The organism is Janthinobacterium sp. JC611 (assembly GCF_018682595.1).
Lineage (GTDB): Bacteria > Pseudomonadota > Gammaproteobacteria > Burkholderiales > Burkholderiaceae_D > Janthinobacterium.
Map to the genome: position 1 here is coordinate 340,902 of NZ_JAFLJN010000003.1, position 56,111 is coordinate 397,012.

54 protein-coding genes (2 of these 54 cut by a window edge) are annotated in these 56,111 nt (G+C 65.4%); 23 read left to right on the forward strand and 31 right to left on the reverse strand.

The annotated features are described in order from the left end of the window. The 9 genes in view from wrbA to J0O65_RS04505 are tightly spaced (at most 50 nt apart) and all read left to right on the forward strand, a layout consistent with a single transcriptional unit that may run on beyond the window. A protein-coding gene (gene wrbA / locus J0O65_RS04465; protein ID WP_215404865.1) for an NAD(P)H:quinone oxidoreductase crosses the window boundary here: on the forward strand, positions 1–116 show its final stretch. 493 nt of this gene lie to the left of the window's left edge; only the last 116 of its 609 coding nucleotides appear in the window; its start codon lies beyond the left edge, outside the window; the stop codon is at positions 114–116. Then, on the forward strand, positions 116–526 hold the full coding sequence (locus J0O65_RS04470; protein WP_215404500.1) for a DUF2069 domain-containing protein: 411 nt from the start codon (positions 116–118) through the stop codon (positions 524–526). The genes wrbA and J0O65_RS04470 overlap by 1 nt, the downstream gene beginning before the upstream one ends. Before the next feature lie 11 nt (positions 527–537). Continuing rightward, positions 538–1,953: an FAD-binding oxidoreductase gene (locus J0O65_RS04475; RefSeq protein WP_215404502.1), complete on the forward strand. Its 1,416-nt coding sequence runs from the start codon at positions 538–540 to the stop codon at positions 1,951–1,953. Beyond that, positions 1,950–2,372 carry a DUF4124 domain-containing protein gene (locus tag J0O65_RS04480; protein ID WP_215404504.1) on the forward strand — a complete coding sequence of 141 codons (423 nt, stop codon included), beginning with the start codon at positions 1,950–1,952 and terminating at the stop codon, positions 2,370–2,372. The genes J0O65_RS04475 and J0O65_RS04480 overlap by 4 nt, the downstream gene beginning before the upstream one ends. Further along, on the forward strand, positions 2,360–4,951 hold the full coding sequence (locus J0O65_RS04485) for an FtsX-like permease family protein (protein ID WP_215404506.1): 2,592 nt from the start codon (positions 2,360–2,362) through the stop codon (positions 4,949–4,951). The genes J0O65_RS04480 and J0O65_RS04485 overlap by 13 nt, the downstream gene beginning before the upstream one ends. Next, the gene (locus J0O65_RS04490) at positions 4,951–6,027 is read left to right on the forward strand and encodes a lipocalin-like domain-containing protein (RefSeq protein WP_215404508.1); all 1,077 of its coding nucleotides are present in this window, start codon (positions 4,951–4,953) and stop codon (positions 6,025–6,027) included. Before J0O65_RS04485 ends, J0O65_RS04490 begins: the two co-directional genes overlap by 1 nt. A 50-nt stretch (positions 6,028–6,077) precedes the next feature. Then, positions 6,078–7,931, forward strand: a complete 1,854-nt coding sequence (locus J0O65_RS04495; RefSeq protein WP_215404510.1) for an ABC transporter transmembrane domain-containing protein — start codon at positions 6,078–6,080, stop codon at positions 7,929–7,931. A gap of 11 nt (positions 7,932–7,942) precedes the next feature. Continuing rightward, positions 7,943–8,617, forward strand: coding sequence for a leucine efflux protein LeuE (gene leuE / locus J0O65_RS04500; RefSeq protein WP_215404511.1), 675 nt, complete (start codon positions 7,943–7,945; stop codon positions 8,615–8,617). Between the two features lie 10 nt (positions 8,618–8,627). Continuing rightward, positions 8,628–9,719: a threonine aldolase family protein gene (locus tag J0O65_RS04505; RefSeq protein WP_215404513.1), complete on the forward strand. Its 1,092-nt coding sequence runs from the start codon at positions 8,628–8,630 to the stop codon at positions 9,717–9,719. Positions 9,720–9,799: 80 nt separating this feature from the next. Here the strand turns inward: J0O65_RS04505 and J0O65_RS04510 are convergent, their stop codons facing one another. Further along, complete coding sequence (locus J0O65_RS04510) at positions 9,800–11,242, reverse strand: OmpP1/FadL family transporter (protein ID WP_215404515.1); 1,443 nt, start codon at positions 11,240–11,242, stop codon at positions 9,800–9,802. Between the two features lie 195 nt (positions 11,243–11,437). After that, positions 11,438–14,188: a bifunctional diguanylate cyclase/phosphodiesterase gene (locus tag J0O65_RS04515; protein ID WP_215404517.1), complete on the reverse strand. Its 2,751-nt coding sequence runs from the start codon at positions 14,186–14,188 to the stop codon at positions 11,438–11,440. A gap of 157 nt (positions 14,189–14,345) precedes the next feature. Here J0O65_RS04515 and J0O65_RS04520 point away from each other — a divergent pair, with 157 nt between their 5' ends. Next, positions 14,346–15,320: a thymidylate synthase gene (locus J0O65_RS04520; RefSeq protein WP_215404519.1), complete on the forward strand. Its 975-nt coding sequence runs from the start codon at positions 14,346–14,348 to the stop codon at positions 15,318–15,320. Next, entirely contained in the window at positions 15,320–16,360 is a 1,041-nt protein-coding gene (locus J0O65_RS04525) for an SMI1/KNR4 family protein (RefSeq protein ID WP_215404521.1), read from the forward strand. The genes J0O65_RS04520 and J0O65_RS04525 overlap by 1 nt, the downstream gene beginning before the upstream one ends. Here J0O65_RS04525 and J0O65_RS04530 read toward each other — a convergent pair. The 4 genes from J0O65_RS04530 to J0O65_RS04545 form a co-directional block, all read right to left on the reverse strand. Next, positions 16,357–18,630: an outer membrane beta-barrel family protein gene (locus J0O65_RS04530; RefSeq protein ID WP_215404523.1), complete on the reverse strand. Its 2,274-nt coding sequence runs from the start codon at positions 18,628–18,630 to the stop codon at positions 16,357–16,359. The two genes, J0O65_RS04525 and J0O65_RS04530, sit on opposite strands and share 4 nt — an antisense overlap. A 185-nt stretch (positions 18,631–18,815) precedes the next feature. Then, positions 18,816–20,150: a VWA domain-containing protein gene (locus tag J0O65_RS04535; RefSeq protein WP_215404524.1), complete on the reverse strand. Its 1,335-nt coding sequence runs from the start codon at positions 20,148–20,150 to the stop codon at positions 18,816–18,818. 9 nt (positions 20,151–20,159) lie between these two features. Then, positions 20,160–21,413, reverse strand: coding sequence for a TerD family protein (locus tag J0O65_RS04540; protein ID WP_215404525.1), 1,254 nt, complete (start codon positions 21,411–21,413; stop codon positions 20,160–20,162). Between the two features lie 76 nt (positions 21,414–21,489). After that, a complete protein-coding gene (locus J0O65_RS04545) occupies positions 21,490–22,065 on the reverse strand; it encodes a TerD family protein (RefSeq protein WP_076571516.1) in 576 nt (191 codons plus the stop codon). A 204-nt stretch (positions 22,066–22,269) separates the two neighbouring features. Here J0O65_RS04545 and J0O65_RS04550 point away from each other — a divergent pair, with 204 nt between their 5' ends. From J0O65_RS04550 to J0O65_RS04565, 4 genes are all read left to right on the forward strand, one after another. Beyond that, a complete protein-coding gene (locus tag J0O65_RS04550) occupies positions 22,270–23,058 on the forward strand; it encodes an alpha/beta fold hydrolase (protein ID WP_353056154.1) in 789 nt (262 codons plus the stop codon). Beyond that, positions 23,055–23,540: a dihydrofolate reductase gene (locus tag J0O65_RS04555; protein WP_215404527.1), complete on the forward strand. Its 486-nt coding sequence runs from the start codon at positions 23,055–23,057 to the stop codon at positions 23,538–23,540. Before J0O65_RS04550 ends, J0O65_RS04555 begins: the two co-directional genes overlap by 4 nt. 238 nt (positions 23,541–23,778) lie before the next feature. Beyond that, a complete protein-coding gene (locus J0O65_RS04560) occupies positions 23,779–26,043 on the forward strand; it encodes an arginine/lysine/ornithine decarboxylase (protein ID WP_215404528.1) in 2,265 nt (754 codons plus the stop codon). A gap of 157 nt (positions 26,044–26,200) precedes the next feature. Further along, positions 26,201–27,577: a sigma-54-dependent transcriptional regulator gene (locus J0O65_RS04565; RefSeq protein WP_215404529.1), complete on the forward strand. Its 1,377-nt coding sequence runs from the start codon at positions 26,201–26,203 to the stop codon at positions 27,575–27,577. Positions 27,578–27,583: 6 nt separating this feature from the next. On the opposite strand, the gene J0O65_RS04570 is transcribed toward J0O65_RS04565, so the two are convergent. The 8 genes from J0O65_RS04570 to J0O65_RS04605 form a co-directional block, all read right to left on the reverse strand. Then, positions 27,584–28,312 carry an amidohydrolase family protein gene (locus tag J0O65_RS04570; RefSeq protein WP_215404530.1) on the reverse strand — a complete coding sequence of 243 codons (729 nt, stop codon included), beginning with the start codon at positions 28,310–28,312 and terminating at the stop codon, positions 27,584–27,586. Between the two features lie 9 nt (positions 28,313–28,321). Continuing rightward, positions 28,322–28,972 (reverse strand): hypothetical protein, encoded by a 651-nt coding sequence (locus tag J0O65_RS04575; RefSeq protein ID WP_215404532.1) that lies wholly within the window; start codon positions 28,970–28,972, stop codon positions 28,322–28,324. 34 nt (positions 28,973–29,006) lie between these two features. Then, complete coding sequence (locus J0O65_RS04580) at positions 29,007–29,855, reverse strand: hypothetical protein (RefSeq protein WP_215404534.1); 849 nt, start codon at positions 29,853–29,855, stop codon at positions 29,007–29,009. Next, entirely contained in the window at positions 29,839–30,885 is a 1,047-nt protein-coding gene (locus tag J0O65_RS04585) for an aminotransferase class I/II-fold pyridoxal phosphate-dependent enzyme (protein WP_215404536.1), read from the reverse strand. The genes J0O65_RS04580 and J0O65_RS04585 overlap by 17 nt, the downstream gene beginning before the upstream one ends. A gap of 20 nt (positions 30,886–30,905) precedes the next feature. Continuing rightward, a complete protein-coding gene (locus J0O65_RS04590; RefSeq protein WP_215404538.1) occupies positions 30,906–33,068 on the reverse strand; it encodes a hypothetical protein in 2,163 nt (720 codons plus the stop codon). Between the two features lie 10 nt (positions 33,069–33,078). After that, complete coding sequence (locus tag J0O65_RS04595; RefSeq protein ID WP_215404540.1) at positions 33,079–34,434, reverse strand: hypothetical protein; 1,356 nt, start codon at positions 34,432–34,434, stop codon at positions 33,079–33,081. 4 nt (positions 34,435–34,438) lie between these two features. Beyond that, entirely contained in the window at positions 34,439–35,158 is a 720-nt protein-coding gene (locus J0O65_RS04600; protein ID WP_152252015.1) for a hypothetical protein, read from the reverse strand. An 87-nt stretch (positions 35,159–35,245) separates the two neighbouring features. After that, positions 35,246–35,812 carry a hypothetical protein gene (locus J0O65_RS04605; RefSeq protein ID WP_215404542.1) on the reverse strand — a complete coding sequence of 189 codons (567 nt, stop codon included), beginning with the start codon at positions 35,810–35,812 and terminating at the stop codon, positions 35,246–35,248. 55 nt (positions 35,813–35,867) lie between these two features. On the opposite strand from J0O65_RS04605, the gene J0O65_RS04610 reads away from it, so the two are divergent. Together J0O65_RS04610 and J0O65_RS04615 are read left to right on the forward strand one after the other, a co-directional pair. Next, entirely contained in the window at positions 35,868–36,146 is a 279-nt protein-coding gene (locus tag J0O65_RS04610) for a hypothetical protein (RefSeq protein WP_215404892.1), read from the forward strand. 20 nt (positions 36,147–36,166) lie between these two features. Then, the gene (locus tag J0O65_RS04615; RefSeq protein ID WP_502793536.1) at positions 36,167–36,382 is read left to right on the forward strand and encodes a hypothetical protein; all 216 of its coding nucleotides are present in this window, start codon (positions 36,167–36,169) and stop codon (positions 36,380–36,382) included. Here J0O65_RS04615 and J0O65_RS04620 read toward each other — a convergent pair. From J0O65_RS04620 to J0O65_RS04630, 3 genes are read right to left on the reverse strand one after another with little or no spacing between them, the layout of a single operon-like run. Beyond that, positions 36,379–37,242 (reverse strand): dioxygenase family protein, encoded by an 864-nt coding sequence (locus J0O65_RS04620; RefSeq protein WP_215404544.1) that lies wholly within the window; start codon positions 37,240–37,242, stop codon positions 36,379–36,381. The two genes, J0O65_RS04615 and J0O65_RS04620, sit on opposite strands and share 4 nt — an antisense overlap. Beyond that, complete coding sequence (locus J0O65_RS04625) at positions 37,200–37,370, reverse strand: hypothetical protein (protein WP_215404546.1); 171 nt, start codon at positions 37,368–37,370, stop codon at positions 37,200–37,202. The genes J0O65_RS04620 and J0O65_RS04625 overlap by 43 nt, the downstream gene beginning before the upstream one ends. 30 nt (positions 37,371–37,400) lie before the next feature. Further along, positions 37,401–37,892, reverse strand: coding sequence for a Spy/CpxP family protein refolding chaperone (locus tag J0O65_RS04630; RefSeq protein ID WP_215404548.1), 492 nt, complete (start codon positions 37,890–37,892; stop codon positions 37,401–37,403). Positions 37,893–38,085: 193 nt separating this feature from the next. Between J0O65_RS04630 and J0O65_RS04635 the strand changes: the two genes are divergently transcribed. After that, complete coding sequence (locus J0O65_RS04635; protein WP_215404550.1) at positions 38,086–38,775, forward strand: response regulator transcription factor; 690 nt, start codon at positions 38,086–38,088, stop codon at positions 38,773–38,775. 2 nt (positions 38,776–38,777) lie between these two features. Next, positions 38,778–40,268: a sensor histidine kinase gene (locus J0O65_RS04640; protein WP_215404552.1), complete on the forward strand. Its 1,491-nt coding sequence runs from the start codon at positions 38,778–38,780 to the stop codon at positions 40,266–40,268. Between the two features lie 41 nt (positions 40,269–40,309). On the opposite strand, the gene J0O65_RS04645 is transcribed toward J0O65_RS04640, so the two are convergent. Beyond that, positions 40,310–40,660, reverse strand: coding sequence for a FlxA-like family protein (locus J0O65_RS04645; RefSeq protein ID WP_215404555.1), 351 nt, complete (start codon positions 40,658–40,660; stop codon positions 40,310–40,312). A gap of 167 nt (positions 40,661–40,827) precedes the next feature. On the opposite strand from J0O65_RS04645, the gene J0O65_RS04650 reads away from it, so the two are divergent. After that, positions 40,828–42,054, forward strand: a complete 1,227-nt coding sequence (locus tag J0O65_RS04650; protein ID WP_215404557.1) for a PrpF domain-containing protein — start codon at positions 40,828–40,830, stop codon at positions 42,052–42,054. A gap of 35 nt (positions 42,055–42,089) precedes the next feature. On the opposite strand, the gene dcd is transcribed toward J0O65_RS04650, so the two are convergent. From dcd to J0O65_RS04680, 6 genes are all read right to left on the reverse strand, one after another. Beyond that, a complete protein-coding gene (gene dcd, locus J0O65_RS04655; RefSeq protein ID WP_034755486.1) occupies positions 42,090–42,659 on the reverse strand; it encodes a dCTP deaminase in 570 nt (189 codons plus the stop codon). A gap of 133 nt (positions 42,660–42,792) precedes the next feature. Then, the gene (locus J0O65_RS04660; RefSeq protein ID WP_215404558.1) at positions 42,793–43,593 is read right to left on the reverse strand and encodes an alpha/beta fold hydrolase; all 801 of its coding nucleotides are present in this window, start codon (positions 43,591–43,593) and stop codon (positions 42,793–42,795) included. Positions 43,594–43,651: 58 nt separating this feature from the next. Beyond that, positions 43,652–44,347, reverse strand: coding sequence for an HAD family hydrolase (locus tag J0O65_RS04665; protein WP_215404559.1), 696 nt, complete (start codon positions 44,345–44,347; stop codon positions 43,652–43,654). A gap of 22 nt (positions 44,348–44,369) precedes the next feature. After that, the gene (locus J0O65_RS04670) at positions 44,370–45,131 is read right to left on the reverse strand and encodes a sulfite exporter TauE/SafE family protein (RefSeq protein WP_034756294.1); all 762 of its coding nucleotides are present in this window, start codon (positions 45,129–45,131) and stop codon (positions 44,370–44,372) included. A gap of 156 nt (positions 45,132–45,287) precedes the next feature. Continuing rightward, positions 45,288–45,839, reverse strand: coding sequence for a Fic/DOC family protein (locus J0O65_RS04675; protein ID WP_215404560.1), 552 nt, complete (start codon positions 45,837–45,839; stop codon positions 45,288–45,290). Next, positions 45,836–46,054, reverse strand: a complete 219-nt coding sequence (locus J0O65_RS04680) for an antitoxin VbhA family protein (protein WP_215404561.1) — start codon at positions 46,052–46,054, stop codon at positions 45,836–45,838. Before J0O65_RS04680 ends, J0O65_RS04675 begins: the two co-directional genes overlap by 4 nt. Before the next feature lie 222 nt (positions 46,055–46,276). On the opposite strand from J0O65_RS04680, the gene J0O65_RS04685 reads away from it, so the two are divergent. Beyond that, positions 46,277–47,200, forward strand: coding sequence for a LysR family transcriptional regulator (locus tag J0O65_RS04685; RefSeq protein WP_215404562.1), 924 nt, complete (start codon positions 46,277–46,279; stop codon positions 47,198–47,200). A gap of 22 nt (positions 47,201–47,222) precedes the next feature. Here the strand turns inward: J0O65_RS04685 and J0O65_RS04690 are convergent, their stop codons facing one another. Both J0O65_RS04690 and J0O65_RS04695 read right to left on the reverse strand, forming a co-directional pair. Continuing rightward, positions 47,223–47,732, reverse strand: coding sequence for a hypothetical protein (locus J0O65_RS04690; RefSeq protein WP_215404563.1), 510 nt, complete (start codon positions 47,730–47,732; stop codon positions 47,223–47,225). A gap of 95 nt (positions 47,733–47,827) precedes the next feature. Next, positions 47,828–50,251, reverse strand: coding sequence for a DNA internalization-related competence protein ComEC/Rec2 (locus tag J0O65_RS04695; RefSeq protein WP_215404564.1), 2,424 nt, complete (start codon positions 50,249–50,251; stop codon positions 47,828–47,830). Positions 50,252–50,445: 194 nt separating this feature from the next. Between J0O65_RS04695 and J0O65_RS04700 the strand changes: the two genes are divergently transcribed. Both J0O65_RS04700 and J0O65_RS04705 read left to right on the forward strand, forming a co-directional pair. Next, the gene (locus J0O65_RS04700; protein WP_215404565.1) at positions 50,446–50,754 is read left to right on the forward strand and encodes a hypothetical protein; all 309 of its coding nucleotides are present in this window, start codon (positions 50,446–50,448) and stop codon (positions 50,752–50,754) included. Continuing rightward, complete coding sequence (locus J0O65_RS04705; protein WP_215404567.1) at positions 50,751–52,736, forward strand: helicase-related protein; 1,986 nt, start codon at positions 50,751–50,753, stop codon at positions 52,734–52,736. The genes J0O65_RS04700 and J0O65_RS04705 overlap by 4 nt, the downstream gene beginning before the upstream one ends. Before the next feature lie 3 nt (positions 52,737–52,739). On the opposite strand, the gene J0O65_RS04710 is transcribed toward J0O65_RS04705, so the two are convergent. From J0O65_RS04710 to lolD, 5 genes are all read right to left on the reverse strand, one after another. Continuing rightward, the gene (locus J0O65_RS04710) at positions 52,740–53,213 is read right to left on the reverse strand and encodes a T6SS effector amidase Tae4 family protein (protein ID WP_215404569.1); all 474 of its coding nucleotides are present in this window, start codon (positions 53,211–53,213) and stop codon (positions 52,740–52,742) included. Between the two features lies 1 nt (position 53,214). Then, positions 53,215–53,604, reverse strand: coding sequence for a Rap1a/Tai family immunity protein (locus J0O65_RS04715; protein WP_215404571.1), 390 nt, complete (start codon positions 53,602–53,604; stop codon positions 53,215–53,217). A 181-nt stretch (positions 53,605–53,785) separates the two neighbouring features. Continuing rightward, on the reverse strand, positions 53,786–55,015 hold the full coding sequence (locus tag J0O65_RS04720) for a PQQ-dependent sugar dehydrogenase (protein ID WP_215404573.1): 1,230 nt from the start codon (positions 55,013–55,015) through the stop codon (positions 53,786–53,788). 4 nt (positions 55,016–55,019) lie between these two features. Then, positions 55,020–55,820: a TatD family hydrolase gene (locus J0O65_RS04725; RefSeq protein ID WP_215404575.1), complete on the reverse strand. Its 801-nt coding sequence runs from the start codon at positions 55,818–55,820 to the stop codon at positions 55,020–55,022. 2 nt (positions 55,821–55,822) lie between these two features. Then, positions 55,823–56,111: the 3' end of a lipoprotein-releasing ABC transporter ATP-binding protein LolD gene (gene lolD, locus J0O65_RS04730; protein WP_215404577.1), read on the reverse strand. The gene runs 446 nt beyond the window's last position; the window shows 289 of its 735 coding nt (coding positions 447–735); its start codon lies off the right edge, out of view — the gene reads right to left on this strand; the stop codon is at positions 55,823–55,825.

The following is a 56,111-nucleotide window of genomic DNA, read 5'->3' on the forward strand; positions in this document are numbered from 1 at the left end:
CCACGCACTGGTCGGGCATCGATGGCGACAAGGCCTTGAGCGACGATGAAAAGCGCCTGGCCATGGCCCTGGGCCGGCGCCTGGCGGAAAACGCCGCGAAACTGGCGGGCGCCTGATGCACGGCGCGCTGCACAAGTATTTTCACTGGGGCGCCATCGCCAGCCTCGTCACCCTGATCGCCTGGTGCGTGCTGTGGGAAACCGTCGTCGCGCCGCTGCAGCCGGGCGGCTCCTGGGTCGTGCTGAAGGCGGCGCCCCTGCTCATTCCCCTGTATGGCGTCATCAAGCGCGACGTCTACACCCTGCAATGGTCGTCGATGGTGATCCTGCTGTATTTTACGGAGGGCGTGGTGCGCGGCTACAGCGACACGAACCCCACCTCGGCCCTGATGGCCTGGGGCGAGGCGGCCATCGTCTGCGTCTATTTTGCCTGTGCGGTGCTGTATCTGCGCCCGTATAAAAAGGCCGCCAAGCGCATGGCCAGGGAACTGCTGGAAAAAGTGAATAAAGTGAGCATCAAGAAATGAACGACAAGCCCATGACTGACCAAGCCGATTTCCTCGCCGCCTGCCGCGAGCTGCTGGGCGACACCTACGTCCTCACCCAGGATGCCGACACGGCGCCCTTCCTCACCGACTGGCGCGACCGGTTTACGGGCAAGGCCCTGGCCGTGCTGCGCCCCGCCAGCGTGGAACAAGTCGCCGGCGTGCTGCGCGCCTGCGCGCAATGGCAGGTTCCCGTCGTGCCGCAGGGCGGCAATACGGGCCTGGTCCTGGGCAGCATCCCGGATGCCGCCGGCACGGCCATCGTGCTGTCGCTGGCGCGCCTGAACGCCATCCGCGCGCTCGATCCCGTCAACCGCACCATCACGGTGGACGCGGGCTGCATCCTGCAAACCATCCAGGAAGCGGCCAGCGCCGCCGGCTGCCTGTTCCCGCTGTCGCTGGCGGCCGAAGGCAGTTGCACCATCGGCGGGAATCTGGCGACGAACGCGGGCGGCACGGCCGTGCTGCGCTACGGCAACACGCGCGAGCTGTGCCTGGGCCTGGAAGTGGTCACGCCGCAGGGCGATATCTGGAGCGGCTTGCGCGGCCTGCGCAAGGATAATACGGGCTACGATTTGCGCGACCTGTACATCGGCGCCGAGGGCACCCTGGGCGTGATCACGGGCGCCGTGATGAAACTGTATCCGCAGCCGAAAGCCTGCATCACGGCGCTGGCCGCCATGCCCTCGCCCGCCCACGCCCTGCGCCTGCTCTCCCTGATGCAGGACCATTGCGGCGCCAGCCTGACGGGTTTTGAACTGATGTCGCAGTATTGTCTGCAACTGGTGGCCGAGCAGTTCCCGCAGCTGCCCCGCCCCTTCACCGACGCGCACGGGCAGTACGTGCTGCTCGAACTGTCCAGCAGCCAGTCCGAGGCGCACGCCGTGGAACTGCTCGAAGCGAGCATCGGCGCGGCCCTGGAAATTGAGTTGATCGCCGACGCCGTCGTCGCCAGTTCCGTGGCGCAGTCCGAAGGCCTGTGGCAGCTGCGCGAACACATCCCGCTGGCGCAGGCGCAGGCGGGCAAGAACATCAAGCACGATATCTCGCTGCCGATTTCCCGCATCGCCGATTTCATCGCCGTCACGGACGCGGCCCTGGAATCAGCCTTCCCCGGCTGCCAGCTGGTGTGCTTCGGCCACCTGGGTGACGGCAACCTGCATTACAACGTGGCGCCGCCCGCCGGCATGACGGATCGCGACTTCCTGTCCAACCAGGATGCCATCAACCGCATCGTGCACGACCAGGTGCACGGCTTTGGCGGCTCGATATCGGCCGAACACGGCATCGGCGCGCTGAAAAAAGCGGATCTCGCCCGCTACAAGTCGCCGCTGGAACTGCAACTGATGCGCGCCGTGAAGCAGGCGCTGGACCCGCAGAACATCATGAATCCGGGGAAAATATTGTGAAGCCGTCGTCCCTGCTGCTCATGGCCTTGCTGGCCGGTTCCGCCGGCGCGCAGGACGTCTACAAATGCGTGCAGGATGGCCAGACCAGCTATAGCGCCACGCCGTGTGCGGGCGGCCAGCTGCAAATCCTGGAAGTCCCCTCGCCCCCGCCTGCCGTCGACAAGGGCGCGGCCACGCGCCAGGAGCGCGTGGCCAGCCAGATGGAAGCGGCGCGCAAGAAGCGCGAAAACCTGGAAGACCAGGCGCGCGAACGGGCCGCCAAACAGAAGGAACTGCTCGATAAACACTGCGCCCAGCTGCGCCTGGAGCAGAAATGGACGGCGCAGGACGCCGTCGGCGCCGGTGACAAGACCCGCGATGCGGCGCAACTGAAAGCGCGGCGCGCCGGCGAACGCCTGGCCGTCGAATGCCTGCATTGAGTGCGCCGGCAGCACATCCTGCGGGCGCGCGCCTGCTGTCGCGCTGGCTGCTGCTGGGCGAATGGCGCGCGCATCCCGTGCGCGCCCTGGTTGCCATCCTCGCCATCGCCATCGGCGTGTCGCTGGGCTTTGCCATCCATTTGATCAACGCGGCCGCCTTCAATGAATTTTCCACGGCCGTCAAAAGCTTGTCCGGCCAGGCCGACGTGCAGGTGGCCGGGCGCGAAGCGCTGTTCGACGAAACCATCTACCCGTGGCTGGCGCAGCGCGACGGCGTGGCCGTCGCTTCGCCCGTGCTGGAACTGCAGGCCACGGTGGCGGGCAAGAAGGACGGCGGCCCGCTGCACATCCTGGCGCTCGACGTCTTTCGCGCCGGCTTCATCTCGCCCGACCTGATCGGCGCGCCGGCCGAAGGCCAGCCTTTCGACACCCTGGCCGACGACGCCATCTTTCTATCGCCGGCCGCCTTGCGCTGGCTGGCTGTGGCCGAAGGCGGCCACGTCGCGCTGCAATCGGGCACGGGCACGGTGCCGCTGCGCGTGGCCGGTTCGCTGCAGCGCGCGCGCGCCGGCCAGCGCATCGCCGTGATGGATATCGGCGCGGCGCAATGGCGCTTCAACAAGCTGGGCAAGCTGTCGCGCATCGACCTGAAGCTGCGCCAGGGCGTCAACCGCGACGCCTTCCAGGCCGACCTGGCGCGCGCGCTGGAAGCGCGGTATCCGGGGCGCTTCCAGGTGGGCCAGCCGAATGACGAGAACCAGAACAGCCGCAACAATAATCTCAGCCGTGCCTACCGGGTCAACCTGACGGTGCTGGCCCTCGTCGCCCTGTTTACGGGCGCCTTTCTGGTCTTTTCCACGCAGGCGCTGTCCGTCATCCGCCGCCGCGGCCAGTTCGCGCTGCTGCGCGTGCTGGGCATGGAGCGGGGCGCGCTGCTGCGCCAGGTGCTGCTCGAAGGCGCCAGCCTGGGCATCGTCGGCGCGGCGCTGGGTATCGCCGGCGGCTACGCCATGGCGGCCGTCGCCCTGCGCTTCTTCGGCGGCGACCTGGGCGCCGGCTATTTCGCGGGCGTGCAGCCGCAGGTGCAGTTCACGCCCGTCGCCGCCTGCGTGTATTTCGCGCTGGGCCTCGGCGTGGCCTTGCTGGGCTGCGCCGCGCCCGCGCTGGAAGCGGCGCGCGCGGCCCCCGCCATCGCCCTGAAATCGGGCAGCGAGGAAGTCGTGACGACGCGCCTGGCGAAAACCTGGCCCGCGCTGGCTTGCCTGCTGCTGGCCGGCGCCCTGACGTTCTTGCCGCCCGTCTTCGAGCTGCCCCTGTTCGGTTATCTGTCCATCGCCCTGCTGCTGATCGGCGCCATCGCCCTGATGCCGCAACTGGCGGCCGTCGTCTTCCGTTTCCTGCAGCGCGCGTGGCTGCGCACGGCGTCCAGCCAGCACGCGCCCGTGCGCAGCCTGACCCTGGCCCGCCTGGCGAACGCCTCGGGCCAGGCCGGCATCGCGCTCGGCGGCGTACTGTCGAGTTTCAGCCTGATGGTGGCGATGGCCATCATGGTGTCGAGTTTCCGCGTTTCCGTCGACGACTGGCTGCTGCAGATCTTGCCGGCCGACGTGTATGCGCGCACGGCCGCCAGCGGCGGGACGGCGGGTTTGACCCCGCGCGAACAGGCCAGCATCACCGCCTTGCCCGAGGTGGCCAGGGTGGACTTCCAGCGCGTGCGCTCGCTGTCGCTGGCGCCCGACCGCCCGAACGTGGCGCTGCTGGCGCGCCCCATCCATTTGCCCGATCCGGGCAAGAGCATGGTGCTGGTGGGCGACACCCTGCCCGTGCCAGACGGCGCCAGACCCGTGTGGCTGTCCGAGGCGGCGGCCGACCTGTACAGCGTCAAGCCGGGCCAGCGGATAGCCCTGCCGCTGGCCGGCGGCCTGCACCAGTTCTTTGTCGCCGGCATCTGGCGCGACTATGCACGCTCGTCCGGCGCCATCCAGATGCCGCTGGACGACTACCGCGCGCTGACGGGCGACCTCGATGTCAGCGACGCGGCCCTGTGGCTGGCCAAGGGCGCCACCAGCGACGCGCTGCAGCGGCGCCTGAAAAGCCTGCCCTTCGGCGCCAGCCTGGAAGTATCGAATCCGTCGGCCATCCGCGCCCTGAGCCTGCAGATCTTCGACCGCAGCTTCGCCGTCACGTATTTATTGGAAGCCATCGCCATCGTCATCGGCCTGTTCGGCGTGGCCGCCACGTTCTCCGCGCAGACGCTGGCGCGCGCCCGCGAATTCGGCATGCTGCGCCACGTGGGCGTGACCAAGGGTCAGGTCCTGTCCATCCTGGCGCTCGAAGGCGGCGCGCTGACGGCGCTGGGCATCGCCACCGGTTTTATCCTGGGCCTGCTGATCAGCTTTGTGCTGGTCTTCATCGTCAATCCGCAATCGTTCCATTGGACCATGCAGCTGCACCTGCCGTGGCCATTGATCGCCACCGTGGCCGCCGCCCTGCTGACGGCGGCCGCCGCCACGGCGCTGATCGCGGGCCGCCAGGCGCTGTCCGCTGGCCCCATCCGCGCCGTCAGGGAGGACTGGTGATGCGCCGTGCTTTCATCTTGCTGGTGGCGCTGGCCATGCCTGCCCTGGCCGCGCCGCCCGCCTTCGCCCCCGTCACGCCGCTGCCGGCCGGCCAGACCCTGCGCCTGCCGCACGACTTCGGCGCCCATCCCGCCTATAAAACGGAATGGTGGTACGCCACGGGCTGGGTCAAGACCGCTGCCGGGGAACAACTGGGCTACCAGGTGACCTTCTTCCGCAGCGCCACGGCCACCGATGCCGATAATCCCAGCGCGTTTGCGCCGAAACAGCTGATCATCGGCCACGCGGCCCTGTCCGACCCGAAGGTGGGCAAGCTGCTGCACGACGAGAAAAGCGCGCGCGAAGGCTTCGGCCTGGCCTACGCCAGGGTGGGCGACACGGACGTGAAACTCGATGACTGGCGCATGCAGCGGCAGGCGGACGGCAGCTACCGGGTCAGCCTGGCCGCACGCGAATTCAACTTGCAGCTGACCCTCGCGCCCACCCAGCCCGTGCTGCTGCAGGGCGTAGGCGGCTACTCGCGCAAGGGCGCGCGGCCAGCGCAATCGAGCTACTACTACAGCGAGCCGCAGCTGCGCACGACGGGCACCATCGCGCGCGCGGGCGGCAAGCCGGAAGCCGTGACGGGCGCCACCTGGCTCGATCACGAGTGGTCGAGCCAGGTGCTCGATGCGGACGCCAGCGGCTGGAACTGGATCGGCGCCAACCTCGACGACGGTGGCGCCCTGATGGCCTTCCAGATCCGCAGCAAGACAGGTGCTAAACTATGGGCGCACGCGACATGGCGCGACGCGTCCGGTAAGATGACGCAGTTCGCCCCCGGCGACGTCGATTTCACGCCCACGCAGCTGTGGCGCTCGCCCCGCACGCAGGCCGAGTACCCGGTCGCCACCGAGATTCGCACCGGCGCCACGCGCTGGCGGATCAAGCCGCTGCAAGCGGACCAGGAGCTCGATTCGCGCAGATCCACCGGCGCCGTGTACTGGGAAGGCGCCGTGACGGTGGAGCGCGACGGCCAGCCGGCGGGCCGCGCCTACCTGGAAATGACGGGCTACGTGCAGCCGATGAAGTTGTAAGCAATTATAAGTAAGCAAGACCGGATACAGTACCTACCAAGCGAAAAACAATGACAACCAGTACAGAAACAGGCAGCACCAGCAGCACCGCAAGCGCAGCAACTCTTGACACCGGCACCAGCCGCGAACTGAAAAAAGGCAGCCTGGCCGCCTTCAAGGGCTTGATGCCCTTCCTCACGCCGTACCGCAAGCAGTTCTTCCTGGCCGGTATCGCCCTGGTGGTGGCCGCCGCCTCGACCCTGGCCATTCCTGCCGCCTTCAAGCAGATGATCGACCTCGGGTTCGGCGGCGCGGCCGGTTCGAAGAGCATCCAGCACGTCGACCTGGTCTTCCTCTCCCTGTTCGGCGTGGCGTCCATCCTGGCGCTGGCCACGGCCGCGCGCTTTTACACGGTGTCATGGCTGGGCGAAAGAGTCACGGCCGACATCCGCAGCGCCGTGTACCGCCACGTCGTCACGCAAAGCCCCGCCTTCTTTGAAACGACACAGACGGGCGAAGTGCTGTCGCGCATCACCACCGACACGACCCTGATCCAGGCCGTGGTCGGCACCAGCATCTCCATGGCGCTGCGCAATGTGCTGCTGTTCCTGGGCGGCCTGGTGATGCTGTTCGTTACCAGCGCCAAACTGGCCGGCATCATCATCGGCCTGTTGATACTCGTCGTCGTGCCCATCATCGTCTTTGGCCGCCGCGTGCGCAAGCTGTCGCGCGACTCGCAGGACCGCATCGCCGACGCCTCGGCCATGGCCGGCGAAATCCTCAACGCCATGCCCACCGTGCAGGCGTTCACGCACGAGAAAATCGAATCGAAACGCTTCGGCGACTCCGTCGAAGGCGCCTTCATGACGGCCATGCGCCGCATCCGCGCGCGCGCCCTGCTGACCATGATCGCCATCCTGCTGGTCTTCGGCACCATCGTGTTCGTCCTGTGGCTGGGTGCGCGCGCCGTGCTGGAAGGCGCGATGACGGGCGGAGACCTGGGCCAGTTCATCCTGTACGCGTCCATCGTGGCCGGCGCCATCGGCGCCCTGTCCGAAGTGATGGGTGAAGCGCAGCGCGCCGCCGGCGCCACCGAGCGCCTGCTGGAACTGATGGCCGTCCAATCGGCAATCGCATCCCCGGCCAAGCCCCTGCCGCTGCCCGCGCGCGCCGCCACTGGCGCCGCGCTGTCGCTGGACGATGTCATGTTCTCGTACCCGTCGCGCCCGGACACCCACGCGCTCGACCACGTCAGCCTCGACATCCTCGCCGGTGAAACGGTGGCCGTCGTGGGGCCGTCGGGCGCCGGCAAGACCACCCTGTTCCAGCTGTTCCTGCGCTTTTATGACCCGCAAAGCGGCAGCATCCGCCTCGACGGCGTCGACATCAAGCAGCTGGACTTGCACACCCTGCGCGACGCCATCGGCATCGTGCCGCAAGATACCGTGATCTTTTCGGCCGACGCCATGGAAAACATCCGCTACGGCCGCGCCGGCGCCAGCGACGAGGAAGTCATCGCGGCGGCCAAGATGGCGGCCGCCCACGAATTCATCGAACGCCTGCCGAACGGCTATAAATCCTTCCTCGGCGAACGGGGCGTGCGCCTGTCCGGCGGCCAGCGCCAGCGCATCGCCATCGCCCGCGCCCTGCTGAAAAACCCGCCGTTGCTGCTGCTCGACGAAGCGACCAGCGCGCTGGACGCGGAATCGGAACGCCTGGTGCAAAAGGCGCTGGAAGCGGCCATGGTCGGCCGCACCACGGTCATCATCGCGCACCGCCTGGCCACCGTGCAGCGGGCCGACCGCATCATCGTCATGGAAGACGGCAAGATCGTCGAGACGGGCACGCATGCCTCGCTCGTCGCATTGGGGGGCATCTACGCCAATTTGGCGGCCCTGCAATTCCATCACGCTCAAATCAATTAAACAAAACCATCATGAACGCACTTTTCCACGCCAACATGGGCATCACCGATTTCTGGACCTTTTTACTGGGCACCATTTTCATCGTCATCCTGCCCGGCCCCAATTCCATGTATGTGCTGTCGGTCGCCGCCCAGCGCGGCGTGCGGCCCGCCTACCAGGGCGCCTTCGGCATCTTCGCCGGCGACCTGATTCTGATGGTGCTGTCGGCCTGCGGCGTGGCCTCGCTGCTGAAAGCCAGCCCCGCCCTGTTCTACGTCGTGAAATACATCGGCGCGGCCTACCTGGGCTGGATCGGCCTGCAGATGCTGATAGGCTGCTGGCGCAAGCTGCGCGCGCCAGGCGCCGCCGACGGCGAAGCGGCGGCTGTCCCTGCCCCCGTCAAGGAAAGCGATCCGTTCCGCAAGGCGCTGATCATCAGCCTGATGAACCCGAAGGCCATTTTGTTCTTCATTTCCTTCTTCATCCAGTTCGTCGACCCGGCCTTCCCGAATCCCGTGCTGTCCTTCATCGGCCTGGGCCTGATTTGTCAGGTGATCAGCTTTACCTACCTGACGGCCATCATCTTTGTCGGCGCCCGCCTGGCAGACACCTTCCGCCGCCGTCGCCGCCTGTCTGCCGGCATGGGCGGCGGCGTGGGCGCCATGTTCATCGGCTTCGGCGCGAAACTGGCCACGGCCACCCTGTAAGGAAACCACCGTGAACGAGCTTGAGCTGCGCCAGCGCTGCCATACCATCCTGCCGGGCCAGCGCCAGCCCACGCCAGCGGCCACCTTCGCCGCCATGGCCGCCTGGTGCGACGCCAACGATGTTGCGCACGACACCTATGGCGAAGGCGCGCTGATCGAACAGTTCGAGAACAAGATCGCCAGCCTGCTCGGCTTCGAAGCGGCCGTGTTCTGCATCACGGGCACCATGACGCAGGTCACGGCCCTGCGCCTGGCCTGCCAGGACCGCGGCTCGCCGCTGGTGGCGCTGCATCCCACTTCGCACATCCTGCGCCACGAGCGGGGCAACCATGAATTGCTCGATCACTTCAAGGGCTTGATGCTGGGCGACCCGCACCGTCCGTGGACGGTGGACGAGCTGCGCGCAGTGCCCGATGCGCTGGGCGCCGCGCAGCTCGAACTGCCGATGCGCGAAATCGGCGGCCAGTGCCCGTCGTGGGAAGAACTGAACGAGATCAAGCGGCACTGCCGCGAGCACAACATCCACCTGCACATGGATGGCGCGCGCCTGTGGGAAGCGCAAGCGGGTTTTGGCCAGCCCCTGCCCGCCATCTGCGATGGTTTTGACTCCGTCTACGTGTCGCTGTACAAGGGCATCGGCGGCCTCGGTGGCGCCATGCTGGCCGGCAGCCGCTCGTTCGTCGAGCGGGCGCGCGAATGGTTCCGCCGCCAGGGCGGCAATATCGTGCACCGCACGCCCTGGGTGGTGGCCGCCGCGATGCAGTTCGACGCGCGCCTCGCCGCCATGCCCCGGTATTTTGCGCGCACGCAGTGGCTGTACGCGCTGCTGCGCGACTTCCCGGCCATTGCCGTCAATCCCGCCCGGCCGCAGGCGAACATGCTGCACCTGCACTTGCCCGTCAGTCGCGAACGGGCCATCGCCATCCGCAACCAGGTGGCCGCGGAACACGGCATCTGGCTGTTCGGCCGCGCCAGCCACGCGGCCCTGCCCGGGCACAGCGTGGTGGAATGGTATGTGGGGGATCAGTTGCTGGAACTGCCCGATGACAGCGTGCGGCTGGCATTGCGCCTGCTGGACCAGGCCATGCGCGCCACGGATTAATCGGCCGTCGCGACACAAAAAAAAGCGCCCGAAGGCGCTTTTTTCATTTCATGGCGGCCGGGTCGGCCGCCACTACCTGCTTAGAACTTGTAGTTGTAAGCGAGACCGATCAACTGCATGCGGGTCTTGAACAGGCCCTTGGTGGTTTCACCGTTGCCGGTGCAGCCAGTCTTGACAGGCGAGCAGTCGTTTGTGTAGTTGACGTCAGCATCCTTGAAGTCGATGTAGCTGTAAGCCAGGTCGATCGAGGAATTGGCGTTCAGCTTCCAGTTCGCGCCGATCGAGTACTGCATGCGGTCGCTGTCCGGCAAGGCCGGGTGGCGCAGCTCGGCGCTGCGCACCGGCGCCTGGTCGTGGGCGATACCGGCGCGCAGCATCAGGCTTTCACTGTACTTGTAGTTGGTGCCCAGCGAGACGCGGTAGGTGTCTTTCCAGTTCTGGCGGATGCGCTCGGCGCCTTCGGCCGTCGGCGGAAACTGGATGTCCAGGTTCTGCAGGCGCGAGGTGCGGGTCCAGGTGACGTCGCCCATCAGGGCCCACTTGTCATCCATCTGGTGGAAGGCGTTGACCGACAGGGTTTCCGGCGTGCGCAGTTCGACCAGGGCACCGGAATTGACCTTGTTCGAGGCCTTGGCGATGAAGGCGTTCACGGCAGGATTGCTCGTCACCTGCGAGAAGTCCCAGATGGTGCTGCCCTTGAGCTTGTGCGAAATCGACGAGCGGTAGGCGATACCGAAGCGCGTGCCTTCGTTCAACTGATACAGATAGCCGAGGTTGAAGCCGAAGCCCCAGTCGTGGCCGTCCATCGACGCATGGCCATCCTTGATCTGGCCCTGCAACGCCGCGCCCGCAGCTTGCGCAGCGGCCAGGCCCTGGGTCTTGGCGATATTGGCCAGGAAGGCCTGCGAAGCGCTAGGCGCGAACTTGCCCAGGTAGGCAACCGAACCCGGCACGTCCACGCCCTGGCCCAGCTCCGCCTTCATGTATTCGGCCGTCACGCCGAAACCGAACGAGTGGTGCTGGTCCAGCTTGAACGATACGGAAGGATTGAGGGCGATGGCTTCGAGCTTGATGTTGGTGATCGCGTAGCGGCCATACCAGTCATTGCCGTAGTCGAGCTTGGCGCCATACGGCACGAACAGGCCGGCGCCGACGGTCCACTGCTCATTGATCTTCTTGCTGGCGTACAGCGCAGGCGCGAATACGGCGTCCGGCGCATAGTCCTTGGTGGCCGCGAAAGGCGTGCGATTGCCCGGGAAGAAAGGCTTCGAACCCGCATCCGTGTAGGTCGAGTGCGGCACGACGAGGGTGCCGCCGCCCACGAACTGCGTGCCTTCGAGGCGCGACAGGCCGGCCGGGTTGTAGAAAATGGTCGAGGCGTCAGCCGCTTCGGCGCCGCTGGCATCGGCCGTGCCTTGGGCGGAAACGCTTTGCGAGCCGAAACGGTAGCCCGATGCCTGGGCGGTGGAAGCGAAGCCGGCGCATGCGACGGCGATCAGAAGGGGCAGATATTTATGTTTCAAGTTGGTCTCTCTTTATTATATGAAGTGTCTTCGTCACATTGTCTCGGGTAGCTCAACCTCACCCGTCCTGCACTGTTCTTACCGCCGTGAACTCCCTCACTGACGGTATGAGCGAAGCATATAATATTTTTTAGAAAAAAGCGAACGTTCGCTCTTTTTATGAAACGGCGTTGTTTTCCCGCTCATCACGACGTTCTACGATGCCAGCGCAGGCGCTGGAAGCGGTATCAGGAAGCGCTGGTGCATCAGCGACAGCATCTGTTCGGCGGGCACGGGGCGCGAGATGAAATAGCCCTGCACCTCGTTGCATTGCAGCGCGCGCAGGATGTCGAGCTGCTCGCGCGTCTCCACCCCTTCGGCCACCACGCTCATGCCCAGCGCATGGGCCATCGACAGGATGGCGCGCACGAACACTTCGCCCTGCTCCGAGCGGCCCAGCTCCATGGTGAAGGCGCGGTCGATCTTCAAGCCATCCATGGCGAACTTCTGCAGCTGCGACAGCGAGGAGTAACCGGTGCCGAAATCGTCGACCAGCAGGCGCACGCCCAGCGCGCGGATGGCCGACAACTGCTCCACGGCGCGGTTCTGTTCATCCATCATGGCCGATTCCGTGATTTCCACCTCGATCAGCCGCGCATCGATACGGTGGCGCGCCAGCGCCGACGCCAGCACCTGGTGCACGTCGCCGCGGCCGAACTGGCGCGCCGAGACGTTGATGGACACGGGCACCAGTTCCAGTCCGCTGGCCTGCCAGCGCGCCATCTGCAGGCACACCTTTTCGATAACGACTTCACCCAGCTGGGAAATCAGGCCGCTGCTCTCGGCCACGGGAATGAATTCCAGCGGCGGCACCATGCCGTGCAGCGGATGGTGCCAGCGCACCAGCGCCTCCATGCTGCACAGCTGCCCGCTCATGGCGTCGACCCGCGGCTGGTAGACGACGAGAAACTGGTCCTGCTCCAGCGCCGCCACCAGGCTTTGCTCGAGTTCGCGGCGGTTGCGGATGGTTTCGAACAATTCCGGCTGGAAGAAGCGGTGATGGCCCTTGCCCGCCACTTTCACGGCATACATGGCGATATCGGCGTTCTTCAGCAGCACTTCCGTCTCGGCTCCATCGCGCGGATACAGGCTGATGCCGATCGAGGCGCCCATCTTGTGGCGTTCGCTGCCCAGGTAGAACGGCTCGTCGAAGGCGATGGCGATGCGCTGCGCCACCTGTTCGGCGCGGCTGTCGTCCTCCACCGGGTCGAGCACGACGACGAATTCATCGCCGCCCAGGCGCACCACATGGTCGCCCGGCCGCAGCACGGCCTTCAGGCGCAGCGAGGCGGCGCGCAGCACCTTGTCGCCCTCGGCGTGGCCTTGCGTGTCATTGATGTCCTTGAAACCGTCCAGGTCGATGAACAGCAGCGCCAGCATGTGGCGCGCGATGGCGGCGCGGCCCAGGGCGCCGGGCAGGAATTGCTGCAGCCAGTAGCGGTTGGGCAAGCCCGTCAAGCCATCCTCGTTGGCCAGGCGGCGCAAGTCGCGCTCGTGCTCCTTGGCCGTGCTGATGTCTTGCAGGGTGACGGCCAGGCGGTCGCCGCTGCGCACGAGGCGCCGGCGTATCCAGCGCAGCTTGAACGGATTACCTTCCGGCAACTCGATCTCTTCTTCCGAAAAGCCGGACTGCATGGCGGCCCGGTAATTATGGATCAGGTCGCGGAAATACGGCTCGTGGGCGCGCGACTGCAGGCGCATGCCCAGCAACTGTTCGCGGCGCACGCCGAAGTAGCCGGCGCCCGGCTCGTTGCAGTCGACGATCTCGAAATCGAGGATGCTGCCGTCCGCGCCGCGCAGGGCGGCGATGATATAAAAGCCGTCGCTCGTGCCTTCGGTGGCCATGCGGTAGGCATTGCGCACGCCTTCGGACTGGTGGTGGCGCCACGCCAGGCGCAGCGACAGCACGGTGGCGACGGCGGCAAAGGCCAGCAGCAGCACGGTGACGGCCAGGGCGATGCCGATATAAATGGTGCGCGTTTCCTCGTAGGGATGCAGCATTTCGCCATCCGACAGCCCGACCACGGCCGTGAACGGATAGGCTTTCAGCGCTTGCCAGCCCACGTAGCGGCTTTGCTTGTCGGAAAAAGCGATCCTGCCGCCCGAATGCAGGGCGCCGCTGTCCGTTTCCAGGAAGCTGGTGTCGAGAAACGGCGTACCCGCGCCGCTCTGCATGGGCAGCACGCGCGAGCCGAGGCGGGTGCTGAACAGCTCGCCCTCCTCGCCCACCATGGCCGACATGCCGAACTTGCCGAAATTGACGCTGTTGTAGAACTCGGAAAAATAGCTGGAATGAATCGAGATCAGCAGCACGCCGTCGAAATTGCCATCCTCGTCTTCCAGCCGGCGCGTGAAATGCACGAGGCTTTCGTCGGCGCCCGGCGTGGCCTCGCTGGCCGCATTGGCCCTCCCCAGCGCGATGCGCAGCGCGCTGGAATTGCTGCGCCAGTGGCGCAGCAGGAAATCGCTGCGCTCGTTGACGCGCAAGCGCTGCAACGGCGCCGTGGCCGTCACGGGGTGGCCCTTGCGGTCGAGGATGGCGACGATGGCAAATTGCGGCAAGGCATACATGCCCTGCGTCTTCAACTGGTCGAGGCGCAGCTGCCCGCGCGAGTTTTCCCACTCATACTTGAGCTGCAAGGTCAACTGGTCCATCTGTTCCAGGGTGCGCAGCAGGTACTGGCCATACGCTTTCGACAGCGACGACACGCTGTCGAGCGCCTGCTGCTGCGCCACCTTCTTTTCCGCCTCCAGCTGCAGCAAGGTGGCCGTCCACAGCACGGCGCACAGGACCAGCCCCAGCAAGGGCCAGGCCAGGATCAGGCGCAGGTTAGCCTTGAGAAAATCGGCCCTGCTCATCTCCACCACGGCGCCGTTATTATTATTTACAAATTGTCGCAAGAACATGGTGCAGCGTCTGCCGTTTCTGTGTATTTCCTTAAGGACACACAAATTACCACAGAGTCATGTTTGCAGGTGAGCCGGCGGCGTAATTATGTGCGCGGCCCGCGGCCCGCCTGTCGCGCCTGCGTTACAATCACCATCCTTACCGTTGGAGAAATACATGCAGCAATATCAAGATTTGATCAAGACCGTGCTCGAAACGGGCAGCTGGCAAGACAACCGCACGGGCATCCGCACCCTGAGCGTGCCGGGCGCCATGATGCGTTTCGACTTGGCCAACGGCAATTTTCCTGCCGTGACGACCAAGAAACTGGCTTTCAAATCCGTGATCGGCGAATTGTGCGCCTTCCTGCGCGCCTCGCGCAACGCGGCCGAATTCCGCGCGCTGGGCTGCAAGGTGTGGGACCAGAATGCCAATGAAAACGCGCAATGGCTGGCCAATCCCTACCGCGAGGGCGAGGATGACCTCGGCCCCGTGTACGGTGTGCAATGGCGACAATGGCCGGCCTATAAACTGCTGGACGCCGGCCAGCCCGCGCAGATCGCCGACGCACAGGCGAACGGTTTTACCCTGGTTGCCCCCATCGTCGAAGACGGCGTGCAAAAAGTATTGCTGTACAAGGCCGTCGACCAGTTGCGCGAATGTCTGGACACCATCATGACGAATCCTGGCAGCCGGCGCATCCTGTTCCACGGCTGGAACCCTGCCGTGCTGGACGCCGTCGCCCTGCCCGCCTGCCATTTGCTGTATCAGTTCATCCCGAACGCCAGCACGCGCGAAATTTCGCTGTGTCTCTATGTGCGCAGCAACGATATCGGCCTGGGCACGCCGTTCAACATCGCCGAGGGCGCGGCCCTGCTGCACCTGGTGGCGCGCCTGACCGGTTACACGCCGCGCTGGTTCACCTACTTCATCGGCGACGCGCACATCTATGAAAACCACCTCGACATGGTGGAAGAACAATTGAAGCGCACGCCCTTCCCCGCGCCCCGTTTCGTCATTTCCGACCGCGTGCCCGATTACGCGAAGACGGGCAAGTACGAGCCGGAATGGCTGGAAAAGATCGAGCCGTCGGATTTCTCGCTGGAAGGCTATGAACACCATGCGCCCATCAAGGCGGCGATGGCCGTCTGATGGCGGTCGCACCGCTGGCAGCCCTGCACCGCAAGCTGTTTGACGAAACCGATGGCGTCAAGTTTTCCAAGCTGAAAGACAGGCTGCTGACAAAACACGGGGCCGGCGAACGGCTGGCCGTGCTCGCCATCCTCATCTGCTACGCGAAAGAGGGGCAGCTGCTGCACTGGCGCGCCTTCCTGATGACGGATATCGTGCAGCTGGCGGAAGCCCATGAACACGCGGCATTTTTCGCCTGGGCATTGGAACAGCCCGAGCTGGCGTACCGTGCCGTCGATGGCATGCTGAAAAGCATAGGCAAAGACGCGTATGCGCCACTGGTGGCGCTGGCGGCATCCGGCGCCACGCGCCTGGAAGTGCGCGCCAAGGCGATCAAGAGCCTGGCCGTCTTCAGCCGCCAACCCTTCGATGCGGGCTTGCCCCGCGATCCCGGCCACTGGAAGGCGGAGCAGCTGCGGCTGGACGCCGTGCTGGCCTGGCAGCGCGACGGCTACCCGGATGGCGCAGGCCATGCGGCGCCGGCCACGCATGCGGCCCTGGGCGAGCCGCGCACGCCGCTGGAAAAAGCGGCGGCCAAACTGGAGAACAAGCTGGCGGCCAGGCGCAGGAAGGAGCAGGACCTGGCGCAGCCATCGAACTGGCTGGTCATCGCCAGCGCCGCCGACATGGCCGGCATCGCGCAGCACTGGGCCTTGCCGGAGCATTACCGGCGCTTCCTCGCTTGCCATTCGCCGCTGCGCGTGCATATCGACAGCCGGCAGTATTTCCAGGGTTTGCACCTGTACGGCGCGGCCGAGCTGGTCAAGGCACAGCACGGCTACGCCTGGCATCCCGTCACGCAAGAACCCATCGCCGGCTGGCCGGACCAGTATCTGGTGATCGCCGACGCGGGCGCCGATCCCTACTGCCTGGACCTGGGCGCCGTCACCAATGGCGATGCGCCCGTGTACCATGCGCAACATGGCATGGGCGCATGGCGCTTCGAGCGCCATGCGGACGGTTTCATCGACTTCCTGAACGAGATCGCGGCAGCGGCCTAGCCCGGTTCGCCTCCCGCCCCGCCCGGGCCGGGGCCGCCAGGGCCGCCGGGCCCGCGTCCGCCCGGCGGACCGAAGCGCGGCTCGCGCTCGCCCTCTTTCGCCGCCGACGTGGCGCCGCCCAGGCGGTACGACAGCCCCACATAAATCATGCGCCCATCGAAGCGCCGCGTGCTCGTCTCGCGCAGGGAAGCGCTGTTGATGACGGTTTCCATCTTGTTGCTGCTGAATACATCGGTCACGTTCATGACCAGGCTCAGCTGCGGCGTCACCGTGTGGCGCCAGCTCATATTCAAGGTATTGTTCGGCGAACGATAACCCTGTCCCGACAGCATCTTGCCTTGCATTTGCAGGGCCAGTTGCAGCTGGTTCCTGGCATCGAACTGGTAATTGAGGCGCGCGCGGCCGCTCAAGGCGTTCGCCGTGCGCGTGCTGCGGTTGCCCAGGTCGTCCGAACTCGTTTGCTGGCTGCGCGCCAGGTTGCCGCTCGTGTTCAGGGTCAAGGATGGCGTCAGCTTGCCGCTGACGCTGAATTCCAGGCCGCTCGAATGGCTGCCTTCGCCGTTTTCGCGCGTCGTCAGCAGCACGTTGTCGCTGATGAAATAGCGGTAATCGACGATGGCGTCCGTGTCGCGCCGGTGATAGGCGCGCAAGCTGCTTTCCAGGCCGGCGATCTTCGTTTCATAGCCGATTTCGAAGGAATCCGTCTGCGTCGGTTTCAGTTTCGGGTTGCCGGCCGATACGTTGAACTCGTCGCGGTAGACCACATACGGATTCAGGTCGCCCGCGTTCGGGCGGCGGATGCGGTGCGCATAGCTGAAGCGCAGATTGCTCTCGTCGCTGACTTTATACGTGGCGAACAGGCTGGGAATGTAGTTGACGTAATTGTTGTTCGCCTCGACGCCGCTGCTCATCTGGCGCACGTTCAAGTCCGTGTATTCGGCGCGCAAGCCGGCCAGCGCGCCCCAGCGTTCATTCAGGCGCATCTGGTAGGAGCCGTACAGCGCGATGGTGCGCTCGTCCATCTCGAAACGGTTGCTGCGCATGGGGTTGACGGTCTCGGCCAGGCTGGCCGGGTTGATGTCCGTGTACAGGGTGTCGAAGCTGCTCTTGTTGTCCGCCACCTTGTAGCCCAGCTTGGCCGTGCCGCCCGCCAGCGGACGCTCGTAGTCGCCGCTGAAGTCGACGATGCGGTTGCCCGTCTCGCTATGCTGGCGCGCGCGGCTGTCGAAGGCGCTCACGGGGGCGACCGCGTAAGTATTCGCGTAATCGCTGTCGCTCTCGTTGGTCGAGGACGACACGCGCAAGTCGATTTTCAGGGTTTCGCCCGGCAATTCGCCCTTGTGGTCGTAGCGCCCGCCCCAGCTGACATTGCGGCTGTCGCCGTTGCGCACGGTGCTGCGCACATAATCGCCGATGGTACTGCCCGTGCTGTCGCCATTCAGGTAGCGGTCGAGCGAGCGCTGGTCGTTGCTGCGCCCGTTATATGACACGCTGGCGGCCAGGGTGTCGTTCGTGTTCAGGTTGTAATTGACGGTGCCGTGCAAGCCCAGCGAGTCGTTCAAGCCATTGCTGGCGGATTGCTGGCTGCTGGGGGCGAAAGCGCCCGTGCCACGGTCCAGGCGCTCGCGGCTGACCTCGCCCACCGAATTGCGGCCATCATGACGCACATTGATGCCGCCCTGGTAGCCCCATGGCCCTTCGTTGTAGGTGCCCGACACGGAACTGTTGTAGCGCCCCGCGATGCCCGCATTCGCATTGACGGTGGCAAAGCCGCCCGGCTTGCGGTTGCGCCGCATCACCAGGTTCAGGATGGGGCCGCCGCCGGCTTCGTTGCCGAACTGGGCGCCGGGATTGTTGATCACTTCCACGGATTCGATATCGTCGGCCGCCATGGCGTTCAGGGTGGCGCCGCGCGAATCGCCCTGCAGCATGGCCGACGGCTTGCCATCGATCAATATCTGCACATTGCTGCTGCCGCGCAAGGATACGGAACCGTCGGGGTCGACGGCCACGGACGGCACATTGTTCAAGGCGTCGGCCGCCGTGCCATTGGTACTGCCCACGTCGGACTTGACGTCGTAGACTTGCCGGTCGATGCGGCCCGTGGGACGTTCGGCCGTCACGCTGACGGTCGCGGGTGCGTCAACCGCTGGCGCCTTGGCGGGGGCAGGCTTGACGGCGGTATCGCCGGTGACGGTTTGCGCCTGGACGGCGGCGCCGGAGACGAGCAGGCTGCCGCCCGCCAGGCAGTGGAAGAGAAGTTTATGCATTTGGCTAAAAAATAATCGAGACGCTACGGATGAGGCACTACGCCGCAGCGTGAGAGCACATGCCAAGCATGCCACGATTGCAAGGAGCAAAGCAAATGCGAACCATTGTTATTTACTTCAATTTACAAATCTCTTGCGCTTGTGGCATTACAGCCGCATCCGATGCCCCTTGCCCTGCCTTGACGCTACCTCAGCAAGCCCTTGCCGCGCGCCAGTGTCAGCCAGCCCGGATATTCCGTCATCAATAAGTCATACAGTTCCGCATCGCTGTGCTCATCGGGCGAGCTGACGGCAAAGTAATTGGCATTGTCGACCAGGCGCCCCTGCAATTCGTCGAGCTTTTCCAGGAAGGGGAAGTCGGAATCGGCGAAGGCGGCGAGGAATTTGCTCTTCGATTTGCGCCCCTTGCCGATGCCCATGAATTGCCAGAAGATCGGTTCATTGCTGGCCCAGCGCAATTGCTTCTCCGTCGTCGCCTGGTCGCTCGTGCCGCCGTCCGTGACGAACATCACGTACACGGGCAACTCCGCCGCGACTGGCCGCGTGCGCTCGCCACCGGCCCCGTCGGGGAAATAAAACGCGCGGATCGCCTGCATGGCGGCGCCGTAGCGCGTGTCACCTTCCAGCGGATGGCGCTGTATGGCCTGGCCCACGTAGGTATTGCAGTTGCTCAAGGCCATCGGTGCCGGATGGTGGACGTTCTTGCCGAACAGGAAAACATCGATCTCGCCATCGTCGTCGAACTTGCAGCCCAGCGCCAGGATGCGCTCGGCAAAGCGCTGCACCAGCCCCTCTTTATACAGCCGCCCCATGGACCCGGAAATGTCGAGGCATAAACACACCTTGGCACGGTGCTCCGACAAACCCACTTTTTGCAGCGACACGCCGGCCTGCTTGACGAGGCTGACCAGTTGCGGCGCTTCCCGTTCGACGCGCTTTTCCAGCTTGATCTTCGCCTGCATGACGGCCGAAGCCGCCGCAGGGACAGCAGAAGCGGCCTGCTCGACTTCGCCGCCGAAGTGGCGCACCAGCGCGTCCAGGCCGCCGTTGAAACCTTGTCCCACGGCCATGCAGCGCCAGCCGCCATCCTTGCGGTAGATTTCCGCCAGCATGACGGCTTTTTCCTGTGCGAAATCACTACCGGCAAAAGCGAAGCGGGCCAGTTCGCGCCCGCCCGCCTGCAGGCGCACGTGGCCGGCGTGCAGCTGCGACATCACGCCGCCGCCATCGATGGAGGCCGTCACGACGAGGCGGTCTATGCCGGCCGGCAAGCGCGCCAGTTGCAAGGCAAACTCGGCCATATCGCCGCCGCTGCCGGGGCGCGCCTCCACGCCGCCGCACGGCGTGCGCGGCTGGTTGAAAAAGGTCATGTAGCGCTCGTCGGACAGTTTTCCGGCCGCATCGAGGCCGAAACAGGCCACGTCGAGCGCCAGCCCCTGTGCGGCGACGCCGACCTGCAGCACGCCGTCGGGAACGAGATTGGCCAGCGGCAAGCGCTGACCCTTGCTCAAGGTTTCCATCAATATCTCCTAAACAATATAGCGGCGCGGATTGTCCGCATTGAAATCCTCTTCGTCTTCCTTGTCCTCGCCCTTGAAGACGACGGGACCGTTGAAGGCCAGCTGCAGGTTCCCGCCCTGCCAGCTCAGCCACGGCGTCGCTTCGCTGCCGGGCTCCGAGGTCTTGCCCGAAGGTTCCAGAATGATGCTGTCCGGCGTGATGCGCGCCATGCCGATCACATAGGTGTAGACCGTGTCGTCCTCGGCCGCCTTGGACAAGCGAAAATCGAAGTCGCACTCGACGATCTGCTGGCCGTATTGCATGACCATCTTCGGCCGCATCGAGGCGACCGACACGGCGCCGTTGGCCAGCGCCGAATACACGCTGAAGACGAGGCCCACCGTGCCGCCGTAATGCTGCGCCAGCGCGGGATTGACTTCCACCGTTTCCGTGGCCGGCTCCTTGCCCGACGCGCCCGCCACGTCGCCCAGATGGCGCACGAAGGGCATGGCGTCAAAGCTGCCGGGCGTATCGGGCGCCTGGATGAAGCGCATCTGGCCGTTCGGCAAGAGAATGCCGACCCTTAAATCGAGGTCGTCGTTATCGTCGTCGCCATCGCCGTTGTCGACCCAGGTGGCCTTGACGGTCAGCTTGGCCGGCGCGCCGGCGCCCTTTTCCAGCGACACCTTGTGCGTCTGGCCCGCCTTGGTCAGCGAAATTTTCGACAAGGAAATTTTTGGCGCCGGTGCCGGTTGCGCTGCCGCCTGCGCCACTTCGCCGCCGAAATGGGCGACCAGCGCGTCCAGCCCGCCATTGAAGCCCTGGCCCACGGCCATGAAGCGCCAGTTCCCGTCCTTGCGGTAGAACTCGCCCAGCATGACGGCTTTTTCTTGTGCAAAATCAGCGCCCGCATAGGTGTAGCGGGCCAGCTCGCGCCCGCCGTCCAGCAGCCGCAGGTAGCCGCTGCCCAGCTGCGCCATGCAGGCCATGCCATCGATGGCAGCCGTGACGACGAGGCGTTCGATGGAGGCCGGCAAACGATCGAGCTGATAGCTGAATCCGGCCGCGTCGCCCAACGGCGCCGCCGCTTCCACGCCGCCGCACGGCGTGCGTGGCTGGTTGAAGAACGTCATGTAGCGCTCGTCGGACAGCTTGCCGCCGGCGTCGAGGCCGAAACAGGCAAAGTCCAGCGGCACGCCGGCGCTGGCCAGACCCAGTTGCACGACGTTGCCCGTGACGAGGCCGGACAGCGCCAGGCGCTGCCCCTTGATCAGGTTTTCCATGGAGTCAGGGAGAAAGAAAGGAGGAACAGAACCGGGCAGCGATGCCACCCGGCACATTTACGCAAACAATTACTTTTTATGCATTAATGCCGAACGAGCGTGCCAGAGGGCCCAGGCCGCCCTTGAAACCCTGGCCGATGGCCTTGAATTTCCATTCGCTGCCGGCGCGGTAGATTTCGCCGAAGATCATGGCCGCTTCCGTCGAGCCGTCTTCCGACAGGTCGTAGCGGGCGATTTCCGCGCCATTGTCGCCGTTCAGGCAGCGGATATAGGCCTTGCCGACCATGCCGAAGTTCTGCTTGCGGTTTTCCGCATCGTGGATGGTGACGGCCACGGCGATCTTGTCGATGTCGGCCGGCACGTTGGCCAGGTCGACGGCGATTTTTTCGTCATCGCCATCGCCGCCGCCCGTGGTGTTGTCGCCCGCGTGGACGATGGAACCGTCAGCCGATTTCAGGTTGTTATAAAAAATGAAATCGGCATCGGAACGGGCCTTGCCATCCGTTTTCAGCAGGAAGGCGCTGCCGTCCAGGTCGAACGCGGCGCCATCGGTGGCGCGCGGGTCCCAGCCCAGGCCAATCACGATTTTCTTCAAGCCAGGAGCTTCCTTGCTCAGGTTGACATTGCCGCCTTTTTGCAAACTGATCGCCATGGTATTTCCTTTTAATTAGTAGGTTGCATTCGGTGTTACGGTATACGACGCCGGCGCGCTGGCCGGGCGAGCCATGAGCCTACCATAATGCGCGAGAATTGCCAGCCTCACACTATTGAAAAAAGGGCCATGGGATCCGTCCTGCCCTGCCGCATTGCGCAAAATCGCCGATAATGCCGCTCTTACCCTGATTGCATGAGCGAAGTGAACAGCAAAACACAGACACAAGAAAACCGCACGCGCCTCGATTGCATCCCCGGCACCCTGTGCGACGAGCGCCTGTGGTCGCGCCTGGCGCCTGCCCTGGGCGACGCCTTTGATCTACAGCACATCCCCCTGCATCAGGCCGGCACGCGCCCGCAGATGCGCGAGATGATCGCCAGCCACAGCGCGCAGCAAGCCCATCTGATGGGTTTTTCGCTGGGCGCCTACCTGGCGCTCGAACACGCGCTGGCGCACCCGCGGCGTGTGAAATCCCTCACCTTGATTGCCAATTCGGCCAAAGGCTTGCTGCCGGCGGAAGTCGAAGCGCGCCGGCGCATCGTCGCCATGCTCGAGCGCAATGCCTATGCGGGCATCACGCGCCAGCGCCTGCGCGAACTGCTGCACCCGTCCCACCTGGATGACGCCGCCATCACGGGGCTGATCCGGCAGATGGGGCTGGACCTGGGCAAGGACGTGCTGCTGGCGCAATTTCTCACCACGATCGATCGCCCCGACCTGATGGCGCGCCTGCCGGAACTCGCTTGTCCCGTGCTGATCGTGGGCGCCGAAGACGACAAGCTGGTCGATCCCGACGATCTGCGCGCCATGGCAAGCCGCCTGCCGCAAGCCACCCTGCACCTGTTAAAAGACAACACGGGCCACATGATACCGCTGGAGGCGCCAGACGCGCTGGCCGACGCCCTGCGTGCGCATCTGGAGGCCGGCGGCAATTTCAACGATAATGACGGGCATCGGGCCATGCCCCCACCTTTTTCACGGAACCAATGAGCTTACTGACCATCATCGTCGCCACCGACCAGCAAGGCGGCATCGGCATCGACAACACCCTGCCGTGGAAACTGCCGGAAGACCTGGCGCATTTCAAGCGCCTGACGACGGGCCACCCCATCCTCATGGGCCGCAAGACCTTCGATTCCATCGGCCGTGCGCTGCCGAACCGCCGCAACATCGTCATCACGCGCAATCCGGACTGGCGCCATGAGGGCGTGGAAGCGGCGCCGTCGCTGGAAGCGGCCATCGCCCTGCTGGACGGCGCCGAAGGCTATGTCATCGGCGGCGCCGACATCTACCGGCAATCGCTGGCCCTGGCACAGCGTTTGATCGTCACGGAAATCGGCCAGACGTTCGATTGCGACGCGTTTTTCCCCGCCGTGGACCATGCCGTGTGGCAAGAAACCGCGCGCGAGGCGCATGTGTCGGAGAAATCCGGCCTGCCTTACGCCTTTGTCACGCTGCAACGCAAAGCCTGATAAGGTTATATTGATAGCCAGAATGTTGCTGTAATACCCCTGTCACACCGTTGCGTCACGCTAGCGCAAGCTGGCGACGCCGTGGTGCGATATTTTTTTCCCGCAGACGCCGCATTTCTGCGAGAATCCCGTTCTTATTTTTTTTCTGCGGCTGCCGGGTTGCATGACCGCCTGACCGTCGCGCCCTAGTCCGCCCCTTCACATTTGTCAGGGGCGGCTTGCTTTTTTGGAGACATGCATGAAATTTCGTTTCCCTATCGTCATCATTGACGAGGATTTCCGTTCTGAAAATACGTCCGGCCTGGGCATTCGCGCCCTTGCCGCCGCAATGGAAAAAGAAGGCATGGAAGTGCTGGGCGTGACCAGCTACGGCGATTTGTCGCAATTTGCCCAGCAACAATCGCGCGCGTCGGCCTTCGTGCTGTCGATCGACGATGAAGAATTCGGCGGCGGTTCCATCGAGGAAACCGATCACGCCTTGAAATCGCTGCGCGCCTTCGTCGAGGAAATCCGCTACAAGAACGCCGACATCCCCATTTACCTGTACGGCGAAACGCGCACCTCGCGCCATATTCCCAACGACATCCTGCGCGAACTGCATGGCTTCATCCACATGTTCGAAGATACGCCGGAATTCGTCGCGCGCCACATCATCCGCGAAGCGAAATCCTACCTGGACGGCCTGTCGCCGCCGTTCTTCCGCGCGCTGGTGCACTACGCCAACGACGGTTCCTACTCGTGGCACTGCCCCGGCCACTCGGGCGGCGTGGCCTTCCTGAAGTCGCCGATCGGCCAGATGTTCCACCAGTTCTTCGGTGAAAACATGCTGCGCGCCGACGTCTGCAACGCCGTCGAGGAACTGGGCCAGTTGCTCGACCATACGGGTCCCGTCGCCGCGTCGGAACGCAATGCGGCGCGCATCTTCAATGCCGACCATTGCTATTTTGTTACCAACGGCACGTCGACCTCGAACAAGATGGTGTGGCACTCGACCGTGGCGCCAGGCGACATCGTCGTCGTCGACCGCAACTGCCACAAGTCGATCTTGCATTCGATCATCATGTGCGGCGCCATTCCCGTGTTCCTGATGCCGACGCGCAATCACCTGGGCATCATCGGCCCCATCCCGCTGCATGAATTCACGCCGGAAAGCATTGCCCGCAAGATCGAAGCGAACCCGTTCGCGCGCGAAGCGAAGAACAAGAAGCCGCGCATCCTGACCATCACGCAATCGACCTACGATGGCGTGATCTACAACGTGGAAACCTTGCGCGAAATGCTGGACGGCAAGATCGACACCCTGCACTTCGATGAAGCCTGGCTGCCGCACGCCACCTTCCACGATTTCTACAAGAATATGCACGCCATCGGCAAGGACCGTCCGCGCGCCAAGGAATCGATGATCTTCTCGACCCAGTCCACGCACAAATTGCTGGCCGGCCTGTCGCAGGCCTCGCAAATCCTCGTGCGCGAATCGGATACGGTCAAGCTGGACCAGGACGCCTTCAACGAGGCTTACCTGATGCACACCTCGACCTCGCCGCAGTATTCCATCATCGCCTCGTGCGACGTCGCCGCGGCCATGATGGAAGCGCCGGGCGGCACGGCCCTGGTGGAAGAATCGATCATGGAAGCGCTCGATTTCCGCCGCGCCATGAAGAAGATCGACCAGGAATGGGGCCAGGACTGGTGGTTCCAGGTGTGGGGCCCGTCCAGCTTCAACGACGAAGGCATGGGCCGGCAGGAAGACTGGATGATACGCGCCGAGGACGACTGGCACGGCTTCGGCGACCTGGCTGCCGGCTTCAACATGCTCGACCCGATCAAGGCGACCATCGTCAACCCGGGCCTGTCGCTGGACGGCCAGTTCGGCGACACAGGCATCCCCGCGTCCATCGTCACCAAATACCTGGCCGAGCACGGCGTCATCATTGAAAAATGCGGCCTGTACTCGTTCTTCATCATGTTTACCATCGGCATCACCAAGGGCCGCTGGAATACCCTGCTGACGGCCTTGCAGCAGTTCAAGGACGACTACGACAAGAACCAGCCGATGTGGCGCATCCTGCCGGAGTTCGCGGCGGCCAACCCACGCTACGAAAAAATGGGCTTGCGCGACCTGTGCCAGCAAATCCACGATTTCTACAAGGCTTACGATGTGGCGCGTCTGACGACGGAAATGTATCTGTCGGACATGATCCCGGCCATGAAGCCGTCGGACGCGTTCGCCAAGATGGCGCACCGCGAAATCGAGCGCGTGGCCATCGACGAGCTGGAAGGCCGCATCACGTCCATCCTGCTGACGCCGTATCCACCGGGCATCCCGCTGTTGATCCCGGGCGAGCGCTTCAACAAGACCATCGTCGACTACCTGCGCTTCGCGCGCGACTTCAACGAGCGCTTCCCCGGCTTCGAGACGGATGTGCATGGTCTCGTGAAGCGCGAAGTCGATGGCAAGCGCGGATATTTTGTAGATTGCGTGAAATTGGATGAGAACGTCTAAAAACGTCGACGTTCGTTGAACTTCATTAAATAGCGCCACCTGATGCAAATCAGGTGGCGTTTTTCATTGTTAGCTACCGCGCACGCTTGCGCCAGATCAAACGGCTGGGGTATCGGGCTTCTAAGATGGGCCACTCGCGTACTGGGATGGCCCGTCTATGGCGCTCAAGGTGTGGCTGGAAATCATGCAGCAGGCGGCGGCTGGCAGTGGCGCCTTGCTGATGACGGCCCTGAAGCAGGCTCAGGTAACTGTGGCCCGGCGGCATGATGGCGAAGACGATGGCGCGGGCATCGTGCTGTTTGCCGAGGCCGATGGCGCGCTGCTGCAGGCGCTGCCGGCGCTGTGCCGCCACGCGCGCGTGCTGGCCATCGCCGCCTGCGGCCAGCCTGCCAGCTGCGCGCAACAGCGCGCCCTGATGGCGGCAGGCGCGCTCGATGTGCTGCTGTGGCCGGCGGGCAGCATCGACGCGGGCCAGGTGCTGGCGCGCCTGCAGCGCTGGCAGGCCGTGGCGCGGTTGCTGGCGTCCAACGCCGTGCGCCAGCAGCTGGTGGGTGACAGCGCGGCCTGGACCGCCTTGCTGCACCAGGTGGTGGAAATGGCCGTCTTCAGCCAGGCGTCGATGCTGATCACGGGCGAGACGGGCACGGGCAAGGATTTGCTGGCGCAACTGGTCCACCGCCTGGGCAACTGCGGCGGCGACTTCACCATCCTCGACTGCACCACCCTGTCGCCGGAACTGGCCGGCAGCGAACTGTTCGGCCATGAACGGGGGGCATTTACAGGCGCGGCGGCACCGCGCGACGGCGCTTTCGCCCTGGCCGACGGCGGCGTGCTGTTTCTCGACGAAGTGGGCGAATTGCCGCTGCCGCTGCAGGCGCAGTTGCTGCGCGCCATACAGGAACGCAAATACAAGCGCGTGGGCGGCAACACCTGGCAACCGACCCAGTTTCGCCTCGTCTGCGCCACCAACCGCGCTCTGGAAGACGAGGTGGCGCGGGGCGCCTTCCGCGCCGACCTGTATTACCGCATCGCCGGCTGGCGTTGCCAAACCCCGCCCCTGCGCGAGCGGCAGGACGACATCCTGCCGCTGGCCCGGCACTTCCTCGCCGAGCTGGCGCAACAACAGCCGCCCGCGCTGGACGCCGCCGTGCGCGAATACCTGCTGCTGCGCGACTATCCGGGCAATGTGCGCGAGCTGCGCCAGACCGTCACGCGCATCTGGCACCGCCATTGCGGCCCCGGCCCCATCACCATCGGCGCCCTGCCCCCCGACGAACGGCTGCAGGCGCCGCACTGGCCCGACCAGCATTTCGAGGCGGCCGTGCGGCGGGCCCTGGCGCAGGGTTGCAAGCTGTCGCACATCACGCGCTGCGCCACCGACATGGCCATCCGGCTGGTGCTGGCCGAGGAGCACGGCAACAACCAGCGCGCCGCCGCCCGCCTGGGCGTGACCGACCGCGCCCTGCAGATACGCCGCAAGGCGGCTGCCTGTTCGGCGCAGGCGGGGGCGAGCGCCACGCCGGCCGCGCTGTAATCCGCCTCACGCCAGCCGCGCCAGCCGCAAAAAATTGCCGCCCGTGATCAACGCCGCGTCCAAGGGCGGCAAGCCCAGCAGGTGAATCTTGTGCAACTCCAGTCCCGGATGCAGCCAGGGGCCATCCGAACCGAACAGGACCTTGTGCGGCCCCGCGCGGCGCACGGCCTGCTGCAGCAGGTCGAAGCGGCGCACGCCGGAGCTGTCCGTATGGATGTTACGGTGGCGCGCCAGGTGGTCGAGCAGCGCCAGCTGCGCGGCCCAGTCGTCGCCGAAGCTGCCCAGGTGCGGCAGGATGAAATCGACGTCGGGATACTGCTGCGCCAGCAGTTCGGCCACGGCCACCTCGCCGGCCGGGTCGTACAGCACGGGCAAGCCGAAGAAGCGCGCCGCGTCGCACACTTCGCCGCTGATGCGCGCGTCAAACCGGTGCGCCTTGATGCCGACAAAGCCGTAGCGTTCGACGGCCGTGCGCACCAGATCCATGACGCGGCCCCGGTCTCGCCGCGCATGCACGAAGGCAAAGCCATAAAAACGCTGCGGCTCGGACGCGACCAGGCGCGCCACGCCATGGTTGGCGATGGCGTAATCGGAGTGGAAGGTGGCGAACAGCACGCTGCGGGCGATGCCGGCCGCCTGCGCACGCCGCAGATAGGCCTGCAGCGGCGCATCGCTGTCCCACGGCCCGCTCAGGCCGTCGCCCGGTCCCGCATGGCAATGGCTATCGATGATCATCCCGTCACGCTATTGCCAGTCGCCCATGACGACGATGCGGTTGCCGCGCCGGCGCCAGCGCCCGCTCTCGTCCTCGCTCTGCGGCGCGGCCGCACGAAAATGCGGCAGTTGCTGGTGCAAGGCCCGCGTCAGCGCGCTTTCCACGGCGCGCGCGCTGCCGTCGCCGTCGGCCGCCAGGCGTGCCGCCTGCCCCGCGATGCGCACGAAGCGGCGCGCCAGTTCCAGTTCGCGGTCGGCTGGCGCCTCCGCTTCCAGTTCCAGCTCCAGGGCGCTGCTGGCGGCGCGCCCCAGGGCCGAGCCCAGCGCCGTGCCCACGCCCGGTATCGGAATCATCGAGCCGAGCGCGCCGCCGACAAAGGGCAAGGCCGTCTTGGCCATCGCCTTCAAGGCGCCGCCCAAGGGCTTGGCCACCTTGGCGATGGTAGCCCCCACCTTCTTGACGCCCTTCCACACGCTTTTGAAGACATTGCCGAGAAATTGCTCCAGTTCCTCCTCGCTGGCCACTTCCAGCAATTCCATGGCCAGTTGCAGTTCCTCCTCTTCGCTGAAGACGGCCGGTGTGCGGCCCTTGCCAGGCCAGTCCTGGCCAAACTCCAGCACTTCAAACGCCGCGCCGGCCCGTTGCCGGCATTGCGCGCATTCGCATTCGGGTTGGTGCATGATGTTCTCCTTCCCAGCCAACTAGCTGCTATCGTCAGGCCCACATTTCACCGAGCACGGCCAGTTCCAGTTCGCGCCGCTGGTTCGTCAGCACACCGCGCTGGTTGGCGAACATGTCGTCGTGGATGCGCTGTTCGATGCGGCGCCGCTGCGCCGCCGATGACAGGTGCGCCACGTACACCTGATGCCCGCTCACGTCGACGCCCATCATCTGGCCGCACAGGCGGTGCTGCAGCAAGCGCCGGTGCAAGTCGTCCGTCTGCCCGCTGTAGGCGCGGCGCCGTCCCCCCGCATCGAACTCGATCACGTACAGGCCCGGGCCGCGGCCATTCGGGTCGCGCAGCGCATTGGCCAGCGTCCCCAGCGCCTGGTAGGTCAAGGCTGCCGCTTCCGGCACCCGGCCGATGGTGCCGGCCAGGGTCGGCGGAATCTCGCCCTGCTGCTGGTCGTCGTCCTGTCCCTGGTCGGCTCCCTGATCCTGTCCCTGATCCTGTCCCTGGTCCAGGCCCTGCTGGTCGTCGAACGGCGGTTCCGCCACGGGATACGGCGCCGGATAAATCGTGGGATAGATGGCCGGGTAGCCGCCCCAGCCCCGGTAGCGCGGCGGCAGATAGGGCAAGGGCTGGGGAGGAAAGCGGGGCGGGCGGCGGCCCTGCCCCTGGTAGCGCGGCGGCGCAGGACGCCGCTGTCCGCGCAAGGGCGGCCGCGCGCGCAGTCCGCCGCCACGCATGCCGCCGCGCGCACCACCGGCTTGCCAGCGCTCGCCCTCCCATTCGGCCTCGTCCTCCCCTTGCCACTCCTGCGACCATTCCCCCAGCCATTCCTGCTCGCCGGCGGCGGCTGGCTGCCCCGCAAAGGACAGCATTTCAAACGCTTCGTTCATATCGCCTCCTGATGTGATGTTCAAGCAAGTCCATCGCCTGCTCCAGTTGCCGCGGCGTCTGGTCGGCCCGCAGCAGAAAAGTCAGCGCGCCGGGACCATCCCCCGTTTGCGCCAACGCCAGTACGCCTGCCGCACGCAAGGCTGGCTGCAAATGGGCGCGGCCTGGCAGGCGCTGCACGGGAAAGCTGCCGCCCCGGCAGGCGATGCCGGCCGCCGCCATTCCCGAGCGCCATTGCGCCACCCGCTCCGCCAGTCTGGCGCGCAGGGCGTCGCCATGCCGTGCATTGAGAGCCAGCGCGCGCCGCCCCGCCGCCAGCACGGCCGCCGATGGCGGACTGGCATGCACGCGCGTCTGGCTGTGCGCCGCGAAGCGCCGCAACAGGGCGCCGCTGCCGGCCAGCACGGCCAGCGGCACGCCGAATCCCTTGGCCAGCGAGGCGCCGACGATGAGGTGGCCGCCTGCCTTGTCGCAGCCGCCCGGCAAGCCATGCAGCCGCGCCGAGCCGCCGCCTTGCGCACCGGCCAGGCCCAGCACCTGCGTGTCGTCGAGCAACAGATAACCGCCGCCCTGCCGCGCCAGGGCCGCGTAACCAGCCAGCGGCAAGACCTGTTCGCTGCCCGGCACATAGCCGTCGGCCAGGATCAATGGCCGCCGTCCCTGCCGGCCCCAGGCCGCCACCAGGCGCCGCAGCGGGGCCATCTCGCCGCTGGGAAACAGTCGCAGCGGCAAGCCCAGCGCCTGCGCCCGCTCGGCGCCCCAGCGCGCGATGGCGTAGCTGCCGCCATCGACGAGGATCACCAGCCGCTCGGCCGCCAGCATGCCGAACAGGTCCCAGAACAGGTGCAAGGTCGACGGCAGTACGCAAGCCGCTTCGCAACCTTGCAGCACGGCCAGGCTGGCGGCCAGGGCCAGCGCGCCGGGCGGCTCCTGCAGCGCGGCCGGCTGGCCCAGGGTCAGGCTGCTCCACGGCGCCAGCGAGGCCGCCGGATGGCGCATGCCCAGGTACAGGGCGCTGGTAAAGTCGAGCATGCACGCGCCTCGCCTCCGCCCTAGACGCTGCGCAGCTGCTGGCTCAGGCGCTGGCGCAGCAACACCGAGGGCATCGTCGCCTCGACCACCGGGTCGCTGCTGTCGACGGACAGGTCGACCCCGGTGGCGGCGCGGTAGCCGTGAATATAGCCCTGCACTTGCGGACGCCAGAAGCGCGCCCAGTTGAACGCCTGGGTTGGTTCATAGATGTCGCTCCAGTTGCCATAGCGCACGGAGAGCAGCAATTGCTCGCCGAAGATGGCCAGGTTACGGAAATGCATCACGCTCGTATCCGTCCAGCCCTGCAGTTTCTTCATGGCGTCGACCCGGTCCATCCACGGTTCCGGGTACGCCACCATCACGCGCGTAGGTAAAAATTCGCGAAACTCGGGCCGCGCCAGCATCCATTGCTGCATCAGCATCTCGATGCGCGCCGTCGATGGCAAGTCGCCGAACTGGTTGTGCGCGCCCTGCGACAGGATCAGGTGGATTTCCTTCAAGGCGTTCAGCACGGGGAAGGCGTCCGCCTTGACGGTGGTGTCGTCATCCTGCTTGTAGAACGAGGTCAACAGCCGCAGCAAGTGGTGGAACGCCTCCAGGAATTTGGAGCGGCTATCGGCCGGCCGGAAGTGCTGTACCGCCTTGCCATCGAGACGCACGCCGTAATGGTGGTCATACTCATAGTTGCGGCGCACCACGGTCAGCCGGTGCTGCTCATCCTGCGTGTAGCCCCACAGCAAGTTGTTCAGGGGCCGCAACATGTCGATTTCCGTATTCGACAGGGGATCGAGGCCGCCGCCGGCGGCGCGCAGATTCTGGAAGCGCTGCGTGATGGCATTCATGGTCTGCACCAGCATGCCCTCCTCATGCCAGTACGACCATATCAATTCCAGAAGGCAGGGATTGGCCAGCTTCTCCTGGATGATGCCAAAGCACAGGTCGACTTCGCCTTCCTGGCCGCGCGGGATGCTGATGGGAATGTCGGGCAGCTTGCGCCGGATCACGGCCAGGTAGGGCAAGGTCTGGAAGCCGTCGATGTTTTCCAGGTAATCGTTGCGCAGCACGGTTTCCAGGTCGCGCCCCTGGGGGATGTCGCGCCGGTCCAGGTAGGCGTTGTCCTCGGCAGGATTGAAGGCCAGCGGCTGGTTCAGCACGCCGCAATTGACCATCACGAACGCTTCCGTCGCCACCTTCAGCACGCGGTAGGAATCGGCATCCGAGAACGGCAGCGCGCGGCGCTGCTTGAGCTGCTGGAACATGTCGGCCTTCTTCACGAAGCGTTCCTGCTCGAAACCGCGCACATTGGCCAGGTCGCCGCAAAACAGGCTGTCCATGAAATGCAGGTAATTCGTAAACGACATCGCTTCGGTGCTGTTGCGTATCAGGGTCCACAGCGGCAAGTCTTCCGTCGGCTCCGTTTCCGTGCGCGTCAGCGACACGCCCACGTTGCCGGAGATGGGTTGCGGCTGGCGCTCTTCCGTCTCGTACTCCGCGTCCAGGGCCAGCATGGCGTTCGGACTCAGTCCTTCCGGCACCGGCAAGGCGCTACGCAGTTCGGGCCGCTGCGACAGCATCATCTGGGCCATGAAACGGTGCATGCCGGCGCGCCGCACTTGTGTGGAAAAGGCGTTCGGCGTGCCGCGCATGGGCACCCACGGCGCGGCGGCCAGCACCTGCACCAGGTCGCGGCCGTCGGCGCTCTGATCGCCGTCGAACGAGACGGTGGCCACGGCACGGTCGCCGACCCTGCCGAACTGGCAGTCGCTGGGATGGCAGTCCGGCGTTTCGAAGGCCAGCGCCACCTGCGGATTGAGCTGCGGCGTGAAGCACAGCACGGCGCTGCAGCCTGCCTGCACCGTCACGCACTGGGGCGCGGTGGTGGGGAAATTGCCATACAGCCCCACGTAGCTGCCCGTCGCCAGGTCGGAAAACACGGTGCAGCCATTGCCGTCGGTCCAGCGCACGCCCACCAGCATGGCGGGATCCGCCACCCAGGTGGCGGGGTTGAAATTATGGCAATCCGCATCAAGCCCCCGGTACAGGCTGACGGCCGCATTGACGACCATGACCCCGCTCTGCTGCTCGTGCACGGTAACGGCGATGCTGCCACCGTGCTGTTTCGGGCCCGCCTGGCCCGCCACCCCGCTTTTGCTATTCCTCTTGCTGCTGATCTTGCTGCTCATGTCATTCTCCTCAATGGATAATCAAACGGGATGCCAGGGGCGCTAGCGCCCTGCCGGGCTGGCGGCCGTGCCGTACGACGTCGGCGCACAGCTCCGATGTGTCCAGGGTGCTGCGCAGGGCCCAGTGGGTCAGCAAACGTCCCAGCAGCTCGCTTTCGTCTTCCGGACTCAGGCTGCCGCTGGCGCGCGCCTGGCCCAGGACGGCGAACACCAGGGTCGGCGTCGCCTGGTACATCTGCCCCGGCGCCAGGTTCCAGCTGCGAAACAGCCGCGCCAGCATCGCCGGCTGGCGCGTGTGCACGGCCATGGCTTCGACCAGCGAGCCGCCGCGCAAGGCGGGCGGCCGGTGCTGCACCAGCAAGCCCACCAGCGCGGCCATGCTGGCCTGCAACTGCTCCAGCAGCCGCTGCCGGGCCGGCGGCAGGCCGGCCAGCGGGTAGTACGACAGCCACAGCTGTTCCAGCCGGTCCCACTGCGGATGTGGATACAGGGCCCGTCCCATGGCGCAGCTCAGGCGCACCCGCAGCCAGGGCACCGGGTGGGGATCGTCGATATTGAGACGGAAGACAAACACGCGCGGCAGGCTGACCACGCCGATCAGGCCCAGGGTGGCGGCCACGCCGACCCGCGCCAGCGACCAGAAATCGGCCACGATCTCGGAGATCCACCGTTCCCACAGCTGCCACACGTGCACGGCCCCGCTGCCGCCGTGCTGCATGGCTTGCAGCACGGGCCGCAAGGACGCCACCAGGTCCAGCAGCGCCGCGCCCTGGTGGCCCACCTCGTGCACCAGCGACGAGGCGATGCTGCTGCCGATCATGCGTTCGCGCGGCAGGCGGATGATGGCCACGGGATTGTCGCCGCCGCCCGGCAGTCGCGTGCGCGCGCGGCGGATGGCCGCGCCAGGGCCCCGGTCCAGGTAGCAGATCACGGGCGGCGCCTGGTACACATTGCCGGGTAGCGCCAGCGCGTCGGCGGCGACGATGTCCAGTCCGGCCAGCCACACGCCCGTCTTGTGTTCGCTGCGCTGCGTGATGACCTCGTTGAACAGGTCGAACTGGGTCAGCGCGGCATTGAATTTCAGGCGCAGGAAAGTGAAGCGGCGCTGCGCCTCGGCGGCCGTGGCCATGCTGGCGCCATCGGACTGCTCGCGCCGCAGCCACCACTGGAACTGGGCCACCATGCGCCGCAACTCGCGCCGGCCCTGCACCAGCTGGCTTTCGATGGCCGACTGGGCGCTGGGCATCAGGGCGGCCGCCAGCACCGTCGGCTCGATCAGCGCGAACGGCTCCAGCCGCGCCAGCCGCGTCAGCAGCGAGCGCGCCTCCTGCGCCAGCATCCAGGCAGCGTAAGCGCCGATGGCCATGATGTCAGACGCCGTACAGGACGATCTTGTGGCCCTGGCGCGCCCAGCGCCCGCTGGACGGACGCATGCCCGATGCCGGACGCGCACCGGCCGGCGCCATGGCGCCCGCGCCGCTGCCGTTCTGCGTGGCGACCTGGCTGGCCGCGCGGCCCAGCAGGCCGGGCGCGAACTGGCGCGCCGCCGCGCTGGCCGCCGCCTGGGCGATGGCGCGCGGGTCGCCATTGCCGCGCGCTTGCGCGGCGCGGTTGACCGTGTCGGCGGCCAGGCGCACGAATTGCTTGGCGCCCTCGAATTCGCGGTCTTCATTCGACGACGCTTCCCCTTCCAGCCCCAGCGCGCTGCCGGCGGCCGAGGCCAGGCCGCTGCCGATCTTGGCCCCCAGCGGCCCCCCGAAATAGCCGCCGATGGCGCCGCCGGCCAGGGGAATGGCCTTTTTCGCCACGCCCTTGAGCACGCCGCCGATGGCTTGCCCCACAGGCGATTTGATGATGCCGCCCGCCACCGAGGCGGCCTTGCGCAGGAAGTTGCCGAGAAACTGTTCCAGTTCGGCTTCATTGCTGACCGACAGCAGTTCATTGGCCAGCTCCATCTCCTCGGCCTCGGAAAACATGGCGTTCGCGCCGCCCTCGCCGCTCCACTCGCCCTGGCCAAACTCGAACTGTTCCGCTTCAAAGCCGGACATCTCCTGTCCGTATTCCAGGGTCGTACGATCTATGTCATGCATGATGAACTCCTCAAAGTTAGCACCTCGTTTCACACCTTGGTTGACACCTCGGTTGACACTACCTGGCCGGACTGAGCAGCCGTCCGGCTAACAATCGAGCACGACGATGTGCCCGCCCTCGCGGCGCCAGCGGCCAGCGTCCCGTCCTGGCGTTTGCGCCGCCTGCCTGAGCAAGCCTGGCGCCACGGTGCGGGCCACTTGCAGCAGGGCAGTTTCCACCCGCGCCCTGGGCGCGCGCGCAGCCATGGCGCCGTCCTGCGCCAGCGCCGTGTTGACGGCATCGATCAGATGCACGACCTGGCGCGCCAGCTCAAACTCCTTGTCTTCCGGGCTCAATCCTTCCAGTTCCATGCCGAAGATGCCTGCGGCGCGGCGCTTGAGCGCCTGCGGCGAACCACCATGCAAGGGCAGCAGCGGCGCCACCGCCCTGCCCAGCAGCTGACGTAGCGGCCCTTCCAGCGGCGTGCCGCGCACCTGCTGGCCCGCCGCCGTGGCGCCCAGCTGGCGCGCCAGGAAAGCGTCGAATTGGGCTGGCCCCTGCAGTTCCAGTAACTGCGCCGCCAGTGCCAACGCATCTTCCTGCTGCAGGGGCAGCATGACTGGTGCGTCAGGCAATTCCATTTCGGGACGATAGGCAAGCAGACGGCTGGTCATGACAGGCTCCGGTGACAGGCGGGCGGCTGGCCCATGCCTCCTTGACGCAAGGCTTATGCCAGCCACAGACAGAGGGAAAAGCGGGGTGGGCGGCGAACGGCGTTTCGCCGATAGCGTAAAAACCATGGTTTCCGGCGAAGCGGGTTTCGTTATCGGGATGAGCTTTCCAGCAAGCTTAATTGGCAGGAATGATTACGTCGCCTATGCGCCACAACGCCCGCGATGCGCAAGAATTATTTTCCGTTTCCAAAAAACAAAGTTCGCGCTACCGCGCCGAAATCACCGCCAATACCCTGCCAACGCGCAGCAAAAAATAAACGTCGCCAACACGTAAATAGTTTCGTGGGTGGCGCCGTGAAGGGCAACGACGTCTACGGCGCCTTTCCCGTCACGGGCCTGGGCCATGCGCTGGACGTGGGATCCGGCGCCCTGCTGCCGACCACCTCCGTCGACCAGTACGGCGCCACCCTGGCCACGTGGTTCGGCGTGGCCGACAGCCAGCTGGCCGAGGTGTTCCCGAGCATCGGCAACGTCAGCCGGCGCGACCTGGGTTTCATGACGGCAAGCTAACCGTTCACGGCGATGAGCAGGGTGGCGACATAGCCATCCGTGGCATTGCCCATCACCGTGGCCATTTGCAGGCTGGTGCCGTCGGCAAAGACATTGTCGGTGGCGTAACTCATCTGCGCCAGGTTGCGCACGCTGGCCGTGTAGCCGCTGGCCGTGTAGGCTTCGCTCAACGTTGCCATCGGGAAGGTGAACTGCGAGGTCTTGAGGCGGTTCGCCGCGCTGGCCGCCTTGGCCAGGCTGGGATAGACCTCAAAGTGCACGTGCGGCATGCGTCCCGCGTAGCAGCCGGGAAAGATGGTCGTGAACACAAGGTTGCCGGCGCTGTCCGTTTCCTGCACGCCGCGCAAATAATTCTGCGCCGTCACGCCGCTCGAATACAGCGAATACAGGCCGTCGCGGTCGCAATGCCACAGATAGACGGCGTAGCCGGCCAGGCTGGCGCAACCGCCGCTGGCGTTGAGCAACTGCAACTTGATCGTCAGCGGCACGCCCGCCGCCACGCCCGTGGCGCCATTGAAACTGGCACGGATATCGCCGCGCACGACGCCCGACTGGTTCAGCACGTTGATGATGCTGCCGCCGTTCGTGTTCGTGCCGTCGGCCGGATACGGCCCGCCCGTTTCCTCGGGGATCACCGTGCAGGCGCCCGTGCCAGGCGTCGCGGCCGTCTCCGTGGCGGCGGTGCCGGTGCTGGCGCCGCCGCTCGCGGCGCTACCGCTGGCGTCCGACCCGCCGCCGCAGCTCATCAAAGGCAAAGTAGCGGCGCCGGCCAGCAGCCAGCGCAGGACTTGCCGCCGTTCAAAAGCCTGTCGCCGCATCATGTCGAGGTCGGATGCCAGGCCGAGATCATGTAATTCCATACATACTCCATCAAGTGGGGCAAGCCCGCCAAGGCGGGGTTCAGGCTGGCGCACAGGAACACAAGCTGCATGACCCGTCGCGGCAGCGCCTGCAAGCGGCTGTCCGGACGCAAGGCATGGATGCGCATGCTGACTCTCCCTGTGCTCGCGCCAGCCGTCTACTGGCGGCGCGGGCCGGGGCGGCCGTCGTCCCGCTGCTGCGCCTGCTTGCGCTGTTCCGGCGTCAGCACGGCCAGCAATTGCTGCTCCAGCCGCGCCTGCTGCAAGCTGATCGTCGCCATGGCTTGCGCCGCCGTGCTGGCCAGCGCGCTGGCCTTCGCATCGTCGTAGGCGCCGGACCCGGCCAGCGCGCGCAGCTGGGCATGGGCCTTGAAGGCGATCTTTTCCTGTTCCCGCAGCAAGGGCGCCAGGGCGTAGGTGGCGGCGAAAATCTTGTCCTGCTGCGCTTCGCTCAGCTCGATGCCGCGCAGGAAGGGCGGCAAGCCTGGCGCGCCCGGGCCGCCGGGACCATGGACGACGCCGGGCGGCGGCCCTTCCATGGCGTGCGCCGGCGGGCCGTCCGGTGCGGATGCTTGCTGGGCCAGCGCCAGCAGCGGCATGCCGCAGGCGGACAGCAGCAACAGGGAGACGGCGATACTCAGGTATTTCATCGGGATTTCCTTTCGTGGCGATCAGCCCTGATTGTCGGCGTCTGGCGTGTAAAGCAACGTTAGGGCCGCGTAAAAGCGGGTAAAGGAAGGTGCGCAAATGTAAGCGGACGCATGTAAAAGCGGGTAAATGCGTCCTGAACGGCCCCCTTTGACTGCTATCATCGGGCGATATTCACCCGAAAAAAGCATAGGCATGAGCAAGGTTTTGTTAATCGATGACGACGTGGAACTGGTCGGCATGTTCCAGGAATACCTGACGCAGGAAGGTTTTGACGCCCGCGCCGTGCATGACGGCGAAAGCGGCGCGGCCGAAGCGCTGACGGGCCTGTATGCCATCGCCATCCTCGATGTCATGATGCCGCGCATGAATGGACTGGAAACCTTGCGCCGCATCCGCGCCGGCAGCAACCTGCCCATCCTGATGCTGACGGCGCGCGGCGACGACACGGACCGTATCGTGGGACTGGAGCTGGGCGCCGACGATTATGTGACGAAGCCGTGCACGCCGCGCGAGCTGACGGCGCGCATCCGCGCCATCCTGCGCCGTTCGCAAGCCGCGCCGCACGATACGTCGGGCCTGGCGCCGCTGACCGTGGGGCAACTGACGATGTGGCCCGAGCAGCGCCGCGCCGCCTGGGCCGGCGTGCAGCTGGAACTGACGAGCACGGAATTCAACCTGCTGGAAGTGCTGGTGCGCCATGCGGGCAAGCCCGTGAGCAAGAATCAGTTGTCGGAACTGGGCCTGGGACGGCCCATGGCCCGCTTCGACCGCAATATCGACGTGCACTTGAGCAGCCTGCGCCGCAAGCTGGGCAGCCTGGCCGATGGCCGCTCCTGCCTGCAGACCGTGTACCGTCTCGGCTACCAGCTGATCAAGGAGTAAGCGTGGGCCGTCTGTTCTGGAAGTTTTTTCTGTGCATCATGCTGGCGCAAGTGACGGCCACCATCGGCATCGGCGGCACCTTCTGGCTGAAAAACCGCGCGGCGCAGCAAGAGCGAGCCCTCGACATCGACACCAGTCCGCCCGCGCAAATGATCATCGAGGCCGCCAGCGCCACCCTGGAAGCGGGCGGCAGCGGGGCCTTGCGGCAATTCCTCGGCAAGCTCGAACGCATGCGCGTGTTCGCCGTCGATGCCAAAGGACAAGAACTGATGGGCCGCGCGGTGCATCCCGCCATGCTGGCCAAGGCGCGCGCCATGCTGGAGCAAAGCCAGGCCCATCCCGTGGTGCGCGACGTGGCCGGCAGCGACGGCCAGCGCTACCTGCTGTTCCTGCCCTCGTCCGAACGCTTCCGCAATGCCGAGGCGGGCGCCGCGCGCGACACGCTCAACGCCGTCACCCTGAGCGGCCCGCGCGCCATGGGCCCGGCGCCACGGCCCCACGACGCGGGCGCCCCGCCACGCGGCGAATTCGGCCGCGGCATGCCGCCCGGCCCGCGCATGGACAGCCCCTACCGCACCTTCATTCCCCTGGCCGCCGCCATCGCCGCCAGCCTGCTGTTCGCCTTCCTGCTGGCCTGGTATTTTGCGCGCCCCATCCGCGACCTGCGGCAAGCGTTCGAGGCCGCCTCGCACGGCAACCTGGCGCCGCGCTTTCACGCCAGCGGCAAGCGCGGCGATGAATTGACGGACCTGGGACGCGATTTCGACCGCATGACGGGCCGTTTGCGCAGCCTCATGGATAGCCAGACGCGTCTGCTGCATGACGTCTCGCACGAGTTGCGCTCGCCGCTGGCGCGCCTGCAGGCCGCCATCGGCCTGGCGCACCAGCAGCCGGAAAAGATGGCCGCCTCGATGCGGCGCATCGAACGCGAAAGCGAGCGCATGGATAAACTGATCGGTGAACTGCTGACCCTGTCGCGGCTGGAAGCCGGTGCCGGGCACTCGGGGGCCGGGCACGCGCACGGCGAAGACGTCGGCATCGCCGACCTCGTGCACGACATCGTGGACGACGCCCGCTATGAGGCCAGGGCGCGCCTGCTGGGCATCGATCTGGCGGGCGACGCGGCCACGGCCGACGCCATGGTCACGGGCCAGCCGGAACTGCTGGCGCGCGCCGTGGAAAACGTGGTGCGCAATGCCGTCAAGCACAGCCCCGATGGCGGCACGGTGGACGTGGAGCTGTCGTGCCAGCATGACTGGCTGCGCATCGCCGTGCTGGACCGGGGCCCCGGCGTGGCCAGCGCCGACCTGGCCCGCATTTTTCAACCATTCTTCCGCGCCAGCAATACCCAGCACAGCACGGACGGCCATGGCCTGGGCCTGGCCATCGCCCAGCACGTCATCAACGCCCATGGCGGCCGCATCACGGCCAGCTTGCGCAGCGGCGGCGGCCTGTGCGTGGAAATGCTGTTGCCCGTCAAAACGCCAGGCTGACCTGTCGGCGAGCCTGGCGTTCTTTATGCCCGGAGATGCTGTCAGGCCTGCGTATCGATGATGCTGCCCAGGGTCGACGCGCTTGACTTGGCCGGGCTCGTCGCCGTCTCGGCGCCGCTGGCCGGCTGAGCGTCTTGCTGCGCCGCCTTCTGCGCGGCGGCCGCTTGCAACTGGGCAATTTGCGCCTGCAAGGCCTGGATTTGCTGCGCCAGCTGCTGCTGCAGCTTTTGCGACGCTTCCGTCTGCTCACCTTTCTGCGATTCCGTCAACTGCTTTTGCGCCGCCGTGATCTGCTTCTGCAGCGCCGCGATCTGCGCACCGCCGCCCGCACTGGCGCTACTGGCCGCGCCGACTGTGCCGACCGCGCCGCCTGAACCGATTGCCGCTACCATGATGCCTCCTCAGTGTTTCGATACCAAGGTTAACGGCAGGCATGGGCACGGATGTAGTGCGGCGGGTGTAAAGGCAGGTAAAGACGGCCGCCGGCACGCACCCTTGCTCCTCGGCACAGAAAGCTGGCACACTGGCATGTCCCCAGACACACCTTGATCGGATCGCCATGCCCTTGCTGCCCGCCCTGCCCGACCTCGTGCTGCGCCAGCGCTGCGGCGTGATCGAGTTTCCCGTCCACCACATGCGTGGCGGCACGTCGACGGGCCTGGTTCTGCATGCGGCCTGCGTGCCGCCGGACCTGGCACTGCGCGAGGAATTGCTGCGCCACCTGATGGGCACGCCCCAGTCCGGCCCGTTGCCAGGCAACCGCCAGATCACGGGCCTGGGACGCGGCGCGCCCACCAGCAACAAAGTCTTCCTCGCCGAGGTGGAACGGCATGCGGGCCGGCCGCGCCTGGTCAGCACCCTGGCGCAGCTGGCTGGCGAGCATGCGCATATCGACTGGAGCGTGAACTGCGGCAATATGTCGTCGGCCTTGCAACTGTGGGGCCTGGACAGCGGCGTGATCGAGGCCCTGGCGATCGGCGCGCACGATATCGATATCCGCAACACCAATACGGGCGTTATCACCACCTCGCGCATGACGCGCGAACTCGATGGCAGCTTTACGGCGAGCAGCATTCCCGGCGTACCCGGCCACTTCCCCCGCGTCGACCTGTTCCTGCAGCAGCCCGCAGGCGCCAAGACAGGCAAATTACTACCGACAGGAAATGTACAAGACCAGGTGCACGGCTATGACGTCTCGTGCGTGGACGTGGCCGTGCCCATGGTCATCGCGCTGGCGAGCCAGTTCGGCAAGACGGCGCAGGAACCGGTATGGGAACTGGAGGTGGACACGGCTTTCATGCAGGCCATCCGCCAGGTGTGGAGCGCGGCGGGACTGTTGATGGGCTTGCGGCGGCGCGATGGCGCATCGATGACACGGGAAGAACTGGAACGCAGCGAAACCATCCCCAAGTTCTGCATCGTGGGCGCGGCGGCGCGAGAGGGAAATATTGCGGTACGCTACTTTACGCCGCAAGCGGGCCACGCCTCGCTGGCCGTCTCGGGCGGCTGCTGCCTGGCGGCGGCGTGCCTGATACAAGGAACGGTGGCGCATGGCCTGGCGCATGGCTTGCAGCCCGTCGGGCTGGCAGACAGGGATATCGAGGTCGGCATCGAAAACCCGGCCGGCATCCTGGACACCACCATCGTGGCGCGTCAAGATCCGGCGGGACACATCGCCATCCACGGCGCGGCGTACCGGCGCAGCGCGCAAATCCTGCTGCGCGGCCATGTGCCGCTCTACCAGGCTTCCGCCGCGCTGAAGGCCTGGCTGCTGAAACAGATCTAAAACAAGGCCAGGCAGGGACGGCGCCCCGCCATCCATCAGGTCTTCGGCAATGTCACGCCGACCTGGCCCTGGTACTTGCCGCCGCGGTCCTTGTACGAGGTTTCGCACACTTCATCGGACTCGAAGAACAGCACTTGCGCCACGCCTTCGTTGGCGTAGATTTTCGCCGGCAGCGGTGTCGTGTTCGAGAACTCCAGGGTCACATAGCCTTCCCACTCCGGTTCGAACGGCGTGACGTTGACGATGATGCCGCAGCGCGCATACGTGCTCTTGCCCAGGCAAATCGTCAGCACGTTGCGGGGAATGCGGAAATACTCGACCGTACGGGCCAGCGCGAACGAATTCGGCGGAATGATGCAATAGCCCTTGCCCGACACGTCGACAAAGTTATTGGCGTCAAAATCCTTCGGATCGACGATGGTGGTGTTGATGTTGGTGAACAACTTGAACTCGTCGGCGCAGCGGATGTCATAGCCATAGCTGGACGTGCCGTAGGAAACGATGCGGTTGCCGTCGCGTTCCTTGACCTGGCCCGGTTCGAACGGCTCGATCATGCCCGTTGTTTCCGCCATGCGGCGTATCCATTTATCGCTTTTAATCGTCATCGCAGGGGTATCTTTCTAGAATATCGGAATGGCTGGAGCCGCACGCCTGCTGCAGGCGCGGCCCGGATGGCAGGATTTTACGCGAAAATCCGCCGCTGTTGGCCCCCCTCCCCTGAAAATCCTTGGCGTCAGGCTATTGTTTCGCCAGCAAGGCAGTGATCATCTCGCGCACCACTTGCGCCGTCAGTTCCGGATTTTCCATGGGAAACAGATGGCCGCCCGGCACCTGGCGGAAAAACTTGCCGACCAGCTTGCGCGTGGCCGTCAAGCCCGCCTGGCGGCACTCCACCGATTCCGTGCCGCCGATAAACCCGATGGGCACGGGAAAGCCATCCTTGACGAGGCCGCCGATGTGGTGCGGCAAGCTGCGATAGACCTGCGTTTCCACTTCGCGCGTAAAGCGCAGCTGCACCCCTTCCGGATGCGGCGCCAGGCCGCTGTCCATGTAATCGCGCAACACTTGCGGGGCCCAGATGGCGAACATGTCCTTGGCCGCGAAGTGTTCATAGGCGGCTTGCGCGCTTGGCCACAGCTTGCGCCGCCGGGCGGAAAAACGCGACGGGGAAAACCGCTCGCCCAGCGCCGTGTTGCGCGCCAGGCGCACCAGCAAGGCGCGCCAGCCCGCCACCACGGGCGAATCGAGCAAGACCACGCAGCGCACCAGGTCGGGCCGCTGCTTGGCCACCATCACGCTGAGCATGCCGCCGAGCGAATGGCCGACGAGGATCACGGGCGCGCTGTAGCGGCGCTCCAGGTCATCGATGTACTCGCGCACCAGTTCGGGCCAGCCCGTGCTGACGGGGTACGCGGGGTCGTGCGCATGCATGTCGAGCGCCTGCACGGTGTAATGCTGGCCCAGCAAGCCGAACAGCTTGCGGTAGGTGCCGGCAGGATAACTGTTGGCGTGGGCAAAGTGCAGTTGCGGGAGGGTCATCGTGGGACGGGGCCGGTGAATGCGATGGACAATTGTAATGGCATGCCGGCAAGACGGATCAGAGGAAGGCCTCTAATTGCGGGCGCGCTGGCGCCATGCCGGGCACGAACGAGGCCAGCACTTCGCCCAGCTCGGCGTTGGAATCCACCACGCAAAAAGCATCGTCGAACGCATGATCGCGATTCATGTGGTTGCGCACGATGATGCATTCCAGTCCGGCCGCGTTGGCGGCGCGCAAGCCGCGCGGCGAGTCTTCCACGGCCACGCAGTCGGCGGCGGCCAGGCCCAGGCGCTGCAAGCCCAGCCGGTAGCCATCGGGCGCCGGCTTGCTCTCGCCATACATTTCACGCGTCAGCACAAAATCAAAATGTTGCAACAAGCCCGTGGCCGCATGGCTGATCTGGAAATGCTGTTCGTAGGCGCTCGTCACCACGCCCATGGCCACATGCGGGCGCAGCGCGGCCAGCACGGGCTCGATGCCGGGCATGGCCAGCCGGCGCGCCTGACGCAGGCGTTCGCTGAACAGCCTGGAGCGTTCGCCCCGCAGGCGCTCGACCAGCTCAATGGCGTGGCCCTGCCCCAGCAGCACATGCCAGGCGCCGTAGTGATTGTCCAGGAACCAGTCAAAGAATTGCTTCGGCGTCAGGTCTATGCCGTAGGGCAAGAGCAAGTCGCGGTTGCTTTCATAAAACAGCTGTTCGGTATCGACCAGCACGCCATCGTTGTCCCACAGCACGCCCTGGATGGTTTTCATGGCTTGTTGTCGTTTAAAAAACTTACTTGAAGAAGATGTCGTAGGACAACTTGACGATCAGCAGCACCAGCAGCACGAGGAAGAGGATGCGCACGAAGGCGGCGCCGCGGCGCACGGCGATCCAGGTGCCCGTCAAAGCGCCCAGGATATTGCACACGGCCATCGGTGCGGCCACCGCATACACCACGTGGCCGGCGGGAATGAAGAAGGCCAGCGCGGCCACGTTGGTGGCGATATTCACCAGTTTCGAGCAGGCCGAGGCGAGGATGAAATCGAAGCCGAAGACGCGGATGAAGAGGAAAATCAAAAAGCTGCCCGTGCCCGGCCCGAACAGGCCGTCATAAAAGCCGATGGCGCCGCCGATGACGATGGCGAGGATGCGCTCGCGCGGACCAATCGGGCGCGCTTCGCGCGTCGTGCCGAAATCCTTCTTGATGAAGGTGTAGATGGCCATGATGATGATCAATACCAGCACCATGGGCCGCACCACCTGCTGCGGCACGTACGACACGGCGGCCGCGCCGATGAAGGACATGACGAAGGCGCTGGCCACGGCCGGCAGCACCAGCAGCCAAGGGATGTGCACCTTGCCGACAAACGAGCGGGCGGCGAACGTGGTGCCGCAGGCCGACGCCAGTTTATTCGTGCCCAGCAAGGAGGTCGAGGCCATGTTCGGCATCAGGTTGAACAGGGCCGGCAACTGTATCAGCCCGCCCCCGCCCACGGCGGCATCGATGAGGCCGGCAAAGAAGGCAAATAAACACAGCAGCGAGATGGTCAGCATGATAGGCAGTAGGGAATGGGCGACAGCGGCAGTATAGGCGTCGTGGATTTTTCCGGATGCAACTTCAAATTGCGGAAAACGCAATCAGGCGTAACGCTTGACGGAATGCGCCCGGGTGCCTGACTACTGCTTGCTGGCAATCATTGTTAACACGTTTTACATCGGCACCAAGTTGCCAGCGAAACTAGCAGTGGCCGCATTTATCCAGTCGTTCTGCACCACTTTGGTGTAGTCCAGGTCAAAACCGGCATGCCTGGCCAGTTGCTCGATAAATTGCCGCATGCTGCGGCCATTGCCTTCCCTGAACGGATGCAGAGCGTTGATTTCAGCATAGTGAAAAGCGAGGCGCTTGACGAATAGCGGCTTATCGAGCCCGACAAGTAGCTTGTCGCGCTCGATGGCAGGAAAGATTTGCTTGTCTGCATAGCTCTGGATTGCCGCATGATGCGCGAAAAACGTGGAGCCCTTGGAAATATCCACGGTCCGAATTTTTCCGGCCCAGGCATACAGGTCTTGAAAGAGGTAGGAATGTATTCCTTGCAAGTGTACTAAATCGAATCGTCCGACCACTGGGCTTTCCTGAAGCTCCATGGAGCGCTCGGCTGTTTTACGGAATTCGAATTGCCTCAATCGTTCCTTGTCTCGGATATCCAGCTTGTTGCGCAGGATATCCGTACCAGGGTAACAATAGGGGTCATTGAAAGTCACGCGGCATGTAACACTGGCGATTTTTCCCCGCTGTCCGTGCCTGCAGCAACTTGGACATCGGTAATGGCGCGCACCTGGGCAAGCGTGAGTTCTCCTTGAACATAGCGCTCAAGCAAAGCCAGATATTCCGGGGCGGGCTCGAAGCCTTCAAGCGCCCAGCTTGCCAATGTTTGATTTACCGATCGTTGACGATCTTGCTGGGTAAATTTGGCCATCAATTTCTCCCGAATGCGCGATGAATCAAGCTTTATTTTAGCACGACGGGCAACGACCGACGCAGTCGCCAAGCGGCGCCGGACGAAGTTGCCCGTCGTCAGAATTCAGCCAGGTGACGGATATCGTCCCGCACCTGGCATTGCAGAAAACGCTACGATTCATGGCGCTTGACGAAATACATGCCATGCGGTCTACTGGCCTCTTTTGCCGGGAGCCACGCGATGTCGATGAAACTGATGTGGGAGATCCGCGCCTTTTGCACCGTGGTGGAAAAGCGCAGCTTCATCCACGCGGCGCGCATGCTGGGGCGCTCGCCGTCGGCCGTCACGCGCGCCATCCAGTTCCTCGAGGACGCCATCGGCGCCGAGCTGATCCTGCGCACACAAAAGCAGTTCACCCTGACGACGGCAGGCGAGACGTATTATGCGTCGGCCAAGCACTTGCTGGAAACGCAGGCCGAGGCGGAAGACCAATTGGCGGAATTGAGCAACTCGCCGCAAGGCTGGGTGCGCCTCTCGGCGCCGGAAATCCTGTCGCTGGGCTTCCTGCCGAAAGTGGTGGCGCAGTTTTCGCGTGACTACCCGAACGTGTCGGTGGACATCCATTTCTCGGATAAATCCATCGATCCCATCCAGGAAAAGCTGGATTTCGCCATCCGTGGCGCCTTTCCCCAGTCCAGCGAGCTGATCGGCTATCCCCTGTGGAATTACCGCCGCTACATGTACGCCTCGCCCGACTATATAGAACGCATGGGCGCGCCCGACGAGCCGGAAGAGCTGGCCGGCCACGACATCATCATGCACTCGGCCCCCCGCATCCTGCGCGACTGGCATTTTGTCTCCGCCACGCGCAACGTGCGCTACCAGGTGCAGCCGCGCTTCCGCTTCACCTCCGGCATCGCCACTTTCCAGGCGGCCCTGGAAGGCGCCGGCATCGTACGCCTGGCCAGCTGGCTGGCGGAACCGGCCGTGACCAACGGCACCCTGCGCCGCGTCTGCACGGCGTACCGGCTGACATCATCGAAGGAGCTGGACCCCAGCATTCACGCCGTCTACGGCAGCTCCAGGATGGCCAAGGGGGCGCGGCTGTTTCTGGAATATGTGCGGCAGCGGGGGCTGGAGATACCGGACGAGCGGCACGGCTGACGGCTGCCCCGATGCTGGGCCGCTATGCCTTTATGTGGACAGAAACAGGCGTGTCCAGGACCCACGCCACGTCATAGATCGGCGCCTCGCCACGAAACGCTATCGCGATGAGTTCCAGCGGGGTGACCGTGCCATACGCAATAAAAGTCTCCACATAGCCTTCGGAACCGACATGGTGGTACGCCACCTCCGGCGCCTTGCTGGCCGGCGTCATCCCGACAACGGCCTGTCCCTGGAAGCGGAAAATCAGCACGCATCCCTTTCTTTCCGCCTGCGAAAGCGCCCCCTGCAGTCCCTGCGACAGCGTCACATGCTCAAAAGCGCCTTGCAGCAGCCGATGCGTCACGATGGCCTCGGCGCTTGGCAGGTCCGTCACGTGAAACAGATAGGGATGCTGCCGGCGAACGGCATCAGCCTGCCGCCCCTGCAAATCATATGACAGCGTCTTCGACGGCTTGCTTTGGGAGCGGACCCACTCCTCGAAGCTGATCGCCGGCACGGCCGCCTTTTTCCTCCAACTAAACAGGCCCATCTTCACCCTTTCAGAATAATCCAGGCAGCGCCGGGGCTGCCAACCCATGAGAAATATATACCATTAAAGCTATACCATTAAAGCCGCGGCGTCCGCTAGCGCCCATGCCAGTAGCGCGGCCGGCTGGCCCGATACCGCGTCACCTCGATATTGTCCCCAAACGCCAGCAGCACCGCCCCCTCCTCATCCGTGCGCAGGCGCGCAATGCCCATCTCGCCATAGCGCGCATATACCTGCGGCTTCGGATGTTTATAGCGATTCCTGTGTCCCACCTGGAAAATCGCCAGGGCCGGATGCACGGCCGCCAGGAATGCCGGCGTGGAAGACGTGCCGCTGCCGTGGTGCGGCGACAGCAAGACGTCGGCCGCCAGTTCGCCGTCGCCAGAGCGCGCCAGCAATTGCGCTTCCTGCGCCGCTTCGATGTCGCCGGCCAGCAAGATGGCATGCTTGCCAGCCGTGATCTTCACGCTGCAGCTGCGGGCGTTGGGTTTCAGGGCAATGTCCGTATGGCTGGCGGGCAGCGGGTGCAGCATGGCAAAGTGCACGCCTTCCCAGGTCCAGCGCTGGCCCGCCGTGCAGTGCAGATAGGGCCGGTGCGACTCGCGCCGGGCCTCGACGGCCGGGTGGCCGTCGAACAGGGACGAGGCCAGCCATCCCACTTGCACGTTCTCCAGCAGCGACACGGCGCCACCCGCGTGATCGAGGTCGCTGTGGGAAATGATCACGCCGTCGAGTCTGGCGATGCCGCGCGCGCGCAGATACGGCACGATTACCCGGCTGGCGCCATCGGCATCGAGGCTGTAGGCGGGCCCCGTGTCGTACAGCAGGCGGTGCTTGTGCGTTTCCACCAGCACGGCCATGCCTTGTCCCACGTCAAAGGCCGTGATCCACATGCGCCCAGGCGGCGGACTCGATGGCAAGGCCGTCAACAGCGGCAGCCAGCCCAGCATGCCGGCCCAGCGGTGCGGCCATCCCCGTGGCGCCAGCAGCCAGGCCGTGCCGAACAATGCCCAGCAAAAACTCCACATTGGCGGCACGGGCGCCGTCCACACGGCAAAGCGGCGCGCACCCAGCCAGTCCAGCACCTGCGCCAGCATCTGCACGATGGCGTGTGCCAGCAGCAGCAACCCATCGGACAGCGGCGCCGGCAGCAGGCTGCCCGCCAGCGACAGGGGCGTGACGAGCAGGCTGATGACGGGGATGGCCAACGCATTGGCGACGGGAGACACCAGCGACACTTGCGAGAACAGCAGCATCGTCAACGGTACCAGCCCCACCGTCACCACATACTGCGTGTGCGCACCGAGCGCCACGGCCGCGCGCAGGCGGCGCCAGCGCCCGGCTTGCGGCGGCATGGGCGCCGTGGTACGGCCCGCCGTCGCGTACAGCATGGTGGCGACGGCGCCGAAGGACAGCCAGAAACCGGGCCACAGCACGGCCCACGGGTCGAGCAGCACGACGACGCCCAGCGCCAGGCACAGGATGTGGCCTATGCTGGTGATGCGTCCCAGCCACAAGGCCAGCGCCACCACCAGCAACATATACAAGGTACGCTGCGCGGGCACGCCGAAGCCGGCCAGCAGCACATACACAAATGCCGCCAGCGCACCGGCCAGCGCCGCCACTTTTTGCGCCGGCAGCAGCAAAGGCAGTTGCCGCTCCGTGAAAAACGAGCGCCGCCACAGCGCGCCCGCCCCGAGGGCGAACAGACCCGCGATCATGGTGATGTGCAGGCCGGAAATCGAAATCAGATGACTCACACCCGTGCGGTTGAATACCTGCCAGTCCGACTGGGGAATGGCGCGCTGGTCGCCCACCACCAGCGCCACGATCACGCCCGCATACGGTTTATCGTCCAGGCTGCGCAGTATGCGCGCGCGCAAGGCCGCGCGGCTCGCTTCCACCACATTGCCAAAGCCGGGCACGAAGGCGGCCAGGCGCACGTTCGGCGTATCGGCGCGCGGCTGCGGCCGCACATAGCCGGTGGCGCGCACGCCCTGCTCCAGCAGCCACGCCTCGTAATCGAAGCCCATGGGATTGGCGTTGCCGTGCGGACGCTGCAGCCGCACGGTGAGGCGCCAGCGCTCGCCCGGCTGCACGTCGCCCACGGCGTTCGTCACTGCATCGCGAAAACCCGCGTACCAGGACAGCGCGATCAGGGGCGGCACCTTCGCCCCCACAGCCTTCTCCACGGTAAAATTGAAGCGCACCCCCTGCTCGAAGCGGTACGGCAGGCTGGCGATGGTGCCCGTGACAACAATATCCTGCCCCTCATCGGCCAGCGCCAGCTGCGGTGCCATGGCTGTCTGGGCCAGCCAGGCGGCCCAATAAAAACCCAGTCCCACGCCAGCGGCGAGCGCAACAACGGAACGCCAGCGCGCGTGACGGCGCAGCAGTAGTGCCAGCAACAGCGACATTCCAGCGATAACCCACAGCAACATGGCCGCATGCGGCGGCAAGCTGGCCTGCGTCTGCAACCAGGCGGCGCCAGCGGCAAAGCCGAGTATCAGGGTGCGCATGAAAAAGCCAAATCCGCTCGCTGCGAAAGGGACCCAGTTACTGTGAGCGTTTTCCACTCCTTGCCACCTGATCTGGCGCAATGGTGCATGGATAAGAACGCGCATGCGCGCCATCCGGCGCCACCGCAGGCGAAACTTTCCGCATGCTAAGATGGCCATCCGGCGCCCTGGCGCCACGACCTTGCGGACCTTGCATGACGACACTGACAGCGGCAGAAACCTATTTGCAGGACTTTCATCAAAGGCAAGTGGGCGTCACCCGCGCCGCGTTTGCCCATCTGCCAGCCAGTTCCCCCGCCAGCACCTGGACCTCGTCCGACGACATGCTGACCAGCCTGATACCGGCCTCGGACACGCCATTGAGCGTGCTCGACCTGGCCTGCGCCTGGTGCGCGCGCGTGCCGCCTGAATCTGCCAGTGCCAGTGCCAGGGCTGTCGCCACCGCCCGCCCCCATCGACGGTATAATCGGCCTCGCTTACTTCTACACCCAGGCACGACATGACTTCCTCCGCACTTCCTCCCGACACTTCCACCGACATTTCCGATAGCACCGAAGACAATAACGACGCCACCCTGGTCGCGGAACTGGGGGAACTGGCCGAGCATATCCGCCTGGTCAAGATGGAAGGCCGCGTCTTCGTGCGCTTTTCCGGCGTCGTCAAGGCGGGCCACCTGGTGGTGCCGTATGCGCTGGTACCAAGCCAGGGCGTGCTGGCGCGGCCGGCCAAGTGGCGCAAGATGGACCGCGAGACCAAGCTGGCCCTGGTGCGCGAACGGGCCAGCGCGGCCGTCTTCGAGGAACTGCGCCAGCACGTGATCGATTTCGTCGCCGATATCGCGGGCCTGAGCGAAGACGTGGACACGGACCCGATGGTCTTCCTGCATACGCTGGCCGACATGCAGACGTCGGAGCCGGCCGGCATGGTGTTCGACCGCATCCGCCAGCGCTTCAATCACGCCATCGAGCGCCAGCAGGAAGAACAGCATGCGGCGCGCACGCGCCAGAGCATCAACCTGGCCGAGTATCCCGCCTCGTTCGAGATGGCGCGCCGCCTGCCGCGCCGCTTCATCGCCCTGCTCGGCCCCACCAATTCCGGCAAGACGCACCGCGCCATGGAAGCGCTGGTCAAGGCGAAAAGCGGCATCTACCTGGCGCCCTTGCGCTTGCTGGCCCTGGAAAACTACGAACGCCTGCAGGAAGCCGCGCCGCATGGCAAGCCGCTGGCCGTGAGCCTGATCACGGGCGAGGAGCGCCGCGTGGTCGACGGCGCCACGCACGTGGCCAGCACGGTGGAAATGCTGGACACGAAAACCGTCGTCGACGTGGCCGTCATCGATGAAATCCAGATGCTGGCCGACCCGGACCGGGGCGCCGCGTGGACGGCGGCCGTCTGCGGCGCGCCCGCCCACACCGTCTACCTGGTGGGGGCGCCCGAAGCGCGGCGCGCCATCGAGGCGCTGGCCGAGCGCCTGGATTGCCCGCTGGAGGTGCACGTACTCAAACGCATGGCGCCCCTGTCGATGGAGCCGACGGCCGTGCGCAAGGTGCGCAACCTGCGCCGCGGCGACGCCGTCATCGCCTTTTCGCGCCGCGAAGTACTGATGTGGCGCGACATGATCACGGAAACGGGGCTGTCCGTGGCCACCGTCTACGGCAACCTGTCGCCCGAGGTGCGGCGCGCGCAGGCGCAGCGCTTCCGCGACGGCACGGCCGACATCGTCGTCGGCACGGACGCGCTGGCGATGGGCCTGAACATGCCGATCGCGCGCATCGTCATGACCACCTGCGTCAAATACAATGGCCGCGAAGAGGAAGAGATTTCGGCCGCGCTGGCGCGCCAGATCGCCGGGCGCGCGGGCCGCTACGGCGTGCATGAAGAGGGACTCGTGGCCGGCTACGACAACGAGACGCATGAGGTCATGCGCGCGCTGCTCAAGGAAAAGCTGCATGCGCTGAACACCAGCGGCTTTGCCGTGGCGCCGTCGCTCGAACATCTGCACCGTATTTCGTCGGTGACGGGCGAACTGTCGCTGTCAAAACTGCTGCGCCGCTTCATCCACAACATCGACGTGCCGGACGGCTTCTTCTTCCCCCGTATCACGGAAGACCAGAAGGAGCGCGCCGTCTGGCTCGATACCCTGCCCCTGTCCGTGGCCGACAAGTTCACCCTGTCGCTGGTGCCGATCTCCAGCAAGGTACCATCCCTGCAAACGGCGTGGGAGCACTGGGCGAAGAATCTGTCGCAGGGAAAAACGAGCACTCTGCGCCAGCACGCCTACGGCGGCGGCACGCAGAATTTGCAGCAGGTGGAAGACACTTGCCGCTACTATTCCGCGTATGCTTGGCTCAGCTACCGCCTGCCCGAATTCTTCCCCGATATCGCCGTGGCGCAAAACCTGTCGCGCGATGCGTCCGAGCGCGTCGACTCCATCCTGCGCGCGCACAATGCGGCCTCGCGCGGACGGTCGAAGAAGTTCAAATAGGCCTTATCTCAATTCCCAGAACCACACTTCGGCGCAGGTCCAGTAGCACTCCGAACCGCACACCTGCACGCCGATGGATGGCAGCAGGATGTCGATATGCCCGCCCGCGCCGCCCAGGTAGCCGGGAATGCGGAAGAAGGCGACGAGGCCCTTGCGCTGGCCGATGCCGGCGATGGCCCCATCCCGGCTGAATTTTTCGGGCGCGCCAAACATCGAGGGGCTGGCCAGCATGTGCGCCAGCTTGGCCTGTCCCGGCTCGATCAGCGCGCCCTTGAATGGCCCCTTGCGGATGGCCATGCGGCCTTTGACCTGGACGCCGGCCTTGATCAGGGCCAGGCTGACGCGGATGGCGCAGGTATTGGCAAAGCTGTCCTTGCCGATCAAGTCTTCCCAGCCGATTTCGCCGAACAGGGCGGCCTGGTCAACGGCGGCCACGCTCGAATAATTCTCTCGCAGCTTGATGAATGCAGGTTTCACGTCAGCCTCCCGTGGGTGATGGAGTGGGACAGGGAAAACGCCGCGCCAGGATGGCGACGACCAGGGCCGATGCGTCGCCCTGGCGGGCGCGGAGCGGCAGCTTTTTCAGTTCAACGATGACTTGCGCATCGATTTCCACCGTTTTCACGCGGCCCGTATCGCACCACTGCCTTCCCTGCGCCGCATCGGCCACGCCGGCCAGGTAGCCTTTCGCAAAACGCTGACCGAGAAGGAAAGCGGGATCTGGCGCCTCCCCCGCTGCCGGTACCTCTTGGTAATACGCGATCAGCTGGTCGGCGCTCAGGCGTGGCGCCGGCGCGTAAATGCCGCCCTGCGCACGCGCGCTCGGCAGGCACAGGCACAGCGCAACGACGAGCAAGGGTGAATGCATGGCCAACCCTGATCAGTGGGGAACGTCTGGCCGATTGTAGGAGCATGCGGCAGGCCCGCACTGAGCGAGGTCAAGCGCAGGTAGGGTAGGTCGGATTAGCGCGTCCGCAGGGCGCGCGTCATCCGACGACATTGTGGGCGCTACGGGTGTTGTCGGGCTACGGCCTTCAGCCTAACCCGACCTACTGCTGAAAATGCAGCTTGAGCACCAGGCCATTGTGGTCGTCGGCCATGTAGATATCGCCATCCTGGCCCTGCTTGACGTCGACGGGCGCGCCCCTGCCCTGCTTGCCCTTGCGCTCCCAGTTGCTGATCAAGTCGACGGACTTGCCCAGCGGCGCGCCGGCCTTGTCGGGCAGCAGCGCCACCAGGCGGTGGCCGTTGCCGCGGTAGCCATGGTAGCCGATGATCAGGCTGTTCTGGTACAGTTCCGGGAAACGGTTGGCCGTGTAAAAAGTCATGCCCAGCGGCGCGGCGTGGCCGGGCAGCAGGCGCTGCGGCGCCGTGTATTGGGCGTCGCAAGCCGTCTTCGGGTACTCGGGGCTGGCCACATTGTCGTCGTAGCAGTACGGCCAGCCATAGTGCCGGTCGGCCTTGATCAGGTTCAGTTCTTCGTGCGGCAGGTTTTCATCGCTTTTCAGTTGCGGCATGGCGGCCTGGATGGCGTCGCGCGCGTTTTCCGCCTGCCACAGCTCGCCCGTGGCCGGATGGAAGGCAAGCGCCATCGAATTGCGCAAGCCGCGCGCATGCGTGCGCCAGCTCGTCACCGTGCCGGCCGGCCAGGCCATCTTGTATTCTCGGATGGCGCCCAAGGCCTCCGGGCCTTCTGCCGAAGGGCAAGCCTTGGCCGGATCGGGCGCCTTGCCATCGTTTTCGCAATGGTCGGTGCTCGAGCCCACGTTCACGTACAGGTCGCCCTTGGGACTGAAGCGCATGTTCGTCAGCAGGTGCAAGCCCAGGCCCGGCAGGCGCGGCGTCTTCGCCTTGCCGCCGATGACGTCGGTGAGCGCGCGCGACGGATCGCGCAAGTCGAAGCGGAAGATGCGCCCCACTTCGCCCACGTAGACCATGCCATCCGGTCCCTGCACGATGCCGTTCGGGCGATCGAGCTTGTCGAGCAGCAGCTTGCGCTCGTAGCTGGCGCCGGCCGTCTTGCGCTGCAACAGCCACAATTTACCCTGCTTCGGCGCCCAACCCGCCATGTCCGTGACGAGGATATCGCCATTCGTCAGCGGCAGCACGCCACGGGGGAATTTCAGTCCGTCCGCCAGCACGGCCACGCAAAAGCCGGGCGGCGTGGCGACGTCGAGGCGCGGCATGCCGTCGCACTGGGCGCCTTGCGCCGCCATGGCGGGAACAAACGCGCCGGACAGGCAGGCTGCCAGGGCGCCCGCGAGCATTTTCTTGTTCATGGTCTCATTCCATCAGGGGTAATCTGGGCATCACGGCGCGCGCGTTGGCGCTGGTAACAGCCGCCACTTGGGCGATATCGAGGCCGCGCAGCTCGGCCAGCACGGCGCCGATGCTCGGCAATTCTTCGGGGCTGTTGCGGCCAGGGTGTATCCAGGCCGGGGAAATATCGGGCGCGTCCGTCTCCAGCACGATGGCGTCCAAAGGCAGGTCCGCAGCCATGCGGCGTATCTGCAGCGCGCGGGTGAACGTCATGGCGCCGCCGAAACCGAGCTTGAAACCGAGGTCGATATAGCCCTGCGCCTGCTGGAAGCTGCCATTGAACGCATGCGCGATGCCGCCGTTCGGGCGGATCTGGCGCGCGTGCTTGAGGACGATGTCCTGCGAACGGCGCACGTGGGTCAGCACGGGCAGATCGAAGTCGCGGGCGATTTTCAGCTGCTCGCGCAAAAAATGCTCCTGCCTGGCGCGCATGGCCGGTTCGCACAGCATGGGGATGAAGAAATCGAGGCCGATCTCGCCGATGGCGACGAAATTCGGATCGGCCATGGCGACCTGCACGGCCTCGCGCAGGGCGAGCAAATCGTCCTCGGTGGCGTGCGGTACGTAGATCGGATGGATGCCCAGCGCGTAGCAGGCGTTGGGCGCCGCTGCCGCCAGCTCGCGCACGATGGCGAAATTGGCCCGTTCAACGGCGGGAACGACGATCATCGCCACGCCTTGCGCACCCGCGCGCGCCGCCACCTGCAGCGATTCGCCGCCGAATTCGTGCGCGTCCAGGTGGCAGTGCGTGTCGATCCACGGCATGGCTAGTCTCCCTGGTATTGGTACGGCTGCAGTCCTTCGTCCGTCAGGCGCAGCACGCGGTCGCAGCGCCTGGCCAGTTCGATATCGTGCGTGACGATGACGAAGGCCGTGCCCAGGGTGCGCGACAGTTCCAGCATCAGGTCGAAAATCTGTTCGGCCGTGGCGTGATCGAGGTTGCCCGTCGGTTCATCGGCCAGCACGCAGGCCGGCTGCGTGACGAGGGCGCGGGCCAGGGCCACGCGCTGGCGTTCGCCGCCCGACAATTCACCCGGCGTATGCGTGACGCGCTTG

Bases quoted from the DNA above. Each gene is read 5' to 3' on its own strand.
- J0O65_RS04470 (WP_215404500.1), top strand. From the start codon at position 116: ATGCACGGCGCGCTGCACAAGTATTTTCACTGGGGCGCCATCGCCAGC.
- J0O65_RS04475 (WP_215404502.1), top strand. From the start codon at position 538: ATGACTGACCAAGCCGATTTCCTCGCCGCCTGCCGCGAGCTGCTGGGC.
- J0O65_RS04485 (WP_215404506.1), top strand. From the start codon at position 2,360: ATGCCTGCATTGAGTGCGCCGGCAGCACATCCTGCGGGCGCGCGCCTG.
- J0O65_RS04490 (WP_215404508.1), top strand. From the start codon at position 4,951: ATGCGCCGTGCTTTCATCTTGCTGGTGGCGCTGGCCATGCCTGCCCTG.
- J0O65_RS04495 (WP_215404510.1), top strand. From the start codon at position 6,078: ATGACAACCAGTACAGAAACAGGCAGCACCAGCAGCACCGCAAGCGCA.
- leuE (WP_215404511.1), top strand. From the start codon at position 7,943: ATGAACGCACTTTTCCACGCCAACATGGGCATCACCGATTTCTGGACC.
- J0O65_RS04515 (WP_215404517.1), bottom strand. From the start codon at position 14,188: ATGTTCTTGCGACAATTTGTAAATAATAATAACGGCGCCGTGGTGGAG.
- J0O65_RS04520 (WP_215404519.1), top strand. From the start codon at position 14,346: ATGCAGCAATATCAAGATTTGATCAAGACCGTGCTCGAAACGGGCAGC.
- J0O65_RS04525 (WP_215404521.1), top strand. From the start codon at position 15,320: ATGGCGGTCGCACCGCTGGCAGCCCTGCACCGCAAGCTGTTTGACGAA.
- J0O65_RS04530 (WP_215404523.1), bottom strand. From the start codon at position 18,630: ATGCATAAACTTCTCTTCCACTGCCTGGCGGGCGGCAGCCTGCTCGTC.
- J0O65_RS04535 (WP_215404524.1), bottom strand. From the start codon at position 20,150: ATGGAAACCTTGAGCAAGGGTCAGCGCTTGCCGCTGGCCAATCTCGTT.
- J0O65_RS04540 (WP_215404525.1), bottom strand. From the start codon at position 21,413: ATGGAAAACCTGATCAAGGGGCAGCGCCTGGCGCTGTCCGGCCTCGTC.
- J0O65_RS04545 (WP_076571516.1), bottom strand. From the start codon at position 22,065: ATGGCGATCAGTTTGCAAAAAGGCGGCAATGTCAACCTGAGCAAGGAA.
- J0O65_RS04555 (WP_215404527.1), top strand. From the start codon at position 23,055: ATGAGCTTACTGACCATCATCGTCGCCACCGACCAGCAAGGCGGCATC.
- J0O65_RS04560 (WP_215404528.1), top strand. From the start codon at position 23,779: ATGAAATTTCGTTTCCCTATCGTCATCATTGACGAGGATTTCCGTTCT.
- J0O65_RS04565 (WP_215404529.1), top strand. From the start codon at position 26,201: ATGGCGCTCAAGGTGTGGCTGGAAATCATGCAGCAGGCGGCGGCTGGC.
- J0O65_RS04570 (WP_215404530.1), bottom strand. From the start codon at position 28,312: ATGATCATCGATAGCCATTGCCATGCGGGACCGGGCGACGGCCTGAGC.
- J0O65_RS04575 (WP_215404532.1), bottom strand. From the start codon at position 28,972: ATGCACCAACCCGAATGCGAATGCGCGCAATGCCGGCAACGGGCCGGC.
- J0O65_RS04580 (WP_215404534.1), bottom strand. From the start codon at position 29,855: ATGAACGAAGCGTTTGAAATGCTGTCCTTTGCGGGGCAGCCAGCCGCC.
- J0O65_RS04585 (WP_215404536.1), bottom strand. From the start codon at position 30,885: ATGCTCGACTTTACCAGCGCCCTGTACCTGGGCATGCGCCATCCGGCG.
- J0O65_RS04590 (WP_215404538.1), bottom strand. From the start codon at position 33,068: ATGAGCAGCAAGATCAGCAGCAAGAGGAATAGCAAAAGCGGGGTGGCG.
- J0O65_RS04595 (WP_215404540.1), bottom strand. From the start codon at position 34,434: ATGGCCATCGGCGCTTACGCTGCCTGGATGCTGGCGCAGGAGGCGCGC.
- J0O65_RS04600 (WP_152252015.1), bottom strand. From the start codon at position 35,158: ATGCATGACATAGATCGTACGACCCTGGAATACGGACAGGAGATGTCC.
- J0O65_RS04605 (WP_215404542.1), bottom strand. From the start codon at position 35,812: ATGACCAGCCGTCTGCTTGCCTATCGTCCCGAAATGGAATTGCCTGAC.
- J0O65_RS04610 (WP_215404892.1), top strand. From the start codon at position 35,868: ATGCCAGCCACAGACAGAGGGAAAAGCGGGGTGGGCGGCGAACGGCGT.
- J0O65_RS04620 (WP_215404544.1), bottom strand. From the start codon at position 37,242: ATGGAATTACATGATCTCGGCCTGGCATCCGACCTCGACATGATGCGG.
- J0O65_RS04625 (WP_215404546.1), bottom strand. From the start codon at position 37,370: ATGCGCATCCATGCCTTGCGTCCGGACAGCCGCTTGCAGGCGCTGCCG.
- J0O65_RS04630 (WP_215404548.1), bottom strand. From the start codon at position 37,892: ATGAAATACCTGAGTATCGCCGTCTCCCTGTTGCTGCTGTCCGCCTGC.
- J0O65_RS04635 (WP_215404550.1), top strand. From the start codon at position 38,086: ATGAGCAAGGTTTTGTTAATCGATGACGACGTGGAACTGGTCGGCATG.
- J0O65_RS04645 (WP_215404555.1), bottom strand. From the start codon at position 40,660: ATGGTAGCGGCAATCGGTTCAGGCGGCGCGGTCGGCACAGTCGGCGCG.
- J0O65_RS04650 (WP_215404557.1), top strand. From the start codon at position 40,828: ATGCCCTTGCTGCCCGCCCTGCCCGACCTCGTGCTGCGCCAGCGCTGC.
- dcd (WP_034755486.1), bottom strand. From the start codon at position 42,659: ATGACGATTAAAAGCGATAAATGGATACGCCGCATGGCGGAAACAACG.
- J0O65_RS04660 (WP_215404558.1), bottom strand. From the start codon at position 43,593: ATGACCCTCCCGCAACTGCACTTTGCCCACGCCAACAGTTATCCTGCC.
- J0O65_RS04665 (WP_215404559.1), bottom strand. From the start codon at position 44,347: ATGAAAACCATCCAGGGCGTGCTGTGGGACAACGATGGCGTGCTGGTC.
- J0O65_RS04670 (WP_034756294.1), bottom strand. From the start codon at position 45,131: ATGCTGACCATCTCGCTGCTGTGTTTATTTGCCTTCTTTGCCGGCCTC.
- J0O65_RS04680 (WP_215404561.1), bottom strand. From the start codon at position 46,054: ATGGCCAAATTTACCCAGCAAGATCGTCAACGATCGGTAAATCAAACA.
- J0O65_RS04685 (WP_215404562.1), top strand. From the start codon at position 46,277: ATGTCGATGAAACTGATGTGGGAGATCCGCGCCTTTTGCACCGTGGTG.
- J0O65_RS04690 (WP_215404563.1), bottom strand. From the start codon at position 47,732: ATGGGCCTGTTTAGTTGGAGGAAAAAGGCGGCCGTGCCGGCGATCAGC.
- J0O65_RS04695 (WP_215404564.1), bottom strand. From the start codon at position 50,251: ATGCGCACCCTGATACTCGGCTTTGCCGCTGGCGCCGCCTGGTTGCAG.
- J0O65_RS04700 (WP_215404565.1), top strand. From the start codon at position 50,446: ATGACGACACTGACAGCGGCAGAAACCTATTTGCAGGACTTTCATCAA.
- J0O65_RS04705 (WP_215404567.1), top strand. From the start codon at position 50,751: ATGACTTCCTCCGCACTTCCTCCCGACACTTCCACCGACATTTCCGAT.
- J0O65_RS04715 (WP_215404571.1), bottom strand. From the start codon at position 53,604: ATGCATTCACCCTTGCTCGTCGTTGCGCTGTGCCTGTGCCTGCCGAGC.
- J0O65_RS04720 (WP_215404573.1), bottom strand. From the start codon at position 55,015: ATGAACAAGAAAATGCTCGCGGGCGCCCTGGCAGCCTGCCTGTCCGGC.
- J0O65_RS04725 (WP_215404575.1), bottom strand. From the start codon at position 55,820: ATGCCGTGGATCGACACGCACTGCCACCTGGACGCGCACGAATTCGGC.